This window comes from Vibrio sp. TRT 1302 (assembly GCF_050113875.1).
Taxonomy (GTDB): Bacteria; Pseudomonadota; Gammaproteobacteria; order Enterobacterales; family Vibrionaceae; genus Vibrio.
Genome location: NZ_JBNJOF010000002.1, coordinates 114,469 through 172,139, shown reverse-complemented (window position 1 = coordinate 172,139; position 57,671 = coordinate 114,469). Strand labels below are relative to the sequence as shown.

General features: G+C 44.0%; 57 protein-coding genes and 1 tRNA gene (2 of these 58 only partly in view). 25 read left to right on the top strand and 33 right to left on the bottom strand.

Translation table 11 applies throughout. The annotated features are described in order from the left end of the window. The 3 genes from ACQEXP_RS03590 to ACQEXP_RS03580 form a co-directional block, all read right to left on the bottom strand. A protein-coding gene (locus ACQEXP_RS03590) for a DNA/RNA non-specific endonuclease (protein ID WP_426968273.1) crosses the window boundary here: on the bottom strand, positions 1-2,341 show its 5' portion. 26 nt of this gene lie to the left of the window's left edge; only the first 2,341 of its 2,367 coding nucleotides appear in the window; its start codon is at positions 2,339-2,341; its stop codon lies off the left edge, out of view. A gap of 426 nt (positions 2,342-2,767) precedes the next feature. After that, a complete protein-coding gene (locus tag ACQEXP_RS03585) occupies positions 2,768-3,109 on the bottom strand; it encodes a hypothetical protein (protein ID WP_426968271.1) in 342 nt (113 codons plus the stop codon). Beyond that, positions 3,102-3,455: a hypothetical protein gene (locus tag ACQEXP_RS03580; protein ID WP_426968269.1), complete on the bottom strand. Its 354-nt coding sequence runs from the start codon at positions 3,453-3,455 to the stop codon at positions 3,102-3,104. The genes ACQEXP_RS03585 and ACQEXP_RS03580 overlap by 8 nt, the downstream gene beginning before the upstream one ends. Before the next feature lie 299 nt (positions 3,456-3,754). Between ACQEXP_RS03580 and ACQEXP_RS03575 the strand changes: the two genes are divergently transcribed. Then, positions 3,755-4,621 carry a universal stress protein gene (locus ACQEXP_RS03575; protein WP_426968268.1) on the top strand — a complete coding sequence of 289 codons (867 nt, stop codon included), beginning with the start codon at positions 3,755-3,757 and terminating at the stop codon, positions 4,619-4,621. A gap of 110 nt (positions 4,622-4,731) precedes the next feature. Here ACQEXP_RS03575 and ACQEXP_RS03570 read toward each other — a convergent pair whose 3' ends face one another. The 12 genes from ACQEXP_RS03570 to ACQEXP_RS03515 all read right to left on the bottom strand — a co-directional run bounded on the left by ACQEXP_RS03570 (position 4,732) and on the right by ACQEXP_RS03515 (position 16,541). Beyond that, entirely contained in the window at positions 4,732-5,601 is an 870-nt protein-coding gene (locus tag ACQEXP_RS03570) for a mechanosensitive ion channel family protein (RefSeq protein WP_426968266.1), read from the bottom strand. Between the two features lie 204 nt (positions 5,602-5,805). Beyond that, positions 5,806-6,261: a bactofilin family protein gene (locus ACQEXP_RS03565; RefSeq protein WP_138973620.1), complete on the bottom strand. Its 456-nt coding sequence runs from the start codon at positions 6,259-6,261 to the stop codon at positions 5,806-5,808. Then, a complete protein-coding gene (locus ACQEXP_RS03560) occupies positions 6,147-7,115 on the bottom strand; it encodes a peptidoglycan DD-metalloendopeptidase family protein (protein ID WP_426968264.1) in 969 nt (322 codons plus the stop codon). The genes ACQEXP_RS03565 and ACQEXP_RS03560 overlap by 115 nt, the downstream gene beginning before the upstream one ends. Before the next feature lie 150 nt (positions 7,116-7,265). Beyond that, positions 7,266-8,660 (bottom strand): hypothetical protein, encoded by a 1,395-nt coding sequence (locus tag ACQEXP_RS03555; protein ID WP_426968262.1) that lies wholly within the window; start codon positions 8,658-8,660, stop codon positions 7,266-7,268. A gap of 78 nt (positions 8,661-8,738) precedes the next feature. After that, a complete protein-coding gene (locus ACQEXP_RS03550; protein ID WP_426968260.1) occupies positions 8,739-9,176 on the bottom strand; it encodes a flagellar export protein FliJ in 438 nt (145 codons plus the stop codon). Between the two features lie 11 nt (positions 9,177-9,187). Continuing rightward, the gene (locus ACQEXP_RS03545) at positions 9,188-10,531 is read right to left on the bottom strand and encodes a FliI/YscN family ATPase (RefSeq protein WP_426968259.1); all 1,344 of its coding nucleotides are present in this window, start codon (positions 10,529-10,531) and stop codon (positions 9,188-9,190) included. Further along, the gene (fliH, locus tag ACQEXP_RS03540; RefSeq protein WP_426968554.1) at positions 10,528-11,277 is read right to left on the bottom strand and encodes a flagellar assembly protein FliH; all 750 of its coding nucleotides are present in this window, start codon (positions 11,275-11,277) and stop codon (positions 10,528-10,530) included. The genes ACQEXP_RS03545 and fliH overlap by 4 nt, the downstream gene beginning before the upstream one ends. Positions 11,278-11,281: 4 nt before the next feature. Continuing rightward, the gene (locus ACQEXP_RS03535) at positions 11,282-12,301 is read right to left on the bottom strand and encodes a flagellar motor switch protein FliG (protein ID WP_269376149.1); all 1,020 of its coding nucleotides are present in this window, start codon (positions 12,299-12,301) and stop codon (positions 11,282-11,284) included. Continuing rightward, positions 12,264-14,012, bottom strand: coding sequence for a flagellar basal-body MS-ring/collar protein FliF (gene fliF / locus ACQEXP_RS03530; RefSeq protein ID WP_426968256.1), 1,749 nt, complete (start codon positions 14,010-14,012; stop codon positions 12,264-12,266). Before fliF ends, ACQEXP_RS03535 begins: the two co-directional genes overlap by 38 nt. Before the next feature lie 3 nt (positions 14,013-14,015). After that, positions 14,016-14,372: a flagellar hook-basal body complex protein FliE gene (gene fliE / locus ACQEXP_RS03525; protein WP_269376151.1), complete on the bottom strand. Its 357-nt coding sequence runs from the start codon at positions 14,370-14,372 to the stop codon at positions 14,016-14,018. A gap of 13 nt (positions 14,373-14,385) precedes the next feature. Then, positions 14,386-15,717: a sigma-54 dependent transcriptional regulator gene (locus ACQEXP_RS03520; protein ID WP_269376152.1), complete on the bottom strand. Its 1,332-nt coding sequence runs from the start codon at positions 15,715-15,717 to the stop codon at positions 14,386-14,388. Next, positions 15,714-16,541: an OmpA family protein gene (locus tag ACQEXP_RS03515; protein ID WP_269376153.1), complete on the bottom strand. Its 828-nt coding sequence runs from the start codon at positions 16,539-16,541 to the stop codon at positions 15,714-15,716. The genes ACQEXP_RS03520 and ACQEXP_RS03515 overlap by 4 nt, the downstream gene beginning before the upstream one ends. A gap of 477 nt (positions 16,542-17,018) precedes the next feature. On the opposite strand from ACQEXP_RS03515, the gene ACQEXP_RS03510 reads away from it, so the two are divergent. From ACQEXP_RS03510 to ACQEXP_RS03405, 22 genes are all read left to right on the top strand, one after another. Next, positions 17,019-17,837 carry a FliM/FliN family flagellar motor switch protein gene (locus ACQEXP_RS03510; protein WP_426968253.1) on the top strand — a complete coding sequence of 273 codons (819 nt, stop codon included), beginning with the start codon at positions 17,019-17,021 and terminating at the stop codon, positions 17,835-17,837. After that, positions 17,834-18,199 carry a flagellar motor switch protein FliN gene (fliN, locus tag ACQEXP_RS03505; protein ID WP_269376155.1) on the top strand — a complete coding sequence of 122 codons (366 nt, stop codon included), beginning with the start codon at positions 17,834-17,836 and terminating at the stop codon, positions 18,197-18,199. The genes ACQEXP_RS03510 and fliN overlap by 4 nt, the downstream gene beginning before the upstream one ends. 13 nt (positions 18,200-18,212) lie before the next feature. Beyond that, positions 18,213-18,971, top strand: a complete 759-nt coding sequence (fliP, locus tag ACQEXP_RS03500; RefSeq protein WP_269376156.1) for a flagellar type III secretion system pore protein FliP — start codon at positions 18,213-18,215, stop codon at positions 18,969-18,971. Between the two features lie 11 nt (positions 18,972-18,982). Continuing rightward, on the top strand, positions 18,983-19,252 hold the full coding sequence (gene fliQ / locus ACQEXP_RS03495; protein ID WP_006879365.1) for a flagellar biosynthesis protein FliQ: 270 nt from the start codon (positions 18,983-18,985) through the stop codon (positions 19,250-19,252). Further along, positions 19,252-20,028: a flagellar biosynthetic protein FliR gene (gene fliR, locus ACQEXP_RS03490; RefSeq protein WP_426968251.1), complete on the top strand. Its 777-nt coding sequence runs from the start codon at positions 19,252-19,254 to the stop codon at positions 20,026-20,028. The genes fliQ and fliR overlap by 1 nt, the downstream gene beginning before the upstream one ends. After that, positions 20,025-21,152 carry a flagellar biosynthesis protein FlhB gene (flhB, locus tag ACQEXP_RS03485; protein WP_426968249.1) on the top strand — a complete coding sequence of 376 codons (1,128 nt, stop codon included), beginning with the start codon at positions 20,025-20,027 and terminating at the stop codon, positions 21,150-21,152. The genes fliR and flhB overlap by 4 nt, the downstream gene beginning before the upstream one ends. A 31-nt stretch (positions 21,153-21,183) precedes the next feature. Continuing rightward, entirely contained in the window at positions 21,184-23,274 is a 2,091-nt protein-coding gene (gene flhA, locus ACQEXP_RS03480) for a flagellar biosynthesis protein FlhA (protein WP_426968248.1), read from the top strand. Further along, positions 23,267-24,073 carry a diguanylate phosphodiesterase gene (locus tag ACQEXP_RS03475; RefSeq protein ID WP_269376160.1) on the top strand — a complete coding sequence of 269 codons (807 nt, stop codon included), beginning with the start codon at positions 23,267-23,269 and terminating at the stop codon, positions 24,071-24,073. Before flhA ends, ACQEXP_RS03475 begins: the two co-directional genes overlap by 8 nt. A 168-nt stretch (positions 24,074-24,241) precedes the next feature. Further along, positions 24,242-25,069: a lateral flagellin LafA gene (lafA, locus tag ACQEXP_RS03470; RefSeq protein ID WP_269376161.1), complete on the top strand. Its 828-nt coding sequence runs from the start codon at positions 24,242-24,244 to the stop codon at positions 25,067-25,069. A gap of 329 nt (positions 25,070-25,398) precedes the next feature. Further along, complete coding sequence (fliD, locus tag ACQEXP_RS03465; RefSeq protein WP_426968245.1) at positions 25,399-26,736, top strand: flagellar filament capping protein FliD; 1,338 nt, start codon at positions 25,399-25,401, stop codon at positions 26,734-26,736. A 20-nt stretch (positions 26,737-26,756) separates the two neighbouring features. Beyond that, positions 26,757-27,143, top strand: coding sequence for a flagellar export chaperone FliS (fliS, locus tag ACQEXP_RS03460; RefSeq protein WP_269376163.1), 387 nt, complete (start codon positions 26,757-26,759; stop codon positions 27,141-27,143). Continuing rightward, positions 27,127-27,441: a LafD gene (locus ACQEXP_RS03455; RefSeq protein ID WP_269376164.1), complete on the top strand. Its 315-nt coding sequence runs from the start codon at positions 27,127-27,129 to the stop codon at positions 27,439-27,441. Before fliS ends, ACQEXP_RS03455 begins: the two co-directional genes overlap by 17 nt. Continuing rightward, positions 27,442-28,446: a flagellar hook-length control protein FliK gene (locus tag ACQEXP_RS03450; protein WP_426968242.1), complete on the top strand. Its 1,005-nt coding sequence runs from the start codon at positions 27,442-27,444 to the stop codon at positions 28,444-28,446. Positions 28,447-28,463: 17 nt separating this feature from the next. Then, positions 28,464-28,961 carry a flagellar basal body-associated FliL family protein gene (locus tag ACQEXP_RS03445; RefSeq protein WP_269376166.1) on the top strand — a complete coding sequence of 166 codons (498 nt, stop codon included), beginning with the start codon at positions 28,464-28,466 and terminating at the stop codon, positions 28,959-28,961. Positions 28,962-28,972: 11 nt separating this feature from the next. Continuing rightward, positions 28,973-29,701: a FliA/WhiG family RNA polymerase sigma factor gene (locus tag ACQEXP_RS03440; RefSeq protein WP_426968239.1), complete on the top strand. Its 729-nt coding sequence runs from the start codon at positions 28,973-28,975 to the stop codon at positions 29,699-29,701. A gap of 9 nt (positions 29,702-29,710) precedes the next feature. Continuing rightward, positions 29,711-30,568 (top strand): flagellar motor stator protein MotA, encoded by an 858-nt coding sequence (motA, locus tag ACQEXP_RS03435; protein ID WP_269376168.1) that lies wholly within the window; start codon positions 29,711-29,713, stop codon positions 30,566-30,568. Next, positions 30,568-31,560, top strand: a complete 993-nt coding sequence (locus ACQEXP_RS03430) for a flagellar motor protein MotB (protein ID WP_269376169.1) — start codon at positions 30,568-30,570, stop codon at positions 31,558-31,560. Before motA ends, ACQEXP_RS03430 begins: the two co-directional genes overlap by 1 nt. 62 nt (positions 31,561-31,622) lie before the next feature. Beyond that, positions 31,623-31,910 (top strand): hypothetical protein, encoded by a 288-nt coding sequence (locus ACQEXP_RS03425; protein ID WP_426968237.1) that lies wholly within the window; start codon positions 31,623-31,625, stop codon positions 31,908-31,910. A 193-nt stretch (positions 31,911-32,103) separates the two neighbouring features. Next, a complete protein-coding gene (locus tag ACQEXP_RS03420; RefSeq protein ID WP_426968235.1) occupies positions 32,104-32,265 on the top strand; it encodes a hypothetical protein in 162 nt (53 codons plus the stop codon). Between the two features lie 96 nt (positions 32,266-32,361). After that, a complete protein-coding gene (locus ACQEXP_RS03415; protein ID WP_426968233.1) occupies positions 32,362-34,017 on the top strand; it encodes an SgrR family transcriptional regulator in 1,656 nt (551 codons plus the stop codon). A gap of 7 nt (positions 34,018-34,024) precedes the next feature. Continuing rightward, positions 34,025-34,690, top strand: coding sequence for a glutathione S-transferase N-terminal domain-containing protein (locus ACQEXP_RS03410; RefSeq protein ID WP_426968231.1), 666 nt, complete (start codon positions 34,025-34,027; stop codon positions 34,688-34,690). A 227-nt stretch (positions 34,691-34,917) separates the two neighbouring features. Continuing rightward, positions 34,918-35,250, top strand: a complete 333-nt coding sequence (locus ACQEXP_RS03405) for a PBPRA1643 family SWIM/SEC-C metal-binding motif protein (protein ID WP_269376174.1) — start codon at positions 34,918-34,920, stop codon at positions 35,248-35,250. 192 nt (positions 35,251-35,442) lie between these two features. On the opposite strand, the gene ACQEXP_RS03400 is transcribed toward ACQEXP_RS03405, so the two are convergent. The 7 genes from ACQEXP_RS03400 to ACQEXP_RS03370 all read right to left on the bottom strand — a co-directional run bounded on the left by ACQEXP_RS03400 (position 35,443) and on the right by ACQEXP_RS03370 (position 41,263). After that, entirely contained in the window at positions 35,443-35,937 is a 495-nt protein-coding gene (locus tag ACQEXP_RS03400; protein ID WP_426968229.1) for a hypothetical protein, read from the bottom strand. Beyond that, complete coding sequence (locus ACQEXP_RS03395; protein ID WP_426968227.1) at positions 35,921-37,099, bottom strand: PAAR domain-containing protein; 1,179 nt, start codon at positions 37,097-37,099, stop codon at positions 35,921-35,923. Before ACQEXP_RS03395 ends, ACQEXP_RS03400 begins: the two co-directional genes overlap by 17 nt. Positions 37,100-37,385: 286 nt before the next feature. Next, on the bottom strand, positions 37,386-37,814 hold the full coding sequence (locus ACQEXP_RS03390) for a hypothetical protein (RefSeq protein ID WP_426968226.1): 429 nt from the start codon (positions 37,812-37,814) through the stop codon (positions 37,386-37,388). Next, a complete protein-coding gene (locus ACQEXP_RS03385; RefSeq protein WP_426968224.1) occupies positions 37,807-37,992 on the bottom strand; it encodes a hypothetical protein in 186 nt (61 codons plus the stop codon). Before ACQEXP_RS03385 ends, ACQEXP_RS03390 begins: the two co-directional genes overlap by 8 nt. Positions 37,993-38,500: 508 nt before the next feature. Beyond that, positions 38,501-39,640, bottom strand: coding sequence for a hypothetical protein (locus ACQEXP_RS03380; RefSeq protein WP_426968222.1), 1,140 nt, complete (start codon positions 39,638-39,640; stop codon positions 38,501-38,503). Positions 39,641-39,946: 306 nt separating this feature from the next. Continuing rightward, entirely contained in the window at positions 39,947-40,426 is a 480-nt protein-coding gene (locus ACQEXP_RS03375; RefSeq protein ID WP_130267613.1) for a DUF1456 family protein, read from the bottom strand. Between the two features lie 477 nt (positions 40,427-40,903). Next, positions 40,904-41,263 (bottom strand): VOC family protein, encoded by a 360-nt coding sequence (locus ACQEXP_RS03370; protein WP_426968221.1) that lies wholly within the window; start codon positions 41,261-41,263, stop codon positions 40,904-40,906. 769 nt (positions 41,264-42,032) lie between these two features. Here ACQEXP_RS03370 and ACQEXP_RS03365 point away from each other — a divergent pair. Together ACQEXP_RS03365 and ACQEXP_RS03360 are read left to right on the top strand one after the other, a co-directional pair. Beyond that, positions 42,033-43,001, top strand: a complete 969-nt coding sequence (locus ACQEXP_RS03365) for a replication initiation protein (protein ID WP_426968220.1) — start codon at positions 42,033-42,035, stop codon at positions 42,999-43,001. A gap of 355 nt (positions 43,002-43,356) precedes the next feature. Continuing rightward, on the top strand, positions 43,357-44,013 hold the full coding sequence (locus ACQEXP_RS03360) for a hypothetical protein (protein ID WP_426968218.1): 657 nt from the start codon (positions 43,357-43,359) through the stop codon (positions 44,011-44,013). 164 nt (positions 44,014-44,177) lie between these two features. Here ACQEXP_RS03360 and ACQEXP_RS03355 read toward each other — a convergent pair whose 3' ends face one another. From ACQEXP_RS03355 to ACQEXP_RS03305, 11 genes are all read right to left on the bottom strand, one after another. Continuing rightward, positions 44,178-46,136 (bottom strand): ATP-binding protein, encoded by a 1,959-nt coding sequence (locus ACQEXP_RS03355; RefSeq protein WP_426968216.1) that lies wholly within the window; start codon positions 46,134-46,136, stop codon positions 44,178-44,180. Then, positions 46,133-47,410: an SIR2 family protein gene (locus tag ACQEXP_RS03350; protein ID WP_426968215.1), complete on the bottom strand. Its 1,278-nt coding sequence runs from the start codon at positions 47,408-47,410 to the stop codon at positions 46,133-46,135. Before ACQEXP_RS03350 ends, ACQEXP_RS03355 begins: the two co-directional genes overlap by 4 nt. 40 nt (positions 47,411-47,450) lie before the next feature. Then, positions 47,451-48,014, bottom strand: a complete 564-nt coding sequence (locus ACQEXP_RS03345; protein WP_426968213.1) for an SLATT domain-containing protein — start codon at positions 48,012-48,014, stop codon at positions 47,451-47,453. A 387-nt stretch (positions 48,015-48,401) separates the two neighbouring features. After that, positions 48,402-49,412: a DUF2971 domain-containing protein gene (locus ACQEXP_RS03340; RefSeq protein ID WP_426968211.1), complete on the bottom strand. Its 1,011-nt coding sequence runs from the start codon at positions 49,410-49,412 to the stop codon at positions 48,402-48,404. A 689-nt stretch (positions 49,413-50,101) separates the two neighbouring features. After that, positions 50,102-51,196 carry a DUF2971 domain-containing protein gene (locus ACQEXP_RS03335; RefSeq protein WP_426968210.1) on the bottom strand — a complete coding sequence of 365 codons (1,095 nt, stop codon included), beginning with the start codon at positions 51,194-51,196 and terminating at the stop codon, positions 50,102-50,104. Positions 51,197-51,306: 110 nt separating this feature from the next. Continuing rightward, entirely contained in the window at positions 51,307-52,272 is a 966-nt protein-coding gene (locus ACQEXP_RS03330) for a hypothetical protein (RefSeq protein WP_426968209.1), read from the bottom strand. A gap of 333 nt (positions 52,273-52,605) precedes the next feature. Further along, a complete protein-coding gene (locus tag ACQEXP_RS03325; RefSeq protein ID WP_426968208.1) occupies positions 52,606-53,034 on the bottom strand; it encodes a hypothetical protein in 429 nt (142 codons plus the stop codon). 38 nt (positions 53,035-53,072) lie between these two features. Beyond that, the gene (locus tag ACQEXP_RS03320; RefSeq protein WP_426968206.1) at positions 53,073-54,401 is read right to left on the bottom strand and encodes a tyrosine-type recombinase/integrase; all 1,329 of its coding nucleotides are present in this window, start codon (positions 54,399-54,401) and stop codon (positions 53,073-53,075) included. An 87-nt stretch (positions 54,402-54,488) separates the two neighbouring features. After that, a tRNA-Gly gene (locus ACQEXP_RS03315) sits at positions 54,489-54,563 on the bottom strand. Positions 54,564-54,746: 183 nt separating this feature from the next. Next, a complete protein-coding gene (locus ACQEXP_RS03310; protein ID WP_426968552.1) occupies positions 54,747-56,111 on the bottom strand; it encodes a transporter substrate-binding domain-containing diguanylate cyclase in 1,365 nt (454 codons plus the stop codon). Positions 56,112-56,249: 138 nt separating this feature from the next. Continuing rightward, positions 56,250-57,671 carry the 3' portion of a HAMP domain-containing methyl-accepting chemotaxis protein gene (locus tag ACQEXP_RS03305; protein WP_426968204.1) on the bottom strand. Its footprint extends 579 nt past the window's final position, so the window shows 1,422 of its 2,001 coding nt (coding positions 580-2,001); its start codon lies off the right edge, out of view — the gene reads right to left on this strand; its stop codon occupies positions 56,250-56,252.

The following is a 57,671-nucleotide window of genomic DNA, read 5'->3' as shown; positions in this document are numbered from 1 at the left end:
TAGATATCGGATCCCTATTACCAATCTGGTATGTTACAACAATTTCATCTGGTCGCTTACTACTTCCTGTATATACTGGTTTAATGTCCACCTTAACAACACTCCCCCTATCTAGTTCATTTCTCCATATTCTCTCTAGGCTACCCCACTCACCACCAGAACCATTCACCTTTTTGTTCATAGGTACATAATTAATCTGCTCACCTAGTCCATCGAACATCGACGCAATGAGATGCCCTCCGTGATCATCCTCTAAACCATCTTTTATGCCGCCTGTCTTACCAGCTTGCCCTTGCTGATAAGTGTTTCTATCTCTTCGTACTAGTTCTGTTAAATCCGTTGAAACCGAATCTACTCGCCCCAACTCATCTGTTTTATACAAGCTATCACTTGTTTTATAGTTCGTATTTGGCTCTGGGTTGTTTAGGAACTTATTCCACCCACCTTTTTGCCCCGGAGTAGTTTCAATAACAGTCCGCCCTGTACCTTGTTCGATAGAAACCCTCGCTATGTTCTCGGCACCATATTTATCTTCAAGAGCGTTCTTTGCTTCGTCTGATATGTAGAAGCCTTGATTTCCATTAGGCTTGAGCGTTGTTGAATCACTGATTATTTCAGTAGTATCACTGGCTTTAGGCTTTAACTTGACTGTAATATTCGCGCCATTACTGCCAAGTGTACCCGGTTCTACTTTGACTTCAATTCTACTGACAACCTGTTTGACTTCAACGAGTTTACCTTTGACCTTGCTGTAGAACTTACCGCCATACTCGACAACCTTATCGCCTACCGGACCCAGTGTTTTTTCTATTTTTCTAACTACTACCTCTTCTACGACTGTGGTTACAATAGAGCCATTTTTTATTCCTTCTGCCACGGCAAACGCTGTCGCAACTTGGGGCACTTCTTTCAAGTCATTTGCAGTATCCGCTGCAACGCCATCGGTTATTAAGTTCTCATATACTCGCTCTAGTGTATTTTCTTCGTCATACTCCTTTGCTTTCGTCAAGCTTGAAATAATTCTATCTTTAGCGTCATCTGTTAATGGAGGGTACGTATTGTCTAAAGCATCAGGAATATCTTCGATATCCATGTTGTAAAGGCCAAGCGCAATTTTCTTTTCTCTTTCTAACTTATCTTTCAGGTTTGGATTGCCTTCGACCAAAGACTGATAGTCCTGCTTCACATGAGCAGTTAACGGATTTGCTACACCATCACCATTATTAGCTTTTTCAACATCATCAATCAGCTCATTGGTATTCTTAACTAGTCGGTTTTTATCATCATGGCTGAGATTAACCGTTGGTGCCTTAGGCTTATTCAGCTGTACATTGGTATAACTCCCCGCTGAAAACTCCATACCGTCTGCGGAGTATTCGCCAAAAGTATCTGCGTACTCTTCAGCCAGAGCCCCTTCACGATACCTTGTTTGTCCTTGATCAATCCGTACGTGAGCCGCTTCATGTCCCATGGTTTCAGCCACATCTGTCGCTCCACCATTATTGTTATAGTCAATCGAGACCCTAGAGTTTGTAGCCTTACCATCCGCTGAATTGGAATATGTCATTCCCCGGAACTTCTCAGTCGCAACCGCTTTAGCGCTCTCGATAGTGACACCGTAAACACTTGCATAAGCCTTCGCATACTGATCTAACGCTTGGTCATATTCTTCAACACTGTAGTTCTGTTTGTTCTCTAAGACATCGATGGACTTGCCACCATCAGACAGTGCGAGATTCTTCTGTACATCGAAATCTTTTTGCACGTCACCAATGTGATCTAGGGTATCTGATATAACGATTGATTCCTTAGTTGCTACATCAGCAATGGCTTGACCTAATCTTTCCGTTCTCTCGATATCCTCTGCAATAGCCTTCCTGCCATCTTCGGTCAGCAGACGGTGATCAATAGTGACATCAAAATCCCCTTGCTTACGGTCAACAGTGAACAGGTCCTTTTCTGTATGTTCGGTGTCGCGATTTAGGGAAGAGGTGTCGTCGGAGTTTTCTGAGTCCACAATCGTCAAGTTACCTTGACCTATTGTTGCTAGTGTCTTGGACTTGCTGTAACCAGATGTATTTTTGTACTGTATCGATGTTGAGTTATTGGTTGAATCTATCTCTCCGCCATTGATACCCACGCTTGTACTGACCCCCATACTACGATTTTGGTTGTAGCTGGTGTTAGATAGGTCAGCGTAGGTCAAAGAATCTGTGGTGAGGTTGAGTTTACCGCTATCTTGTCCATTCTCGTCTGTGGTCGCAATGAGCGCGCCTTTCACGTCGGTATTGCTAGCCACATTAATATCGGCTGTACCACCCGAAGTTAGGCTAGTAACCACAGTTTGCTTAGTTCTTGTTCGCCTATTTAATAAGGACAGGCACCATTAAAAAGTATGAATAGGCAAAGGGTGCACGCCTTTAAAATTGAGTGAACCTCAATGAACTCAGCATTCAAAATGCGTATCTCGCAATTACCTTGTCACGCCTTATTAATTCTTCATTTCGCATTTTTCGTCATAATATCCAACAAAACCATCAGTAAGTTCATGAGTAATGGTCATGTTGGCTGAAAATAAGGATACGCCAACGAGTTGCTAGTCAATATTCTTTATGGTGCCTTTCCTTGTTATGCTTGATATATTCCCGTGGCTGATACCGTCGGAATTTGCTGTTTCTGTAGGCGAGAGAGGGTTCTGAGGGTAGATTGAGTGGTTCTGGGAAGAGGGACGCCACTCGGATGAGTGGCGTTAGTCAATCTTACATTGTTATTTTTCACCGCGTAGTAAAAGCGACTTACCATTCAAATTAACTTGATTGACCGTCACAAAACGACCTTTAAATGATTCATACGATACTGATATTAAACTACCCGCGGATATCAACTCGACTGCATCTTTACAAACATACAGACCCAAGCCAAAAGAAAATTTTTTCTTTACTTTTCGATTAGAAACAATGACTTCTACTGATTCTTCAGACTTGCCAGTTTCAATACAGCGCGAAGATATAACCTCACCCGAAAAACTCTTATCTTCTTTTAAAAATGAGATTAGAGAAAAAAAGCACAAAACTAAAACACATATTACTGCAAATACCTTATTACTCATTTGTATCCTCTTCACTCCAGATTTCATTTATGTTCTTATACATAGTCTCTAAATAAACCTCTGCACTACCAAGTTCACTAGCTTTATTTAGACTGCTGACTATCGCGTCAATTTTTGTTTTCGCTTGTGGTATTTTATGTATATCTTTTACACCATATCCACCCAACAATAAATCTGTTACAACCTTTTTAGAATCATAATCAATATAATCCGGAACTAAATCCATCATCGCTTTCTGTATAGGGTCATTCACCACATTATTCGGCTCTAAACCATTCGTTAGTACTTCGCCTAGGTCACTAGTGGCGATACCTGCACCTGCGCATCCAGCAACATTCCCACCCACACAGCTAACTCCACCTAAAGCAATGGAAAAATAGTTTACAACCAAGTTATAGGGACACACGCTATTAAACGTTTCTAGATCGCCCCCTATCGTTAGCGGAAAACATGCTTTGCTATTGGTTTAGGTTTAGGTTTAGGTTTAGGTTTAGGTCATAAGGCTAGGTGAAGTATGATATCAATCGGATGGTCGCCAATATTTCTATTGGTGTGCCAATTAAAACTTGACTAAGCTTAGTTACAGGATTAAATCTTTTTTATACAAAGACTTATTGTCGCATTTAATCGCAAATGGATATTGAAATGAATGCAGTCTACCTACTGACTAAGGTCAGTGCCAAACCATCACGTCGGGTGTTAAAGAAAGCGGTTCTTTTTGCTCAGGCATCCAATAAGTCCTTGCGTATCTACGCTGAAGACTACAGGCGCAGTGAAGAACACACCTTTCTAGACTTTCTCCTTCATTCTGAAGAAAGTTCTGTTCGTTACGATGATTACTTTATGCAGTGGTGTGATTCTGTCTTAGAGCAAGTCGAACAGATTCGAGCAGAGTATGAACTGGCAGCACTCGAAATAAATTTCGAACTACTTTCGGGCAGTAACTGGGAGAAGCAACTCACTCATCAATGTCAGGGATACAACGATCTGTTTCTTATTGATTACGCCAAAGGTGTACTGGCACCACAGATACTTAGAAAGCTCTCTAGTCAAAGTAACGACATACTACTGCTGACCGAAAAAAAATGGTCACAGAAACTGAAGCTAGCCACCGCGATTGACCCACTTCATCGTGGGGACAAAAACGCCGAAATTGATAAAGCGATTATCAACCGCAGTTTAGATATTGGCTCTAGAATCAACGCCAGTACCACCCTCGTCTATTGTCAGTATGTCGCACCTTATCTATATCGTTACTCAAAAGAGATTCTCTCCAACCAAAAACTAGCGATACAAGAGTTCCTCAATCTCAATAAGTTTTATCAGCTTCCTTTGCGACTGATTGAAGCGAACCCAGAAGAAGGGTTGCCTAATGCGGTAAACTCACTCGACGCTTCTATTTTGGCAATGGGGGCGTGTAAACGGACCGCCTTGTCTCGCTATTGGTCTGGTAGTACCGTAGATGTTTTGATAGCCAATCCACCATGTGACTTATTGCTTGTCACCAAGTAGGTAAACTAAAGCACGCTGGCAAACCTTACGGATTCACCTTGCGGTCATTGCTATCAATACGATTAAAAAACGCCAAAAGAGCATGGAATCTCTTTTGGCGTCAACTCCGTTTAGGCTTTCTTCGACTCTCTGACGATGGTGAGGGCACCATCTAGATGTATATCACGTTGTGGGTAAGCGATTGTTATGTCGTGCTCTTTGAACATAGCGTCAATCTCAAAACGGATATCGCTGGTTACTGCCCTAACCCCGCCTTCTACCTGTGAGTTAATCCAGAAAAACGTTTCAAAGACTAATGCGTTGTCTCCAAAATCCTGGAAAAAAACCGCAACTTCAGGGGTTGAAAGTACTTTAGGGTGGTTGACGGTAATATCACGCATTAGCTTCTCAACTAACCGAACATCACTTCCGTACGCCACTCCGACAATGACTGAACCTCTTACCAATTTATCCCTAAGAGTCCAGTTAATCACCGTATTTTCCAGCAGTTTACTGTTAGGAATCAGCATATGAACCCCATCAACACGTCGAATTCGTGTCGAGCGAGTGTTAATTTGTTCCACCGTTCCTTTTGCCCCTTCCACCTCCAGAAAGTCACCAATACGAATCGGTTTTTCACCTATCAATATCCAACCACTGATAAAGTTGTTAATGATATTCTGTGCACCAAAACCAAATCCAATCGCTATTGCACCGGAAAGAAAGGCAAATGCGGTGATAGGAATGTTCAGCATTGATAACGTGGTAAGGAAAATAACACCAAGAGCGACAACAAAGAGCACTCGCTCAATTAAGTGCACAATATTTGGGTCCTTACCCGATGATGTTAGTTTTGCGCGAACGCCTTTTATGAGTAACTTAGAGACCCATAAACTGACCACAACCCAGGTAGGTACCGCCAGAATAGCCCATAGTGTTACTGGTTGATCGTTAAAGGTAAAAAGTGTCATTTCCAACCAAGAAATTACCTTTTCAAACATACTCATCCCTCTTAGTACATCACCTATTTGTTTTGTCGTTATCTATATCATGAACTTATGATTATCGCTCAGCTTTAATCACTCGTTTTATCGCATCTTGGCAGTGGATAAAAATAAACCGCCAGGTTTTGGCGGTTTATTCACTCCAATATGTATCGCTACAGGTACTCGTATGCGCCATATCAACTTTTGCTTTTGGCGCAATCAAGCACACTGGCCAACAGCTTCTTTATTATCGTTGCGTTTGTCTTTACTAGCTTGGCTGGTGTTAATCTTTTTTACCGAATCAATGGTGACCACTTCTTCTGCGGTAACGTTTTTCGAGTTACCTAGGAATACACCGCCTTTTTGAATCGTAAACTCTCCCGCAGATACCTCACCTTCTAGACGACCGTCACCCAGTATCTCAACACTCTTGGTGTACACTTTGCCACGAAAATGGCCGTTAACAACCAAACGATCCGCTTTCACTGAACCTTCAACCGAACCCGTTGCACTGATAGTCACGGTTTGGTCTGTCTCAATACTGCCTGTGACTCGGCCGTCTATTTGGATATTACAAGTAAGTTTGAGTTCTCCACTGATGTCGGCTCCGTCAGCGATGACAGTCTGTGTGAGGTGGCGATTCGATTCTCTATTTTGTTTACTAAATAATCCCATTCTATGTCCTTATTCGATTCAAAAATCGCGGCAAAGTTATTCATTTCCCATTGAGTAAATGGCAGTGGGTCAAGGGCGCGTCCTACCATACGGATCTCATAATGGAGATGGTAACCCGTCGACAGGCCAGTATTTCCAGACAAACCAATCAGGTCGCCTTTTTTAACGTATTCTCCAGGCTTCACTTTGAAAGCTTTTAAGTGGGAATACGATGACGTAAAACCAAATGAGTGAATGATGCGCAGAAAGTTACCTGAGCCCTGATTACTTTTGCGTGTTAACTCAACAACACCATCAGCAGGTGCGTAAATTGGCGTACCAATGTTGACGGCATAATCTATACCACGGTGCATAGATCGCGTCTTTTTCACTGGATGAGTACGCGTCCCAAATTTAGACGACAGGTAGCCAATTTTGACTGGCTTGCCGCTGGGAATTAATTGCAACATCTGGTGACGAGCAGCGGTGCTGAGTGCGGCGAGATCCGCGCGCTCACGCAATTCTAACTCTTCATCCGGCAGTGACATTGCTGTCTCTATTCCACTGAGTTTCTGCTCGACATACACCAGCTCTTTCTTGAGCAACTCAGCATCTTGAACTTGTTGTTTCAGTTGTTGCTCTTTAGCAGCCAATTGCAGTTCAAGCTGCTGGGTTTTATCTGCAAGCTGCTGTGCTTGATATTGAGAGTCTGCAACATTAGTCAGTTGTATCACCAGTACAGTGACCAGAGCGCCAAACACCAGCACAGCGAACAATAAGCTGAGTTTGATGCGACGAATAGTTTGGGGCGATAGGTTTAGGAATCGAGTTCCCGTTACACTAGAGACCGCCACTGTAAAATTACTGGATTTCATAAGGTCAAAAATACAAGGTGTTACATTCATTTGTTCTCAAGGCTGACAATTCTAGCAATCTAATTCCTCTAAATCAGATTGGAAGGGCAAATTCGTTGACTCGATTCCAGTCTTATAAAATCCGTTTAATATCAGGTTTAAACTTGTCGTCTATTGGCAAGCATAGCTCGGATACTGTGCTGTAACGGGGGTTGTGCGATTCGTTACTAACTTGAAATGCTCCCAGTTCAACTGTCTCATCCACAGTGAGGATGAGGATTTTAGAGGGCAAGATGTCAACACTGCCTGACCGCAGGTAATGGATTGTTGTATATGGTTAAAAATACGTTCATTGCCAAGCATTGCGCTGATGTACAACGCATGCAATCTAAAACTCATACTGCATTGAGGTAACATGCTGCTTAAGCTAATAAGCTGTTTTTGCGCAGAAACCTGCCATGATTTCTCGACCAAATAGTCTGCATGGAGCGTCAGCAATGCTAACTGCACATTTTGCGCTTCAGATAGCCGACCGCGAGACACCTGTTCGCGCAGCTGTTTAAATTTCTTTTGGTATAACGCTCGCGCGTCGCAATTGACCATCCATGACATCAGCAATGCAAACAGGTAGTTCATTGTATGTTGGGTAAGATCTCTATTAAGTTGCTCGGCACACTTGAGGTTATTTGCGAACAGTTCCAACGCCTGATCGTATTTCTCCAGCGCTACAGCAAGCAGTGCCATTTCAGTTCTCTGAGCTAAGTTCATCCCATACTCCTGCTTAGAGCTGGAAAGACATTGATAAGCGTTATCCAGATGTCCAGTACTGAATTGCAGTAAGGCGCCCATATCAGTAAAAGGCTGACCCAACTTACGCTGACCGGCAGCAAATTTTTTGTGCAATACTAGTGCTTCTCTTGCCTGTCCGTTTAACGCCAACGCGTTGAGGAAGTAACACACTTCAAGTGTTGGATCTTTCTGTCGCCTCTGTTTGATGAGCAGACCATAAAGTCCGGTCGCTTCTTTGGTACGCTGATTCGCCAAACAATAATGTCCACGATGAAGGAGTAGGTCGTATTGCCACTCTGGATATTTCTGACTAAAAGATTGGAAGCGTTTCTCCATCTCTTGTTCTGAGTCCCAAGGCTTAGGTTGCAGCATGGGCGCGATGCGATTTTTGCGCTCGAACTGAGTACGAAGTTCCTCAGTCACCTCGCGCAAGTTCGTCTCTGCTAACAGAGGGACATCTGCGAGATAGTATGAGTAATCTTTGCTCATATCCGCATGACAATCCATCACGATCACGGTGCGTTCGCCAATGGCTTTTGATGCTTGCAATTGCTCAACGATATCTGACGCAGTCAACTGACTGTCCCGATAAGTTTGGTCACAAATCAGTATGTCGAACTGGTGGTGGAAAGTGCGTTTCACGGCTTCAATAGGATCATTGAGATTCACCATTCGATAGGGCTTGACCCCCAGTGAAAGCATTAGGCTTGATATGCTGATATTCCGATTAGGAATCTCTTTAACAATTAATACCTTGGCGTCTTTAAAATTAAGCATAACAATGCCTCTTCCTCCTTGAATGAGCCGTCACCAATGTCGATGACAATCTAGAACATGGTGCGTGTGGTGATGAGATTAGTTGCTCTTAATTGCAAATCTATGATTAAGCAGTTCTTCAAATGCCAGATCTTGACGTTTTATCTGCTCTAACTGATGCTCTTTCTGCCAACGCTCCAATGTTGTTTCTAGGCATTTCACTTTCAGGTGTTTGCGTTGTAACTGATTCTGTAATGAAGTGCACTGTGCCTGCATCAGTGCTTGCTCATGTTGCTGATGATTGATCAGCTTTCTAAGCATCTGATCGACTCGGCTATAGTTGAGCAGCGCCTCACGGTTGAGGCTGTCATTCCCTTGCCAAGGTGTGGTCTGCTTTTTAAGTTCAGCAAGTTGGTTTAACTTCTCGACCGCCACTTCCTGCTGACGACGCATTACCTCCAACTGCTGAGACATCGCATCTCGTTGGCGTTGCTGGATCTTTTGAAATTTTTCTATCGCTTGGAGCTTAGCTTGCATACATGCCTCGCTTAATCCTGAAACAGCTGCGCCAATTCAGTCAGGCTCTGTTGATAGTTCACGCTGCAATCCTGAGACTGCTGAAGATAAGCGGCTAGTTTAGGGTACAAGGCAACCGCTCGGTCCAATTCCAGATCTTGTCCTGGTTGGTAACCGCCCAATGGTAGCAACTCTTTAACCTGTAAGTAGCTGGCGTACGCTTTTCGAAACTCGTTGGCGAGTGTTTGATGTGCGGGCTGGGAACAGGCTGTCATACAGCGACTGACCGATGCATTAATGTCGATGGCAGGGTAGTGTCCCTGTTCAGCTAATTTGCGCGATAGCACAACGTGTCCATCTAATATTGCACGAGCTGAATCAACCACGGGATCTTGCTGGTCATCCCCAGCCGCTAAAATGGTATAGATGGCCGTTAAGCTACCCTCGGTATTACCGCTGTTCCCCGCTCGCTCAAGTAGTTGAGGCAGAACATTAAAGACTGAAGGCGGATAACCTCGACTCGCAGGCGGTTCGCCAAGAGAAAGGGCAATTTCACGCTGCGCCATTGCGTAGCGCGTCAACGAGTCCATCATCAACAGGACATCTTTGCCTTTGTCTCGAAAGTACTCTGCGACTCGATGGCACAATAAGGTCGCACGCAAACGCATCAATGGTGACTCATCGGCTGGTGCGGCGATAATAATGGCTTTTTGGCGCGCTTCGTGGGTTAAGTTACGCTCAATAAACTCACGCACTTCTCGACCACGCTCACCTATCAAGCCAACCACAATCACGTCCGCTTCTGTGTTTTGACTGATCATGCCCATCAACACGCTTTTACCGACGCCGCTGCCAGCCATCAGACCAATGCGCTGACCTTTGCCAACCGTCAGTAATCCATTAATTGCTCTTACGCCAACGTTCAGCGGAGAATCCACTGGCCTGCGCTTTAACGGATTGATTGGCGTAGGTTCGAGCGACACCCGCTCTCCCCCCTTGAAGCTAGGGCCATCATCCATCGCTTCACCAAGACCGTTTAGCACCCTGCCTAACCACTGCTCACTGAGCTGAACTGTACTGTCTCCTTCTAACGGAATCACTTTAGCACCAGCAAACAAGCCCCCTAAACGTCGGATAGGCATTAGGTAGGCTATCGTATGGTCAAAGCCCACAACTTGGGCTTCGATCATGTCGCCTTCTGCGGTTTCTACCAAGCAGCGTTGTTCGAGCTTAAAACGACAACCAACCGCTTGTAACATTAGCCCACTGACCTTGACCAAGCGCCCAGTAACTCTGGCAACCGGTATTGAGTCGAGTGATGCTAACGCTTCATTCGTTCGCTCGGATAACAGGTCAAATGCGAGCGTGTTACTCATTGTGAACCTTCTGGGTGACGAATAGAGCTATCGTCAAGTAGATGTTGTTTCACGTTATCCATGCAGGCTTCTAAGCGCGAATCGCAACTGGCATCCGCTTCTGCCTCTTCGGTAACTAAATGGCAGCCACCAGACGGTAGACCGGAGTTCGCGACCAGTTTCCATGTTTTAGGCAGCTCAGCATTGATTTGGCTAATACGCTCTAAATCCTGCGGATTAAGATGCACAGTGACTTGTTCCGTTTTGCCCGGCATAGCGTCGAGGGTTTCATCAACTAACGCCAAGATTTGCTGCGGCATCAGCGTTAACTCGGCGCGAATAACTTGTTGGGCCACTTTCTGGACTAATTCACAGATGACATGACGTTGCTGCTGCTCACGCTCTTGCTGCCACCTAGCGAGCGTTTGATAGAGCTCATTGACGGGTTTACTCGCTTCAAGGAACGCTTGTTTACCCGATAGCTCTCCTGAAATAAATCCTTGCTGAAATCCCTCTTTCTGACCTTCAAGCAGCCCCTGCTGTTGGCCTTGAGATAACCCCTGAGTGAAGCCTTCTGCATGTCCTTGCTCTAAGCCGGTCTGGAAGCCTTGTTCTAGCTTTTGTTGAAGCTCGACCTGTGCATCCTGCCAAGAGTCGCTCTGTTCAAACTCTAGATCACTTACTACTGGCTGTGCTAACGGTGGAAAACGATGCACGCGATAGCCTGAGAGCGGCATATTGAAAAGTTGAGATTTACCTAACGACATCGCCTTACTCCACGGTTGGTTCTTCATACAGAATCAGCTCGATTTCGCCAGAATCATCCAATTCACGGACAATCTGCATAATCTCTTGTCTGGAGCGCTCGACTCGACTGAGCGGAACAGCGCCACGCAGTTGCATATCATCCTCAAGCGCTTTGATCATACGCTGCGGCATGGAGCGTTTAATGGCTTGCTGCAAGCTGATTTCCGCTCCCTTTAAAGCCATTGCCCACAGCTCAAGCGGTACTTGCTGTACCAAACGATCCATGGTCTCTTCTCGCTGACGACCCAGCACCATAAAGTCGAACATATTCTGCTCGATCTGGCTAACCACTTCTTCGTCATGGAGTTTTAGCATTTCCATCAGTGAGCCACGATCACCTTCAAAACGATTAATGATGTCGGCAACCTGTTTAACCCCTGAAAGAGGTGCACTTTGGCTTGCAGAAACATGCTCAATACAGCGTTCAATCAGCTCATTGAGATCACTCGCAACCTGATGATCGATGTCTTGCAAGCGGGCAATGCGATAAAGCAACTCATCGTGATAGTCTTCCGGAAGATGTTTCAGTACCAATGACGAGCTTTCCGATGGCAAATAGGCAAGGAAGATAGCTTGCATCTGTGGGTGCTCATTGCTGATAAAGCGAGCCAGAATATCCGCATCGACCCACTGTAGGCGTTGCATATTATTGCGTACTTCATCCCCATAAAGGTTGTTGAGCAGCCCTTTAGCAAGGTCATTTCCTAACGCCTTGCGCAGCGTATTCGAAAGGTACTCTTTCGATGCACCACGAATACCACTGTGCTGACGAAAATCCTCAAAAAAGTTCTGAATCACGCCATGCGCACTATCACTTTTTATCCCATTGAGTTTTGCCATCGCTCTCGTCACGCGTTGAGTTTCATCGCGGGTAAAGTTGCGTAGCACTTTGGCTGCCGCATCTTCACCCATACCAAGAAGCACCAAGGCGGTCTGCTCTACGTAGCTAAGCGTTGCTTTCTGCTTTGACTCTGCTGTGTTCATTCACATTTACCCATTGTTTTAGTACTTCAGCGACTCGCTCAGGTTCTTCGTTCGCAATAAGTTGTAGATGTTTCAACTGGATTTCCAACGGCGAACCGGCTGGCGGCAGCATATCGTTACCGACATTCAGACCAGACGACGCTGCGATGCCTTTTTCAGATAACTTACGGTTGAGCGCCTCTTCTCTTTCACGCTCTTCACGCGTTTGCAGATTGTCATAAACAGGTTCATCTTGTGGATCTGCAAACTCCAACTCTTGAGCTCGTGTATCTGCTCCGGTTAAGTGCATGATTAACGGGCGTAACACAAAGAAAATCATTGCCATACCCAGCATGCCACCAATGACATAACGCATCGGCTGCTGAACGGTTGGATCTTGCCACCAAGGGATACTGGGTGGGGCTTCAATCGCCAACGGCGTAAAGTGGAAACTCATGAGACTAAAGCTATCGCCACGCTGAGCCGCGATACCGACAGCGTCAGTGATCATGGTGGATATCTGAGTTTTCTCCTCGCTGGTCCAAGCGGTTCCATTGGGAGCCGCCGCTTCATTAAGCAATACCGAGACACTCAGTTTTTCTATCTGACCTTGTTGATATTGGGTACGGCGAACACTGCTCCCGACCGCGTATTGTCGGTTAACTTCTGAGCGAGCATTGGTATTCTGGCTATCCTGTGTCGGCACTTCACCGGTCACTGGAGGTTGATTACTTAACGTTCCCGGTACACCAAGCGCGATCTGATCAATCGAATTATTCGTGATGGTATGTTCATTACGCACAATGGGGGTGTTATCGAGAATTTCCTGAGTCTCTTCGACCTGACTGAAATTCATATCGGCAGCAACTTGAACACGGAAATTACTCGGCCCAACGATCGGCGTTAGCATATCAGCAGCACGTTGAATGATTTGCTTTTCAACACTTTTCTGATAATCCAAATACTTAGCATTCACTTTGCCAGATTCGGCCGAGGCGACATCGGCACTGAGCAATCGCCCATACTGATCAATAACAGAGACCTGCTCTGGCTTCATCCCTGTTACACTTCCCACCAATAGATTTATGATTGCTTCAACTTGTGGGGGTTTAAGTTCTTCACCTGGCTTGAGTTCCAACATCACCGAAGCAGAAGGCGCTTCGCTGTTTTGACGAACAAACAAAGTCTGACGCGGAATCGCCAAATGAACACGTGCATTTGCTACCGCATTTAGCGAGATAATGGTACGAACCAGTTCTCCCTCTAATCCGTGTCGATAGCGTGCAGTTTCCATAAACTGGCTAGTACCGAGGGAGCTATCTTCTTGAAGAGAATCTAGGCCTGTAGGCAATTTAGCTTTCACTCCTTTAGCCGCTAAAAGCATGCGGATACGAGCGACCTCTCCCTCAGGAACTAACACCTGACCATTCTCTTCCTGTAAGCGGTAGTTGATACCTTCCGATTCCAATACCGAAACGATCTCACCGGTATCAAAACGCTCTTGCTGACTGTATAGAGGACGGAAGCTTTGTGTGGAACTCCATAGAGCAACGACAATAATGGCGGCAACTATCGCGGCAAGTACCGCCGATAACACTAGGTTTCGTTGACTGTTCGACCACAACTGTTTAGCTTTTGCAGTAAACTGCTGCATGCCATTACTGGTTGAAGGTTCAGCAATCCCTGCACCATAAGAAGGATTGCCCGCAACTTGAGTTGTAATTTCTGACATGGGTTACACCGGCATCTTCATAATATCTTCAAAAGAAGTGACAACCTTGTTGCGTACCTGCATCAGGGCATTAAAAGACAAACTTGCTTTCTGACTGGCGATCATCGCCCCGACTAAATCATCACTCTGACCAGTTTCAACGGCTGTCATTTTCTGACTCGCAATGGACTGATGCTCATTGACGCTATTAAGTACATTGGTCATCGCGGCCGAAAACGACATCGGTGAGTTGACTTTTTGCACGTCTAACGGGTTAGCGGATACAACAAATTCTGGTTGAACCTGAGTGCGCATCACATCCATTTTGGACAACATGAGTTGCTCCGCTGTGATTGCACTATTTTGAATTTGGCTTGCCATGACGAATCCTCCTTTATGCTGCTGAGCCAAGTACTGACTGTAGATCGATGCCTTGTTCACGCATTGCCGCTAACTTGTAGCGCAAAGCACGGGTAGTGACGCCAAGTGCGTTTGCAGTCTTGGTTCGATTACCGCCGAACTGACGTAATTTATCGAGAATATATTGGTACTCAGCTTGTTTCTTCGCTTCAACGTGGCCCATATTGCTCGATGGCTGAGGCTCTACGACAGGGCTGAGTAATTCGGTCGGGAGCATCAAATCCTGAGCGGTAATGTAATCGCCATGGCGCATCACCAGCGCCCTTTGGATCACGTTTTCCAACTCTCGAATATTGCCCGGCCAGTGATAGTGACTAAGGGCCGCCATCGCATCTTGAGATAAATGGCACTGGCCACCTTCGTGATACTTGTTAATGAAGAACTGGCTGATGGGAAGGATGTCTTCCTGACGTTCGCGCAGTGGAGGCCAATGGAGAGGTAAGACATCAAGTCGATAGTACAAATCTTCACGAAACGTACCTTGTTTCACCTCTTCACGTAGATCCTTATTGGTCGCGGCAATCACGCGGATATCTAGTTGAATCGGTTTATGGCTTCCCACTCGTTCAACTTCTCTCTCTTGTAAAACACGCAATAACTTGGCCTGCACTGCTGGAGACATCTCACCGATTTCATCAAGCAAGATAGTGCCGCCGTTTGCCTCTTCAAACTTGCCGCTTTGCGAATTCGTCGCGCCAGTGAACGCCCCTTTAACATGACCAAACAGCACAGCTTCAAGCATTGATTCAGGAATAGCGGCACAATTGACCGCGACAAACGGACCTTCTGCACGTGAAGATTGATGATGCACGTATCGCGCTAATACCTCTTTGCCGGTACCCGACTCTCCCGTAATCAGGACACTCGCGTTAGTACACGCTGCGCGGTGAGCAAGTTGCAGAACTTGTTTACTACGCCACGACTCCGCCACAATATTGGTAATGGGTTTTCCAATCGCCTCGACACGGCTCAGTAGATTAATCAGTTGGCTTTTTTCAAAGGGGCGCAATAAGTAGTCTGTCGCTCCCGCTTTCATTGTTTCCGCAGCCAAGATCCCTTGCTCTTGTTCGACAATCGCGATTGCAACACCATCGCCAGGTTTCTTCTGGTGGCAGTTGACGAACTCACGCACACACATATCAGGGAGATTAGAACTCACCAAAGTAATAACGGCTTGTTGTTCAAGTAAAGCACTGCGTCCAGTACGAGAATGGGTAACTTGATACCCAGACTCCTCTAACACGCGAATGACCGGTTGAGCTAACTCATCTCTTGGCTCAACCAACAAGATATTTGTCTCTGTCATGATTGAACCTTTGTGATGTTATTTGGCTTTGATGACACTGGAACCACCATTTCATTTGATCGGATCAATCGTAGAGTGACTCGTCGATTTTTTGCCTGTCCGGCGGATGTCGCATTAGTTGCCGTTGGATAGCGAGAGCCGTGGGCACGAACCTCTATCTTGCTCTGGCTCACGCCGAGGCGATTAAGTTGCTGGCTAACAAGGTCAGCGCGAAGGCGCGATAAGGCAAGGTTGCTCGTTCTCGAACCTGAACTGTCTGTGTGTCCATCAACTAAGATCTTGCTGACCTTGGGGTCAGCCTTCAAATAACTCACTAATGCCGTAAGCGTATTTAATTGTTCGGTCGTTAAGTTTTTCTGCCCGCTATTAAAATGGAGAGAAATATCTTTCGCATGCGAATAAGAGATTAACGGTAATGAATTCTGACAATTTACAAACTCACGCAACGGCTGATGAATTCTCACCGTCGGAATGAGGTATGAACGCAGAGCGGAAGTATCTCTTCCGCCTAAGGAAAAGCGAATCCATCCACCACGTTCGATAAATTGAATTAAGCGAGAGATGTTCTGCTCGAACACAATAGACTCCCTAGCCTGATCATATTGTTCAGTTATGAGCAATGACGCCACCTCACCCTGCCAAGGTGCAGGATGGCCGTATAGCACACTGTTAGCTACCTCTATGTCGACGTTGTTTAGGTGAATATTTAAATACGGGTTATTTCGCTCTTCAGAGCGGAAATAAAACTTCCCCTGTCCATCATCGATATATTTCAACTCACACTCTAAATTATTACCTTTATATTGCCATTCAACCTCATCCATAGGAAAAACAACAATATCATTGGCAAACAAAGAGAATGAGGAAAATAAAAGAAATAGCCAATGCAATTTCGAACAATTAATCATCAGTTCCCAACAAATTATTAAAATAAAGCATTATAAAATTTAAAATTATTCTTGGCAGTTATCATTCGACTCACCTGACTGTTTATTAGCCAATCTACAAACCGCTTCCAGCAGTTAGATTGTTAAATTTTTATGCATAAAAAACAGTCATATAAAGTGATATATGCAACAATAGATTGATAGCAGACAAATCCATTCACCAAACTTTATATGAAGTGAAACTAACCTTTTTCATTTTTGATGAGAAGCTCTAAAGCAGCCATTAAATCAACATATGGAGTAAAATCACAAAATTTATATATTGGCTTAAATATATTTAATAATTCTATGTAGACTGGCGCCGTTCGAAGATAGAAATAACCCACCAATTGTCAAGGAATGGTTAAATATAAAATGGAATCCAGAGATAAAAAGTCTATTCCTAATTACCAACCACTAAGCGTAGAGTCTTTGGGAAAACCGATACATGTCATTCGAGATAAGTTGGAAGAGCTGATTTCTTCTTCATGTAATAACCTGACTTTCCAACTGCAAAGCTGGCTCAAGAGCAATCAGATCGACACTCACCTGAGCGCAGTATCGCTACATTGTTTCGCTAACAATGAAATGGAAAACAGTACCACCAGCACATTCAAACACGACGCTGGCGGAAAAGTGTTTGTTCACTGTGACAAAGCCACACTGATCAAGTTAGCCGATAGTTTCTACGGAGCACACGTAGACCGAACAGAAGCGACCCTCAGTAACAGCGACCTACGATTACAAGATCGTATCGGTCAGTTAATCACTCAATGGTTGGCTCCAAAAGAGATGTGGACAGCAGCAGAGTTCGAGCTGGCGCTTGGTACAGGCTTGTATGCCAAAATTGATATTCAACTCAACAATCATCATGGCAGCCTGCACATTAAGCTCGACGAGCAACTGGTCAAGACGCTGACGGAACAACTCGATCTCCAACCAAACGACACGCTCTACGATTCATTTTGCCACTCGTTGAAGGCAACCCCCGTCCGACTAAACGTACTGCTTAGCCAGAAACGTATGCCGTTGAGCGAATTACTTTCACTTAAAGCCAATGACATTTTGCCGATCGAGCTTTTATCTAACGCCCCAGTCAGCATTGGTGACCAGCACCTATTTAATGGCCGTGTTGCCGAAAAAGAGGGGCAGCTTGTTTTAATCATTAATCACGATAAGGAACCTCTGCTATGAGTGAGTCAATCGATACCACCTTCAACGGTGAAGAACTAAATTTCGACGATTTTGAATTAGAAGGGACTCATTCTGATCTTCTTGAAACTTCAGCGCCAATGCCTGAACGTGACCTCAGCTTCTTTAAAAACATACCCGTGACCGTCACCCTAGAAGTCGCTAGCAAAGACATTCCTTTAGGTGAGTTGATGAAAGCCGGAGAAGGAAGTGTGATTGAGCTGGATAAACTCAATGGTGAACCTCTTGATGTCAAAGTTAATGGCTCACTAATGGGGCACGCTGAAGTGGTTGTCGTGAATGAAAAGTACGGCTTGCGTTTGATTGACGTGGTCGATTCTTCACTTAAAACTGCGCTTCAATAAGGCTGAATTCACCATGGCAAAGCTCGGTTCTGCTAAAGGTTGGCTAGCGATCATCACCGCTTCTCTTGTGCTCTTTTCTTTGCCCTTATCGGCGAATGACACTGGACTAACGATACTGTCGGTCAGCGATGGATCTTCTCAACAAGAATACAGCGTCAAGCTACAAATTTTGTTGTTGATGACCGCATTAAGCTTTCTGCCAGCCTTTATTTTGATGGCAACCAGCTTTACTCGAATCATCGTCGTCTTAGCCATTCTCAGACAGGCACTCGGTTTACAGCAGAGCCCACCTAACCGTGTCTTGGTTGGTATTGCGCTTGCGTTATCGCTACTCATCATGCGCCCTGTATGGACGGACATTTACCACAATGCCTTTCAGCCCTACGACAATGGCGAAATAACTCTGATGCAGGCTTTTGCGGTCGCGGAAAAACCAGTAAGAAACTTTATGCTGGCACAGACTCAACAAACGTCATTAGAACAGATGCTCCGCATCGCCAATGAGCCGCTTGATACGAATGTTGAAGAGATCTCTTTCGCCGTCGTGCTACCCGCGTTTGTCATCAGTGAACTAAAAACCGCTTTTCAAATCGGCTTCATGTTGTTCATCCCTTTCTTAATCATCGACTTGGTAGTAGCCAGTGTGCTGATGGCAATGGGTATGATGATGTTGTCGCCACTCATCATTTCACTGCCATTCAAATTGGTCGTGTTTGTTCTGGTTGATGGTTGGGCTATGACCGTCGGTACCCTATCCGCGAGCTTTGGCTAACAGGAGCTGTTATGACACCTGAAATGACCGTTTCGCTGTTTTCCAATGCTGTCTGGCTGATCATCACTATGGTAGCGGTTCTTGTCGTGCCGGGGCTGATTGTTGGCCTTGGGATCGCCATTTTTCAGGCCGCGACTCAAATCAACGAACAAACACTCAGCTTCTTACCTCGTCTGCTAGTGACTCTATTGATGGTGATTTTTGCGGGTCACTGGATGCTGAGAAAAATCATGGAACTGTTTGACTACCTGTTCCACAACATTCCGGGAATGATTGGTTGATGGATATCACCTTTGCCGATTTGTCACGTTTTCTCGGTCAGCTTTGGTGGCCTTTTTTCCGTATTGGGGCGGTATTTATCTCGATGCCATTTTTTGGTGATGCTCTGATACCAGTCTGGGTTCGTAGCTTATTGGCCCTTTCCATTGTGGTCGTCGCTGCCCCCCTAATGCCGCCAATGCCCGCTGTCGACTTATTCTCGCTTTCGTCACTTTTTCTCGCCTTCGAGCAAGCCATTTGGGGGCTGTTTTTTGGCCTAATACTCCACATGCTGTTTTCGATATTTACCACACTTGGTCAAATCCTATCGATGCAGATGGGGCTTGGTATGGCGATGATGAACGATCCAGTAAATGGTATGTCAGTCGCGATTCTTGGTCGTATTTTCCTAATTTTCAGCACCTTACTATTTCTTTCCCTCGAAGGACACCTAGTGATTCTTGATGTGCTAATCCAGAGTTTTAGAGTCTGGCCTGTAGGTTCAGGGCTCTCGTTTGTCTCTTTCCAAGGGATTGTGAACCTTTTTAGCTGGATGTTTGCCTCCGCTCTGGCACTGGCTCTCCCTGCAATCGTCTCTATGTTATTAGCTAACATCAGCTTTGGCGTGATGAACCGCGCTGCACCCTCACTCAACGTTTATGCTCTCGGCTTTCCGATGACCATGTTGCTCGGCCTATTTAGTGTTCTGATCTCTATATCTGGTGTGCCGAGTCGCTACACAATTCTGGTCAACGACACCCTCAAATATCTCAGTCAGTACATGCAAGGTGGCGTATGAGTGACCAGTCGTCTCAGGATAAAACCGAACAGGCCTCAGCACAGAAAATTAAAAAGGCGCGTGACGAAGGCCAGATTCCTCGAGCCAAGGAATTCACTACCGCGGTTATTTTTGTCGCGGTCGCCGTCTACTTCTATAGCCAGCTCCCTGCTATTTGGCACAGTGTTGCCGGTGTCTTTCGATACAACATGTCACTGACCAAACAAGACTTGGCAAATCCAACGCAGATGATTGAGCAATTAGGTCACAGCCTAGGGGCGGTCATCCAGCTATTAGTGCCATTGTTTATCGTGATCATTGTCGTCGCAGTCGCCAGTACTCTCATCCTTGGTGGCTGGATGTTTAGGCCCGCTAACGTGATGCCAAAGCTGAGTAAACTCAATCCGTTAAGTGGCATCAAACGCATGTTTTCCAGCCGCTCAGTGGTAGAGTTGCTTAAATCAACATTCAAAGTGACGGTAATTTTTGCCCTCTTGTATGCCTACTTAAACAATCACTTACAACCGCTCCTCGGCATGCAGCGACTCTCTCTAGAGCAAGGGGTCGTGAAAGTGATGATGATCCTATTTGATGGGCTACTTTTGATGGGGTTTGCCCTGCTGCTATTTGGTGTCATCGATATTCCCTACCAACGCTGGGAGCACCTTAAAGAGCTTCGCATGACGAAGCAAGAGCTTAAGGAAGAGTACAAAAACAATGAAGGTCGACCTGAAGTTAAGCAGCGTATTCGTCAAATTCAGCAACAGTTCGCAAGGCGTAAGATTGAAAAGATGGTGCCAACCGCCGATGTGGTCATCACCAACCCGACTCACTATGCAGTAGCGGTGAAATATGACCCAGCCATATCAGACGCACCATTCGTGGTCGCCAAGGGTGTTGACGAAACGGCCATGCATATTCAGCGTATCGCCCGAGAAAATAAGGTAGAGATCGTCAATTCTCCGCCTTTGACCCGTTCCATCTATTACACCACAGCAATAGAGCAAGCCGTTCCAAGCCAGCTCTATATTGCTGTCGCTCATATTCTGACTTACGTCATACAACTTAAATCGTTTCGTACTGGTCGTGGCGAAAAGCCGATGCCACTGCCTCACTTCGTGATTCCGAAACACTTGCAACACTGATCACTCGATTTATTCCAAGGACATCAAAGCTATGCTCAATCGGTTAAAACAACTACAGACTTCTGCAAAAGGATTTATCGGAATTCCGCTGGTGTTACTCATGGTGCTGGCGATGGTGATTCTGCCGCTGCCTCCACTATTATTAGACGCCCTATTCACGTTTAACATTGTGTTGGCCATCTTGGTTCTTTTGGTTAGCACCACCGCGAAGAGACCCCTCGATTTCTCTATATTTCCGACCATATTGCTGGTCGCCACACTACTCCGTTTGACCCTAAACGTGGCCTCTACCCGAGTGGTATTACTTGAAGGTCACAATGGTGGAGACGCAGCGGGTAAAGTGATTCAAGCATTTGGTGAAGTAGTGATTGGCGGTAACTACGTCGTCGGTATGGTGATATTCGTTATCCTAATGATCATCAACTTTGTCGTGATTACCAAAGGTGGCGAACGAATTTCCGAAGTGTCGGCGCGTTTTACTCTTGATGCCTTACCCGGTAAACAGATGGCCATCGACGCTGACCTAAATGCAGGTCTTATTGACCAGCATGCTGCACGTCAACGTCGTCGCGAAGTCGCGAACGAAGCAGATTTTCATGGCTCAATGGACGGTGCCTCAAAGTTTGTTCGCGGAGATGCGATTGCAGGTCTACTGATCCTGTTCATCAACATTACTGGTGGTATCAGCATTGGCGTGTTCGAACATGGCCTTTCTGCCTCGGATGCCTTCAAAACTTACGCCCTGCTAACGATTGGTGATGGTCTGGTCGCCCAGATACCTTCGCTACTTCTAGCAACTGCGGCGGCAATCATAGTGACGCGCATCAACGATAGCGACAATGATATGTCGGAGACGATGCACAAACAGCTGCTCGCCTCACCGACCACCCTTTTCACTGTCGCGACAGTCATGTTGATCATAGGTCTGGTTCCTGGAATGCCTCATCTGGCATTCTTCACTTTCGCCGCTGTGGTGGCTTTTGCAGGCTGGCGCCAGTACAAAAATCCGCATCATGATGCTCAGATGGATCACATCGAGCAAATCGGCCAAACGATGCAGCAAGAGGAAACGCCACTCAGTTGGGAGGACATTCCCCACGTTCATACCCTTTCTCTTGCATTAGGCTACCGACTTGTTCATCTGGTCAATAAAGAACAGGGAGCCCCACTGACCCAACGTATTCGTGGTCTGCGCCGTAATTTGTCTGAGCAGGTTGGCTTCTTACTGCCTGAGGTCCGTATTCGCGACAACCTCAGCCTCAAACCAAACCAATACACCATCTCGCTAAATGGTGAAGTGATTGAACAGGGTTTTATTGAACCGGATCGTCTGATGGCGATTGCTGTGGGTGAAACGTATGGTGAAGTAGATGGCATCTTGGGCAGCGACCCTGCTTATCAGCTTCCGGCAGTATGGATTGAGCATCCAGACAAGGCGAAAGCTCTCAACATGGGCTACCAAGTGGTTGATGATGCGACGGTCATTGCCACCCACATTAGCAAGGTAATAAAAACGCACTTGGCTGAATTGTTTAATCATGATGATGTCGAAGCCATGACACAACGGTTAACTCAACAAGCCCCTAAATTGGCAGAAGCGTTGACCGCCGCCCTGAACCCAGCGCAGCAACTCAAGGTATTTCGTCAACTCTTGCTCGATCAGGTTCCTTTGCAGGATATTCGCACCATTGCCAATACCATGCTTGAATCTGCGGAGAATACCAAAGATCCGATCCTACTTGCCGCGGATGTACGCTGCGCTCTGCGCCGCACTTTGGTCAATCTCATTGCGGGTCAAAAGAATGAGCTCAAGGTTTATGCCCTTTCTGACGAGCTTGAACAAATGCTGCTCACCTCTTTGCATCAGGCGCAGGCAAGTGGTGCCGTGATGTTAGATAGCTTCCCGATTGAGCCCAATATTCTCAGCCAATTCCAGCAGAATTTACCTTTAGTTAAGCAGCAACTAAAACAACAAGGCATCGCGCCAATTCTTTTGGTTATGCCTCAACTGCGACCTCTTATCGCAAGATATGCACGCACCTTTTCACAAGGCTTAGCGGTGCTGTCATACAACGAAATTCCAGAAACAAAACAGATCAATGTGGTAGGTAACCTTGGATAATCTAAACTCACATCAGGCCATGTATGGCTACATCATCAAACTCATGGAAGAGCACGCTGAGACCACAGATGACGCGCTGTTGTTTGAAGCGCTAAAGCACAATGATATTAAGCACGCTTGTCAGGCAATCAGGGAGATACGCTCCGAAGAGGTCGAGTTCCAACATCTGACACTCCGATTTGGCGGAGAGGGCGAACAGAGCGTCTACCAGTTTGATTTGTCGGAAAATATTCAGTATTGCCTCGACTTGTTCAGCCTCTATCTTGCTATTCGACAAACCCAGTTTCAGTTAGAAACCTTTCATCCTGATCTGATTAGCAATGTGGTTGTCCCACTCAAGATTGATGCATTGAACTGGCCTCAAGGACAGACTTTCTTTCAACAAGTGGTCCAATGCCACGGGAAAGCTTTCGCTCACGTCATTCCATCGCTTCAGATGTCGGATAACGGGTTCACCACTGAAACCTATCAGCTTATTGAGAAAATTGAGCAGTCGGCGTACTCGGTGTGGTTTGAAGTGTCACCGCCATGCGACAGGCTTGAACACATAGCCGCACTCAAGCCAGCAATGCTAAAACTCTCTATCTCATTAGCAGATAAAGAGAACGGCCAAGTGCTCATCCCTGTGATTAAGCAATTGCGGAAAAACAAGATTAAATGGGTAGCCAGCCGCGTCGCCAGCCAAAAAGAACTCAATCAATATAAATTGCTGGGTGCCAGTTACTATTTTGGTTACTTCAGCGATATCCCTACTGCGCTCTCTTTTAAAACGTTCGAAAACGATAGTGAGGTGTGGTAAACGGCCAAATAGTGGAATCAACATCACCAATATCACCACTAAACGCTGATTTTCGCCATTATTTGAATTTTTTAATTAATTTCTGACAATCAGCGTCCGCCTCTAGTTAGTGACCAGGGAAGTCCTGGAGCCGAAATCTAAGTATTGAGAGAAACGAAGGAGACTAAGATGGCTTTATCAATGCACACTAACTACGCTTCACTAGTAACGCAAAACACACTAAGCAGCACTAATGATCTACTAACGACTGCGATGGAGCGTCTAAGCACAGGTCTACGTATCAACTCTGCAGCAGACGATGCAGCGGGCCTGACAATCGCTAACAAACTTGAAGCACAAACTCGCGGTATGTCTGTTGCGATGCGTAACTCTCAAGATGCTATCTCTATGCTACAAACTGCTGATGGTGCACTAGAAGAGCTAACTAACATCGCTTACCGCATGAAAGACCTAGCAACACAAGGCGCGAACGGCACTAACGGCACAACTGAACTCGCAGCACTTAATGCGGAATATCAAGAGCTAGAGCAAGAAGCAATCCGTATCATGGGCGAAACGACTTACGGTGCAGGCCAAAAGCTTCTGACTGGCGGTAAGCTAGCGGCTGCGGTTGATTTCCAAATCGGTGCTTCAGGTGCTGAGAAACTGACTGTAGACGTATCTGCTGGCCTAGCGGCAATTGACTTCACAACCACAGCAACACTAGATACCAACGCTAACTCTAACGCTGAAATTGCGAAAGTTGACGCGCTATTTGACCAAATCAACACGGTTCGTTCTGCTCTAGGTGCGAACATCAACCGTCTTGACCACACAATCAACAACTTAGCAAACATCTCTGAAAATACCGCGGCTGCGAAAGGCCGTATCACAGATGCAGACTTCGCGGTTGAATCATCTAACATGACTAAGAACCAAATGCTAATGCAAGCAGGTACAACGGTTCTTTCTCAAACGAACCAACTACCTGGAATGGCAATGTCTCTGCTTCGCTAAGCATAAGACACGCTGCTATCTAACAACTCCAGTTTACAAGCCTCCCATGCGGAGGCTTTTTTGCGATTCAGCCCCCAACTCCATCGGGTTTTGATTTAATCCTAGCCCCTCTTTGGTCGCCTTTAGAGACTAAGAAACCAGAGTTTAACGAGGAAGCAGCGGAACTTAAAACAGGAAGACTCGCTTCCGCAATTGCAGAAAAATAAATCTAAAACACTGAAAAATAACAACTTATTCAGTGGCATTCATTTTGCTATTTCTAATCAATTCAGAATCATGATGTGTCACCACTTGCTAAAGGGCTGGCACTAACAAAAGGGAGGACTCTGATGAGCTCAATAGACCCAGCCACGATGGCAACACAATTGGCTACGTTCGATGTGCAGTCGTTTAGACAACGTTATTCCACTCAAGCTTCACAATACCAGTCCCAGCTGAGTGCACTTGGCAAGGTTGAGTCTGCACTACGCGAGTTCAGAACCGCGATCAACGAGATGAACAGCAGCACTGCCGGAATCATAAAAAACAGTGCCACCATCTCGCAAGATGGTTTCTTTAGCGCGACAGCCAGCTCATCAGCCTTGACTGGCAGCTATCAGATCTTCGTCGAACAAGTTGCGACCGCTCATCAGGTTTCTGCCAACATGCCTGCCAACCTTGATGCGACAACTGAAGTCCCACTGACGGGGACGTTGGACCTGACCATAGACGGCAACACACTCACTATCGACCTATCTACGCTCGACAGTGATGGCGACGACAAGGCTACCATCGCAGATCTCACTTCTGCGATTAACAATGACCCAAATAACCCAGGGGTCAATGCCACCTTGGTTCGCTCTAATGGCCAAACCCACTTTATGCTTGCCAGTGAAGAAACCGGCGTTGCAAACACCATTAGCGTTAGTGCCTCCGGCACCGGTCAAGCTTGGTTTGAAGACGCCTTTGCCACTTTGAATCAGATCAGCACACCGCAAGATGCCATTATCTGGCTTGGAGCAAAAGATACAGGCCTACAACTGACAGGCGGCAGCAATACCTTTAGTAACGCGATTGATGGTGTCGACATCACTGTGACTCAAGCACAAGCCAGTGGTGACGCTGCGCTGACGATGAATATTGGTGGTGACCAAGACGCGACCAAAGAACAGGTCAATCAATTCATTGATGCATACAACAACTTAATGTCGGTCATCGATAAGTACTCAAAAGTCAGCAGTGAGGACTTGCAACGTCCGGCACTTGCGAGTGATCCAACACTGCGTTCGATTGAAAGCCAGATGAAGTCATTGGTTCGCGGTGATTTCGGTGGATTACGTCTGAATGATATCGGCATTGAAATTGGCCGCGATGGCAAAATGAAGCTTGATTCTGAACGATTTGAACAAGCTCAGCTCAACAACCGCACTGGGCTAGAAGCGATGTTCAACGGCAGTGGCAACCTACTCGATTCCGTCGAAGATCTGATTGAGCCCTACCTCCAGTTTTCTTCAGGTTTGTTTAAGTCACGCAAAGATGCGCTGCAAGCCAACATCGACCGCATCAACGATAAACAGGTCGTCCTCGATCGTAAATACGACATGGCCTACGACCGCTATCTAAAACAATTTACTCAAATGAACGCCATCATGCGCCAGATGAACCAAACCATGTCGTTGTTTGGTTAACCGTTATTAGGAGACAGTTTATGTTAATGGATTCAGGTTACGACTCATATCAGCAAGTCGACTTAGATGCTCAAGCCGCATCGGCTAATCCACATCAATTAGTGGTGATGCTTATTGATGGCCTGCTGAACGAAATAGAACGAGTACGTGGCCATATGTCATCGGGACGTCTGGCTGAGAAAGGGACGGGCATTAATAAATGCATGAACATTCTCGTCGGACTCGACAGTGCGTTAGACACCGATAACGGCGGTGAAATCGCACAAAGTCTGCACCAACTATACGACTTCTGTCAGGTAGAGCTATATCAGGCAAGTGTTCACAACGATCTAGATAAGTTGGTTAGCGTTGAACACGTGATGAACAACATTCGACAAGGATGGATGAGTTTTGGTCAGCACGCATAAAGTCTCTCCGGAGCGATTTCGTCATCTGGCGACCTTGATCCAAGTTGCAGCCAAAACTCAGGACTGGCACGGACTGAAACGCTACGACTTGCAATTAAGAGAGCTATTGGTGAGTCACAAGCCCTATCTACAGGATCCACGTCTTGCTCCTGTGATCAAAGAGGTCAAAGCGATCCACAAAGCGGCATTTGCTCAACTTGACGCGGCGATCAATGAGCTCGAAGCAGAGATTAACGTCGCTGATGCCAAGCATGAACGTGCTAAGGCTTATCAACTCGCGATGACTATGGAGTATTAAATGAACAGCATTTCAACTCTGCCATCAGGCGAAGGGAAAACCAGTGGGCAAAACGGTGTAACGTCAGCGATTCATCAAGCCCGATCGTTTGGTCAGTCGGCCCAGTCACAACCGTTTCAGTTAAGTGCCTACCCCTTATTCGGTCAAAGAACGCTTGAAGCAACCGAGACGCCTCAACACGCTCTGTTTGATTCAGATCCTCAACAAGTAGATGAAACTGAGTTAAGCGCAATACCTATGGGGGCGGAGGTCAACGCCGACATCGTGACGGCACAAGCACATCGCTCAAGATTAGATGCTCGCTCTGTCCACATGGTGCCACAACCAAACGCGATCGGGGCGTCAGAGGCAAACGCCTCTGCACAGTCACAACATCTTCCTAGCCAATCATCTACGTTAGCGGGGCTGACCGATATGACGATGGCGAAACATCCCATCGCCGCCACACAGATCGAAGCCATTGTGAATCAAACTCAAACCGCTTCACTGCCTCAGTTCGCGCTCGCCGCAACCGGACAGACTCATGCGAATCAGCTCTCTTTAATGGCGAGCCCGAGTGCTCTCACCCAAGGCGTGGAATGGGCATCCGTCAAAATTGATACCAGTGCAGGTCGCTGGGGTGAGCAGATGATGCAAGTGCTCCATGACCGCGTATCGCTACAAGCTCAGCAAAGCATGCAAGAAGCTAAGATACGCCTCGACCCGCCAGAGCTAGGCAAGCTCGACCTACTTGTTCGCGTCGAGGGAGACCGTTTAAGCGTGCAAATCAACGCTAACGCAGTGGCTACGCGCGAAGCACTGATTCAAGTATCAGAACGCCTGCGTGCAGAATTGCAAAACCAAAACTTTGTCCACGTCGAGGTCAACGTCGGTTCGGGTGATGCTCAACAGCAAGGCTCACATTCGCAACGTCAACATGACACAACGATTTTCTCTGCACGCGAATCTTCGTTCGTCGAGAGTTCAAGCGGCCAATCGGAACATTGGCTCAATACCCAAGCATAATAATTAGGAACAGGGTTATGACTAAACAACAACTGATCGCGATCTTTTTCGCCATGATCATTACCAGCGCTCTTGTCTCAGCAGGCACCGTTCTTGGCGGTATTTGGTTTTTAAAACAGTCTGGTAATAGCACCAATGACAAGGAGTGGTTCGCCGATTCACCGTTGGCGTTTCTCACTCAACCACCAGCCCCATCTCGCACACCCAGCTTTCACGAACTGGATAAAATCGTCCTAAGCGTCAAAGGCAAAAGACAAACCCATTTTGTGATGTTGGAAGTGGCTGTTGAAACACGCCGCCCAGATAGAATCGAGTCCATCGATGATTACATGCCGATTGTTCGCAACTCGCTACTCAAGCTGTTTAGTGACAAAACCTATGATGACTTGCGTCAGGATGGTGCCGTCAATCTGCTCCAAAACCAAGTCAAACAGACGGTACTGCTTGCGCTGGAAAATACCGATATTGTCGCAGAAATCGATGATGTATTACTGACCAAATACGTCGTTCAGTAAGGAGAACGACTATGTTTGATCTCAGCTTTGAGCAAGAGTATCACCTCGATAGTGAAATTAGCTCACCAACCGTCGCCATTGATGAAAACAAATTGCTGTCACAGCACCAGATACTCGTCAAACGCATCGTCAATCAGCTTCGTGCTCATGCTACTCAGCATTGCAGCATTGAAGACATGCAGCAGATTGGTTTGATTGGCCTACTAGAAGCGGGGCGACGTTATGGTGATATTGATGACCCAAACTTCCCTGCTTTTGCGGTTTGCCGCATTCGGGGAGCGATTCTCGACGAATTACGTCGATTAGATTGGCGTTCTCGTAAAACGCGTCAACAGGCGCACGAACTCAATGATGTCACACGCGATTTAATGCGCAGTCTTGGTCGTCAGCCAACCGATGCAGAGATCATTAAAGCTCTCGGCACAGATGAACAAGACTACTACGCGAGACAAAATGCGGCCCTAGCAGGCGAAATGCAAAGTCTGGATCAGTTGATTGAAAACGGAGTCGAAAGCCACATTGATGCCAGTTACGACGGCATGGCACATGAACAGACCCGCCGAGCTCTTCAGGCGGCACTCGACAAGATGCCCCAGAGAGAACAACTGCTGCTGACCCTGTTCTATCAACACGAACTCAACCTACATGAAATCGCCTTAGTTCTGAATCTGACGCCACCAAGGATCTGCCAGCTTCACAAACAGGCGTTAAAACAACTCAACCAATATCTATCCAGCTAGGAGTCACAAATGCAAAAATTTTTTGGAGCCCTCACCGTCTTGTTGTGTGTCTTTGGCGGATATGTCTGGGCCGGAGGTAATCTCGGTGCAATTTGGCAACCAGCAGAATACATGATCATCATTGGCGCAGCGGCGGGGTCACTCATCATAGGGAACCCGCCTCAAGTTCTCAAAGAGATGCGTCGTCAGATCCGTATGACCATCTCAGGACCAAAAGAAGAACGTGAATACTGCATGGAACTGATGGCATTGATGCAAGTCTTGCTCGAAACCGTTCGCAGCGGTGGTTTTAAATCTCTTGATAAACATATCGAAAACCCAGAACAGAGCCCAATATTCAGCCGCTATCCCTTGGTAGCGAAAGATTATCGCCTAGTTTCTTTCATTACCGACAATCTGCGTTTAATGGCAATGGGACAAATGTCGCCTCATGAACTAGAGGGACTGCTGGAACAAGAGATTGATGCCATTCAGACCGACCTATTGTTGCCATCACGCTCCATGCAACGTACCGCAGAAGCCCTTCCTGGTTTCGGTATATTAGCGGCGGTGGGTGGAATCATCATCACGATGCAAGCAATAGACGGCTCAATTGCAATGATTGGCTACCACGTAGCCGCAGCCCTTGTTGGTACGTTCGTCGGGATCTTCGGTTGCTACTGCTGCCTCGATCCACTTAGCAACGCGATGGCACAAAGAGTCAAAAGAGACATGACCGCTTTTGAATGTGTCAGGGCTACCCTAGTCGCTTATGTTGCTAAAAAACCGACACTATTGGCAATTGACGCCGGCCGTAAACACATTCAGCTCGATATCAAACCCACTTTTAATCAGATGGAGAAGTGGCTAGCTGAGCAGGAGGGATAATGCAAAGACAAGAACAGGTAGTGTTCAAACGAAGTAAAAATCACGACCATGAGCCTCACCACGGAGGCGCATGGAAAGTGGCTTTTGCCGACTTTATGATCGCATTAATGGCACTGTTTTTGGTGTTGTGGGTCATGCAGGTGGTTGATAAAGAAGAACGCAAAGCAATTGTTGCCCATCTGCATAGCTCAAGTGTCTTTGACAAAAGCTACGGGAACCCTTTTGATACGTCACAGAGTATATCGCCGATTGATTTGGCGTCTGACTCATCTGTACCGAGCCGCCATGACTCTACACATACCGTGAACTCTTTTTTTGACGGCGATGGCGATGGTCCCGAAACCGATGCATTAATTCCAGGAACGTTTGATACTCAAGAAAGACTCGCGGCACTGGCTAAGGTCATAGAGGAAGCCGTTCGTCAAAGCAGCGCTCAGGGTAACGTCAACGTGACGGTGACGCCGCAGGGCTTGCGTATCGTGCTCCAAGATGACTACAAGCAGCATATGTTTAGTCGTGGCGGCTCCGAACTCACTCCGTTCTTTGAAGATCTGTTACTGGCATTGGCGCCGGTGTTTAAACGCGTGGTGAATCCCATCATCATCAGCGGCCATACCGACGCTACCTTGTTCAAACACCGTTTTAAGCAAACCTCGAACTGGGAGCTTTCCGCGTCGAGGGCGAATGTCGCACGAGTCACCTTGGTCTCTGGTGGCATGCCGGATGAGCGAGTGCTACAGGTGACAGGCATGTCTGACCGCGCCCTGCTCAATAGTGAGGAACCGGAATCGAGCGAAAACCGTCGTATAGAGCTATTTGTACTCACAACGCCAGCCGCACAAGTCTTGCAAACTCTGTTTGGGGAACAGGACGACAGCGAACTGAAAAAAGCTCGTGACAAAGCACGCTTCAACCAGCCAGTGGTTCGTCAGGAACTGATCCGCCATACCGAGCCTGTTGAAGCCAACGCAAGCCAACTCCAAAACCTTTAACACTGTGCCAGATGGCTGGCTAACGCTATCAGACATCTGGCCAAGCAGATAATTAGATTCTCATGCCACAACATTCAGTCAACACAGCTAAAAAAGACGGTTTAAAAAAGGCCTTCTTATGGCTCATTATCATCGACTATATGTTGCTCACGCTATTTTTGAGCCAGCTATACAACCTGACTCTCAATGCAGGCACGGGCATCAGTACCCTACTGCTTATCTACAATGTGCTGCTCACCTTTCTCTGTTTCCAGCGAACCAACAAACAGGAAGCGCACATTATCTATCCCACTCTGTCTGCGACCTTGCTCGCTTTCGTCTGCTTTCTCTATTATTTTTTTCTTATCTAGATAAGCTAACATCGCCTAAAAGACATTTGATGCCCGCAGAAGGTGAGTCACCTGAGGGGTGACACCATCTCAGTTTTCCATCACTGGACAGGGGCGAATTAAAAGGTGAACTAATTGTTTTCAACTGGACATTATTACTTCGGGTTTGTTCGCTAATAATAGCGACATAAACCTTTGCTGTGTGAGTAATACCATGAATCCATTAGACTACACCTTCTATACTTTAAACGCGAAACAGTACTTACCGGAACCACCTCAAACGATGACAGTGATACAAACTCAAAGCCGTCCTCGTTTGTCTGGTATCGTGTTCTTGGTGGGATTCATAGTCGGCCAGATCGTCCATATCTATTAATCTCGGCCTGCTTGATAATAAGCACACTATTTTACGTGACGTCGCCAAATCACAGAGTGAGCCGTCGTTTCTAATGAAGATAATTTTGAGGTTGACATGGTAGGTTCTCAGTTGTTGTCCACGAGTCATCTACAACGCTTAAAGCAGCTCGAGAAACATTTTTCTCGTAATGAAACTTATGATGTCGATATCGTCACCCTTGCTGAAATTCTGGTCTGCTCAGAAAGGTACGTGAGTAAGCTAATGGCTGCTTTCGAGAGTTTTGGGCTTATCCATTGGGCTTCGGGTCAGGGACGTGGCCACCGCTCTAAACTGACACTACTCAAAAGTTTTGAGGCCTCACTGCTGACTCAGCTAGAGCAGATGGCTCGGTCTGGCAGAATGAATCAGGCATTTCGGCTAGCCACTCAATTTGGCGAAGTCCGCCTATTTCAAGATCACATACCTCTCTGGTTAGGGGACGCACAACAGGAACTGAAAAAGCAGAACACTTTAATGTATTTAGTGCCATATATGCTGCCTGAATGGCGTCCACATTTGGCACAATCCGCTCGTTCTATTTTATTAATCGAAAGCGTGTTCGACACCTTAGTGCGCTATGACCCCATTCAAAATGATATTGTGCCTCACATCGCACACCAATTTCATTTCAGCGACAAGCAAATCCGTCTTCGCATCCGCAATGACATCATGATGCACAATGGAGAAGCGCTGACACCGGAGCTGGTCAAAAAAAATATCGAGATGCGTCTCAACACGCCGCACCCATATCAAATTCTATTTCGCCATGTCGAGCGAATTGACATAGATAAGCAGTGGCTCATTTTCTCTATGCGTCAATCTGACCCCGTTTTGCTTCATTTATTAGCCGATTCGCACAGTGCGATTTTTGATTATCAGGCATCAAAACCTATCGGGTGTGGAGCATATCGGGTCGAAAGTCTGGAAAAGCAGTATTGGAGTTTGGTTCGTAATAACCACTATTTTGGCTTTGGTGGCCATATTGAACGAGTAGAGTTTTGGTGTAGCGATGCCCAACCTCAAACGCCTATGCACGTGGCAGAACTGCTCTATTGCGAATCTCAACCCGCTCAGCCACAAAAAGTCGATCGCAGTGGGTGTACTGTTTTGCAGTTTCATCATCATGCAAACGCCTTGTCCGCTCAAGAAAGAGCTTGGCTTGTTCATCATAGTCGACGCTTTACACTCGATAGCCAAAAAAGAGCAGCGAATAGCGTGATGGATTGCCATCAAGATAAGGGGTTTCACTTGTTCAATCACGACATGAAACTGCCATCTCGTCCGGTGGTCATTGAAGTGATAGACAGTCATATGAGGGAGTTGCAACCTTTGCTTGATGCGTTGTCTCAAAAAGGGGTTATTTGGCAGGTATGTCTTCAAGGACAATCTCAAGATGTGGCTGTTGATGTCTCCTACGACTGTTACGTATTTGGCGACGACCTGACGTTCCAGTATTACGAATGGCTACTTTGTGGCAATGTGTTTAGTCTATGTTTGCCTGAACGAGGAAAACAAAGCCTATTAACCTTTATTGATATGCTCATGCAGGAAAGTAACGACAGTGAGGAGTTTCTGCACAAGCTGTATCGAGCGGAGGATTGGCTTATCCAGAACTATTATTATTGTCCTCTGTGGCGCAATCATTTCACCGTCACTCGCGCGGACAATTTGTATGGCACCGAAACCAACAATATGGGTGTCATGTCTTTGGTCAATATGTGGTTGGAGTAAAACACCTATGGTCACTTTTTACGAACTGTGTGGGGACGATGGCTTAAAATTCAGTCCTTATTGTTGGCGAACGAAAATGTGCTTAATACACAAAAATATCGCGTTTGATACCTTAGACCTATCTTTTGTCGACATTCAGGCTCAGTTTAAGGCGCAGTTTTCTACGCTCCCCGCCATCAAAGATGGTGAAACAGTGCTCTCTGATTCGTTTAACATCGCTGATTATCTCGAGGCCCACTACCCTGAATCACCTTCATTATTTGGCGGTGAAAAAGGGCGTTTAATGGCACTTTTTTTCCATGAGTGGGCAGCATCATTACATTCGGACATCGCCAAAATCGCCATCTTCGACATTTACTGCAAGCTAAAAGAGCGCGATAAAGATTACTTTCGTTCCTCTAGAGAGAAACATTTTCAGGACAGCTTAGAAAATGTACAGAGCAACAACCAAGAGTTAGCAAAGGCCGACTTACTCAAAAAAATGAGAGTACTGGAATCTTATTTAGCTAAGACACGATATTTATCAGGCGATACGCCCATGTATGCAGACTATATCGTCTATGGAACCTTGAAGTGGCTGCTGTCTACGAGTAACGCTTTTACGGAGGAAATGCTGACTAGCCATGTTTTGAATTGGTATAAAAGCCTAGACAAAATGGGAACTGAAAACTAACACAGCCCTCGATCCAATGAGCCCAATGTGGAAGCAAAACAGAGCGATACGCTTGGGTTCATTTCATGCTTCTCAACATCGATTCATTGTTTTGCAATTCTCTGCCAAGTTTATTGCTATACCACTTTTCTACGACACTAAATTTTCATCAATTTCAGCTTTATCATTTTAATTCGATACGTATAATCCCTGCTCAATTTCTTACATACCAAGTAAAGAGTATCTGCATGTCTAAGCTGTTTTTTAAAGGTCGAATCGAAACTCGACAAAATCACGTACTGTCAGGCTACAACGTTAATCGTGCCATCAAAGCAGGTACAGAAGAAGCGCCGATCAATATCGTTGTTCCGACAGAGTTACGTAAACAAGAAATCGAGGCCATTACTCTGGAGCACTCGATTGTCGCTAACATCACTGTAGATGAAAGCCAAGAGGAAAACACGATCGAGCTAGATACACTCCTGAACAAGGCAAAAACAACGGTTTTTGAAAAAAAACCAAACAGAAACGACCCTTGTAGCTGTGGTAGCGGCAAAAAATACAAGAAGTGCTGCGCTTAGATTCCTAATACCGCCCTCACACGGCGGTATAACGCTTATCAACCTCCACACGATGCCACTCGAAATCGCAAGAATTCCTAAACCGACAACTACCGAACTCGCTACTGGAACAGAAAGCGTAGCTCCAGCAACAACTCCCAGTACGTAAGCCAATATCACAACGCTTACCGCATTAACCCAAATATTATCTACCTACAATTTTTCACACTGGTTGACATCTAGCACGTAATCTCGAAGTAAGTTCTTTTTGTAGCCGATCTTTTTCGGACAAAGCTCATATCCATTATCAGGAATGATCTTGTGAAGTAAGATGACGTTAGATAAAAAAGCACCTCCACCTCCAATCACTACCAAAATTAGTACACCTTTGTAAAACTTCCGTAGTTTAATTTCCCTAGATAATTGAAAAATCCGCTTTTGCCTAACACATAAAATCACGTTATATATACTAAAAAATCCTGCAAAAGAACCGATAAGGAAGCTAGCACCAAAGAAAGCTGACATAACATATAATGGATCTCCGATTAGTTCAGGAGATGGCGCTATCACCTGTTTAATGAATAAAGTCCAGAACCCCCAAATACATAAAGAGCTAATCAAAGGCATAAGGATAGATGCCGCTATAATGAAAAATAACCTTTGGATCTTACTCATTTCATTTGCTTTTTGATCAGTCACAGAACTCATCGACAACAGCCTCTACTAGTTTGGTCTCAAAGTCAGTTAATTTATCCACTCCCCATACGATAGCACTAGACACGGCTAGAACCATCAGGCTAGCAACAACAGTAGGGGGTACAAATAACCCGCCAACTAATGCTACCCCTACAACAGCAACGGCATGAACCAAAAGCTTAGCTTCATCAACACCTAATTCTCTTAGTGTATAGTCATCGGTTAATAGATATTTAAGACCATTGATCCCTGAGCCAATAAGAAATTCGGCAGGGGCATAAGTTTTAACATAGCGGATCATGCCTTGAACAGAATCAAGAGCACCTATCCCCATTTTCACCACTTGAGCATTATCGGCACGGAAAACGCCACCATGCAGAATCGTCTGCTTGAACTTATCGTAATTATTTAGAAAGAGATACTCGACACCATCGACGTTTCTGACAATAGCGGTCACACCCAAGCCACCCAGCGCTTTGGCGGTTTCTCTGGCATTATACAACCCCGTTAGCGAGTCCTTAACAGTCTTAACATCACCATTGAAATCCCAAATCTCAAACAGTTTTTTCCATTCTTCAGGCGTAAAGATCGCGATCTCTGCTATCTGGCTGCGATAAATCACCTCTATCTGTTTTTTACCCTCTTTCGCTGTGAAGTCATAAGGGGGCCAGTACATGTTATACGGATTAACACCAGCAGTTGATGTAATTTTCTGACCAGTAACGGTCGGTTCTGTAGCACTTGCCGGAGACTGAGATGAGACAACATCAGCCGAGCGACCACCAAATGAGACACCTTGCCCAACACTTACGCCTGAGCCCATATTAATATTCACTCCCTGCCCTATATTGACGCCTGCACCCATGTTAATAGAACCGGACGTTTGAGATCCAAGACTCACTGCGTCTCCACTCGATAATACAAAGCAATTTCCACATCCGGTATCAACCGGATCGTCTTTCATCGCTATTAGCTTGCCACCAATCTGAATATTTCGCGGGCTACCCTGCATGATTGGACCCACTCCACGACAGTTTTCAGCCCCACAAGTACAGGTGGCTTGGTCTCCCACGACACTCACATCCAAATTGTTAATCTTTACGCCAGCAGTGCCTGTTAAGACTTTTCCGCCTGTACTGGTTGGCGTTCCAACGGTGACGGCATTATTAAACATGATGCTTACCAACTTGAAGAAACGTTCGACGTGCTCGCAAGCATAAGCAATTGATTTGTTATCAACAAACTCAAAAGACAAACCCTAGGCAAAAGGTCACATAATCGACAATTGAGGAAAATTCGACTATTTGCCCACTTAGCTTTTGCTAAATTAGCAAGCCATCAATAACTACAGGTATGGTAAATTTACTTTTGAAGAGATAGTGCGATGAGTAACTTCACACCAGAAAGAGTATTGGCTCAGTGCACGCCAAACAAATTACTTTTACTTTAATCGAGCAACTCTAAAACTTTTCACACAAGGAAAGATCAGTAACATAATCTCGCATTAAGTTTTTCTTGTAACCCATTTCCTTCGGACATTCGATCATGTGACTAGGGGTTATGACAAAATGATAAAGAGCAGCGTTAGCTCCGACACCGCCCACTCCAAATATGCAAAGTAAGGTGACTATAGTTTTAATGTGTAGCTCTCCACCTCTAAATAGCCTAGAAATGGTATTCAAGGGAGCAATCACCACAAGAAAACCAATTGTTGAACCGCTGACAAACGAGATGAACATAAATGGATCAGCCATTAATTTATTGACATTCTCATTAGCAAGCGGGGTTATGTAAATATAATTAGCAATCCACACTCCTCCGATAAAAGCCAGAATAGATGCGAATATTACCCACCATCCCATCAATAAGCCTTTAAGCTGTTTAGTCATCGAGTAACTCCAATACCTTATTTACAGTTTTCTTTTGAAAGTCAGTGACTTTATCAACAACCCAAACAGAAAAACTAGCTCCAACTAAAATTAATCCACCGCCAACGACTGTTGCAGCTAAAGCAGGCGCAAGAGAGGCAAAAAATAAGCTAGCTCCAGCAACGCCTAAAGCATTCACAAGCAACTTAGGTGAGCTACACCGAGGTCTTTGCGCATGTCCTCATCATTCAAAACGAACTGTAAAACGTTAATTGACGAACCGACAAGAGCCTCTACTGGAGCAGTTATTTTCACATAACGAGCTATGCCTTTGACTGAATCCAAAGTGCCTGTTAAGACTTTTCCGCCTGTACTGGTTGGCGTTCCAACGATGACGGCATTATTAAACATGATGCTTACCAACTTGAAGAAACGTTCGACGTGCTCGCAAGCATAAGCAATTGATTTGTTATCAACAAACCCAAAGGACAAACCCTAGGCAAAAGGTCACATAATCGACAATTGAGGAAAATTCGACTATTTACCCATTTAGTACCAATAAAAGGGCGGAAAAAGCCAGCCATGGAAGCTAGCTCGTTGTTGGACAGAAGCTTGTCAGTGAGTTTACTAAATTAGCAGTAGACTAATTAACCCAAGTAGGGCAAAACTGAAAATGTTAAGCATTGGGAATCCGCCTTAGTCGTTTGTTAGCTTTTGTAACCCAACGAAGATTGAACCCAATTATTTAAAACTCCGTGAGCAAACTCAAAGAATGTGTTAGCTGAAATGGGAAGATCTTCAGCAGACCAAGTAGCCCCCAAAGAGTGGCTAGCTAAACCTAACATACCTTTCTCCGAAGGCGGCATGTCTTTCTCGGTCTGATCGGGCGCACAACATAGTGGCGCTGGAAACGGCACTCCACCGTGTAAAGCGCTTGAGCGATAATCATACAGCTGAGTCAAAATTTTTCTAAAGCCCGTTTTTGACCATTTTATTTGAGCCCAATCACGAGGTCTTTCTTTAGGGGCCTCAGGTAAGTGTTCTAGGCAGAACTTTACAAATTTGCTCGTGGCACCAAGAGACTTTTCTATATGCACAGCGACCAAATTACATAGCTCATCACCGCCCTTAGCTTTCAACTCTGAATACAATTCAGGTTTACTAGCTTTAAGTTTCATGGCTGGCGTATAAAGTGCCTTGTCCCAATAATTTGCGGCAGTTTCTATCGCTGAAATAAGCATAAGCCAAGCTAATTCAGGCTCACTTTCAACCATCCACAGTGCATCTTGATACATCCTAGCACTGCGAATTAATGCGACATAGTTTTCTTCACTTAGCTCGTGTAACTGACCAAAGTTAAAAGCATTAGTAATGTTTACTGTTTTAATTGCATTGGGAACTATTGTTCTAGTCATTTTTGCTGCATAAGTAGGAGCAACTTTATCTGACGCGCGTGGGGTTCCAAAAGGGTCTGAATAGTAGCCACCGTATTCTCTTACTACTCCCCCCGCTTTTACCCTAACCCCTAATGTTAATGACATTAACGCAGCAATTTCATCTGGTGCCCATCCACCGTGATAAGACGAATTATCAGTTTCTAAATCGTAACTGCGTTCAGTACTTAAGAACCACTCTACGCGCAGCATCATTGCTTCCGCTATGTTGCAACTCCCAGTGTGACAAGGAACTAAATTCAATATGCTATATGGAACAGACTTTCCCCTAAATTCCCCTGTAATGTGGCTATCAGTGTAGAGAGGAACTTCAAAAATCGCATATGGTTTTGCTTCGTTTTCTTTCGATTTATGCAAATTCCAATACGATTGTATACCACCCGTTTTGTTCAAAACTCACTCCGATATTTATAAAGAAAGCTAACGCAATCTAGACGGCTCAAACCGCTTTTCATTCAGGCATGATGCCGTCTTTGGATTAGTAATTCAATTTACAATCATAAGCTTAACGGCTATATGTCGTCTCACATTCGCCTTCGAGCATACCAAATAACTTAGGATAATTTTTTGTAAGGAAAGACAAAAAGTAGGCGTGATTGTGAAGCCCTAATATCGGTCTTTAGCATGATAAAAGCGAGTAACCAAATAAAATGGTTCTCGCTTATTTAATCAATTACCACGTTCGATTCGAGATAAAAATTACCCAGTAAACTCTTCAGAATCGGGACGATTGGTAAACTGCACACCATTTAAGAAGTCGCACAGCAGTTGGTCTTCACACTGTTTGTAGTTTTTGTTGTTTGGTTTGCGGAAATACGCACCAATTTCGTATTTACTTAAACTAATACCAACCACTTCTAATACGTCCAACACATCTTCTGCTTTCATGTCTAGCGCGATACGCAGCTTCATGAGAATCATGTTGTTGGTCAATGTGGCTTCTGGCTTAGGTTGCTCGCCATCTTTTTTTCCTCGCTTGAGGTTAATAAAGCCATTTAAGAATACCGCTAACTCTTGATCCTTCATCTTGACGCAAGATTTGTCGCTTTCATCTTTTAACCAGTTTGCCACTTTATCGTGAGCCACAGTGACTTCGGCCTGCCCGAAAGCTTTCATTATCTGCGCGTTTTTAAGGTTTAACGCGTGTTGGATACGACGTAAAATTTCGTTGTTAGTCACTAGGGATTCCTAAAATGAGTTCTAAGGGTGAATAAAAATCCATCAATAACATGCGATCAGTGGGTGTCTTTATTCAATAGCGTAGTTGACGGTGACTCTAACAGAGAACACGTTTCTTCGGTAGGTTAAAAATAGAAATAAGACGGCCTATTCGAACTAGTTGGCTAAGTTGGTAAGACCCCACCTTCATAAACACAATGCTGATTGGAAGAAGTAGGTCAAACCACCTCACTGTTATTTATACGGTGGAAGGTTACTGGCAAAGAATGGAGCAGAATTAAGCTAGAACTATCTGTGAGAAGTGTGAGTAAAGTTCAAAGACTAGCGCCAAGTGTCTCTCATGTAATAAAAAGACAGGAACCATTAAGCTCTTATCAGACGGCAAATTGTCGTCTTTCATCCTCAGATGATGCATCCTTTATGGCGTGTGTTCTTTTTACTCGAAAACTGCCACACGTTGCGAATCTGCTTAAATTGTTATACGCGGGCTTCCGACCAAACTGCGAACTCATTACCACTTGGTTCTAAAAAATGAAAACGGCAACCGCCAGGAAACTCGAATATAGGGCGAATGATTTCACCACCACATTGAGCGACTTTCTTCAGAGTACCTTCAATGTCAGAGCTGTAGAATACTAAAAGTGCTCCACCGGTATTAGTTTGGTTGCAGCAATCAGCTTTGTAGAAACCACCGTCTAATCCCTGATCTGAAAAAGCTGTATATTCAGGTCCGTAGTCGACAAACTCCCAACCGAAAACTGAAGAGAAGAATGATTTTGTCGACTCTAAGTCTTTTGCGCCAAACTCAACATAATTAAGTTTTTCATGCTGATTCATTTTCTTGCTCCCTGTTGAACGCCTTAATATTTACGATATCTCTATATTTTTCCCACTTCATGAGAGGTTTACACAGCGACCTCAGAATCATTTGAAATAATATTCGCGCGCTAGTAGTTACTTCTTTAGGGTAGCCCAAGTTAACCCATTGAGAGGGAAAGTAAAAACGAAAATAGTAGGTAGAGTTAGGAATTCGAAAAATGTACATCGTGACACCTTGTCGTATCACTGCTAATTGGAATTGCTTAAAATTGATGTAAATCTTTGAAATTACTGAAGAATTTTGGAGCGTACTGCGGGAATCGAACCCGCGTAACACATCACACACCAAGACAATTTAACCCTAATTTACAACAACTTAGCAAAAAAACCAAAAGACAAAAAATGGTAAAATTCACCCCAAAAGACCTGTCTTTGGGTTGGATCAAATTCACTTGATACTCTTAATTTTCTCTTAAAAACTCTTTAGTCATCAAAACCAAAAAAATATACTTTCAATTCATGCACATACGTTGATTTCGTAATTATTTTAGAGAAAAACTGCCTGATTAAAGTCATTTTCTGCCAAGAAAAAACACATATTGCCCGATTAAAGTCACGTACTGCCTTATTTTAGAGAATTTCTGCCCATAAGGCGTTACTGGTAAAATTCGACTTGTCAATAACCAAATCCCCTTAATTACCGCGCTTTTTCCCGCAGATCTACATTGCAATAACTCGGACGTATCCATAAAAATATTTCTTACCCAAGCTATCTGGACTAAAGTTAATGACGAAATACCATCCAATATTCACGACAGAATCCCCACACATGCCTATAGGTCATCTTTCGACCAATATTGACTCTAGCAAAGTAACCTATTCAAACGAGTTAGCTTTTGCGATACACCATTACACTTCTCAAGAACAAAAGCTATTTGACATCGTAATATCTCAACTGCATCTATTCCCTCTCTATGATGAAGAGGTATTTCAAGTAAGCGACAATGGAGAATCGTCGTTGTCTGAATGTTCAGTCACTTTTAAGATGATTAGAGAAATTTATCGTCATAGCGATTATCGAAGTGTTTTCATACCCAACAATATAGTATGTGAATACCTAGGTTTGGGCGGAAAGATGTCTAGACTTAAAGAGATAGACAAACTAGAAGAAAAAGAAATAACACTTTGGGAAAAGTTCTTTCCGGGGGATATTGAAGAACTCCAATTTGAACATGAACAAACCCCGTCTAAAGGACTAGTAAAACCTAAGCCGTCGACAATCACTTTAAAGCCTTTTGAGAGCATTGAAAAAGGCAATGGGTACATTAAGTTTGTTATTAATTCAGACTTTGTCCCTTATGTAATAGGCGTTCATGGTTTCAAAATGTATAGCGTAGAGCTAGCCCGACGATTAAAACTAAAGCTGAGCTTAAAGCTCTTCAAGTTAGTTAACTACTACCATAACAACGGAGGATACATGAACGCAAAACACTCAAAAGCCTTTGACATAGATGAATTCATGTCGCTTCTGGGCGACTTACCAGATTCTTACCGAAAAAGGCCTACCCTATTTATTAACAAAGGTGTTAAGCCCGCTCTCGAGGAAATTGCGAAGGTGGTTGGCATAAAATACAAACTAGAAACTTCAACTCTATCTATCGGTTTTAAAGGTAGACCTTCGATTTCCTCTGTGCGGCTAGTTCCTCTTCTTATGGAAGAAACGAATCTTAGTCATACCCAAGAAGGTGTTAGCTAATCGTTTAAAAAGAGCTTTTAGGGTAGTCAAGAAGGGCTCCCCTTCTTGCCAGTGGAGTAATATAAGCGCAGCATTAGTCCTATCTGGACACTACGTAATGATCAAACCAGTCTGCATGTTTATTTGGAAAAAAAGGATATTTTTAATATCCTTTTTTAAAACACTACTCATGCTAAAAAACTGGAGCGTCATAACCAAACCTGTCAAAAACTCTTCATTAGGTGTCTCCCACCGCGAGCGCTATTTGATGGATAAGCGCCACACTAATCATCGAAATACAGAACGGCTAGTTTCAATTTTCGGTAACGCCGCCACAACAAGAAAAATTGCTCTTGAGGGTGAAGCATTTCGATTAATGCAAGTAACTAGCGGCAAAGGAGGTAGACCTCTAACAAGCTATGCAATGGAGTACTGCCTTACTCTTCCAAAGGGGTACCGTCCCTCGGCCAATCAATGGCGATTAATTGTCAAAGACTGCTGTATTGCATTAGCTAAACTATGCGATCTAAACACAGAGGAACTCAAAGCCTTTCAAAAGCAGATTAGAGCTGTACTACACCAGCAGAAGCAAGACGGTAACAGAGGCAGTGGTGATCATGTCCACCTGATTATTGGCAAAGTCGTTGGCAGCCGCGTATTAAAAGAACTTCAAAAGAAGAAGGCTACCAAAGTCATCAAGCAAACTTTTAGCCTCGCGACGTTAAAGCATGCCAACATGGATCATCGACTATATGAAGTAGTTGAAAAACAACGAGGGCGTAGACTCAGTACTTGGCAGTACCAACATCAGAACTCATTAGAAACTCTCGAGATAGAAAAACTGATTAAGCAGATCCAAACGCAGAGTGACAAGTGGACGAAAGCCAAACTAGAAGGCGATTTCAAGCAGGAGCAACGACAGTTCAACAGAATCCAAAGAAACCTAGTTCGAATTGAGAAGTACGACCTATCGTCACAGCATCGACGTAAGCTAGCCGTAGTAAGAACCACAGTTAAGAAACGTGGTTCATGACTAGTTCTGACTAGACTATACGTTAGCTTCTACGTCGCGACAGGAAACTTGCTGGTTTAAACTCAGATCTGAACAAAAGCTTGTGAGTGGATTTGCCAATTTAATGACCCGCTAATAGACTCAGGTAGGGGAAAACTACCTGAGCTAGTTTTTTACAAGTCTAATTAAAACTGAGGAAGTTGCGAGGGGAATGTTTTAAACCATTCTTCATGCACTTTACAATTCTCACTATTAGGCTCTGGAGATGCCTGTTGGATGCGTACATGTAAAGGCATTGAAACACAGTTGCCAAAGACTAACGCCTCACCCGGAACTGACTGTTTGATTTTGTTTGCAAAATCATCAGAGAAATAAGGCAGAATAGAGTAAACATAGTTCATATCAACTTCATTTTGAATACGATGAATAATGAAGTTAGAACACTGGGACAATACGGTTCCAGATAGTTCTGATGGGCGTTGTGAAGAAATCAATAGATACAGAGCGAACTTGCGTCCTTCACGAGCTATCTGCTCAAAAATGTTCTCTCTCAGAAGATACTTTGAATCCTTCTTAATGTAGCGATGAGCCTCATCCAATACTAGATGGATTGGGTTCTCACGCCTTTCAGAGCCTTTGAGCTTTTTCCTGAAAGAGAAATGCAGCCTAGAGGTCACTGAAGTTAACGTTTCAAGTGCATCTCTAGAAAGCTCACTAGTATCAATGATCACCATGTTGGTCTGTGAAGGAACGGGACATTTAGACTGCCACAGCCAATCGAGGTAATCCTCTATTTTCTTTACCCCTTCTGGGCTTCTTCGCATAAATAAGCAATTATCGTTATCAAGAAAAAAATCCAATCGAGTCATCATAGTGGATGTGTACTCTCTGATTCGACCGTTACCGCGGGCATCTTCCTCAAGTAGAGCCATATTTGCTGCTTGTTTTAGAAAGCGGTAGTCGAAAAACTCCTCACTCGTAGCCCTGCAATCCATCACTTCACGCACATAATCATCGTCTACTTTCTGACGAACGACTTGGAGAGCATTCTTTAGCTTGTCTTTATTTTCACCGAATGAAATTGTACAACTAGCTAACAAATTTTGAAGATCTCCGATAATTCCTTCTTCTCGACAAGCTTTATTTAATTCACCATCAATTTTAATAAGTTCCACAATTCCATAGATAATGCTCTTTGCAGCAGTAATAATCGCGGTTTCACTGTCACCTTGTGCATGGAGAGTCTGGAGCAGATTGCAAATCTTAAATCTCAGGTAGTTGATTAACTTTTGGCGCTCATTCCCCTCACGAGTCGATATCATGTAGAACTTATAGCTCTCCTGTAGCACCTTATCCCAGAATGGACGTTGGGTGGCGTCTGTTGCCATCAAGAAAGCACTCCACTCGTCAATGTTCATCAAGAAATGAGGTAGAAAAAAAGGTTCATAACCATCTTCGTCAGCTTCAATGTTTGGTTTAAGAAACCGGACACTTAAATTTTGACATTTTTGATGGTCTTTAAACGCATTGCGGTACTCCCCGTTAACATCAAAAATCAATATCCTAGAGCCAATAGCGGAGTAGTCTTTTTTCTTATGGATATCTTGAATTATGTGGGCAATCGTATTCGATTTACCACTACCAGAGTTTCCTAAAACAGCTGTGTGAATATTGAAAAACGAATTGATAGATATATCGATAGGGTAATTGATTAAGTTCTTGCTCTCCCCCAAGTGAAAGCTTTGATGGACTTTTTCGCACAATTCTTTATCTCTGTTAGTTTGGAGTATCAACTCCATATCTTCAAACGTTACAATACTGACTTCACTATATATAGAGGGAAATATTCCCACACCAAGATTAAAGCGCCCAGCCCTCGTAATCGTGCCGATAGGCTTCAGGAGTATTTCCCTACTGCTATCTACATCATAAGCAGCACTATCAATTTTCATGTCACTGTCAAAGATAGAAACAACTTCACAGATAAGTTGCTCACCGATCGAGTTGGTGGTTTTCAGATAACTACCAATGTTACCGAAGTAATATATAACACCTGCAAGGTTGACTGAGTTACCCCGAACTTCTGTTGAAACCTTGACTTTAAACTGGTTAAAGTTAACAGAGGTGATTGTTCCAACTCTCATTTTTTACCTCTTGCCTGCTTAAGTGATAAAATAAAATCCTCAAGTAAGTTGTTGTCACGGCTCTTATCTAAATCAGGTATCAGATTGTTAACTATGTATTCGAAGTAATGTATCTTTACAGTCTTTTCTTCCCCATCAATATTTTGAACTATTTCTCCAGAAATTTGATAGATACGCCTATCTGTAAGTTTTGTAAGGTTTTCTGAAGGGTAGTAATCTCCAAAAATTACTACGCTTAAACTTGAGTTCGATGCGAGAGCTGCATAAATAGCATTGTTAATGTGTTCGTCGCTAAAGCTGTAACCAATGACGATTAACACCCCATGCTGGAGCAGCAGCTTGTTCTGAAACTCTCGAATCAAATCAGCATAGGGTGAGCCTAAGCTCTTGTTTTGTTTTAAAGGGGTTGGGTAGATAAGAATGTTCTTTTCTGGTGCAGCTTGAGCTGGCTCAACATCGACCTCCTTGATATTGAAAAAAGAGTTATCATCAGACTCAATCCAGCTAATCGAACCATGCAGTTTGTATAGGTAAACCATGTTCTCTAATGGTTCGTACTTCTCCATGTTTGAGTCAATTTTGCGGGAGTATGTGTAAGAAAAACGTGCAGGATTGAATGTTCGAGATAAACCACTACTAAAGCCATTATTGTAGTTGACGTTCAGATAGCCAAGGGCCGTTTCACTTAACAGGTCATTGTTTGTGGTGAATACATTGACTCTGGCAAGCTCCTTGTTTCGCAGTGAGAGTTTTTGATATAGCTGTTTATACAAATTGAGGGACTTTTTTGCATGATTTGAGTAACAATCGATATTTATCGATTTATAAATCTGCGACTCAATGAGACCAATTAGGTAATCATTAATTAAATCTTCCTCTCCAATCCCTTTGAGATAAGAGCGTAACGAATAAAGAGTGCTCAGTATATTTTCAAGGTTTTTAGGTGAATTACTTTTTACAGTTTGAAAAGTATCTAACAAGTCAGAATGACTACACCCTTTTACATGTTTCTCAAAATTACTTGCCGTGACTTCACTCCTCACCGACTCTTCTACTATTTTTATCAGTGGTTCCATTGCCGGTATGGCGTCAGCACTAGCTCCTGCTCCTAAGAGAAAATGAAGGTTCTTAATGTTAGTAAGATCAGACATCTTACTTCTAATCTTTTCAAGTCCCTCCTCAATTCCGTCTGAGTCACCAAAGAGTGAGTCCTGACCTTGTTTAAAAATAAGTTGATCTTTAGCAAGCAGCTTTGTGTCTGTACTTCCACACATTATTAGGGATTCCTATGCATACTACGAGTTGGCGGCGTAATTAAATGGCGACAAAGAAAAACATTGTGATAAACAATAATGCTATCAGGACGTGAAGAACGTTTTTTGAATGAGCCTTGTTATGGGGAGTTAGTAACGAGTCCTCAGACAAGTTATTCCACTCTTTAATGATTAAGCTAACTTGAATAGATAATGCTTCATTGGGTAGACCTGCATTAATCTTTAGTTGTAGTTCTTCAATGTCTCTAGCTAAGTTGGCGTAGCGAGCGCCAGACGAACGGTGCACTTCAGCTCTTTCACCAAATCTGGCTTGGGTCACTATGCCTGATATAACTGCTGCAATGCATCCAACTAACACCACAACATGCTGCTTATTAATACCAAATAGAGTCGAGGTCAAGTCATGAGAAACAAACGAGAACACTGTGACAAATACAGTTGAATAGATAAGCAGGTAGCCAAGAGTTTGTGATAGTCCAAAGAGTTTTTCTGCTCTCTGGTAATGCCCATTGCGTGCATCTCGGCAACGATTAAGCCATGAGCTCAATACACAAATGACTTCTGGGGTAGTGAATCCACTATCGTTTTGTTTTATTTCGTTCATTAAGAAAGTAATGCTATGGAGTAAAAAGCAACATTTTACACTTTACTCAACACATTGAATATTACTTTGAACACAAAAACATATTGATCATTCAGTCCGGGTGATTTTTTCTAGGGAGAGTTTAAATGGTACGAAAGATTTTTACTCTAAGCTACTTTTGCGGAACGCTGAAATATACACATGATTGTAATCTAGTGACAGTTAGAAGGCACATATGTGACCTTTGGCTTATGACTGAGCATTCCCTTCTATAATGAAACCATTCGGTCGACCCTACTTTATAAGTAAATATATAGTGAAGTGATAAGTTACCATTTTATATTCTAGGCACCTAAATCCGGTGTGTCGTAGGCATCACCGGATTTTTTTCATTTCCCTTTCTCATGGCTATCTGCCAATTTGCCCCATTGCTTTCATATAATCGTCCAGCTTGCCAATTGTATCAATCATTCTGAATGGGTTGTTTTGAGCAGCAATTTCTTCATGAGCGTCCGTTATGCTGCACCATGGGCAGAGCGATGTGTTGACGATTAATGGTTCTGAACAGGACTCACAAGTTTGGTTTGTAGCGATAATTCGGTCATCTTCGAATATGAATACATCATTGTTTTCATTTTTCATGTAAGGCTTTGGATGGCTCTTCCCTATGTATAACTGATACCAATCAATGTTATTCTCAGCAGCTAAACCAACGCTTTCCTCAACTGATTCTTGGGGGCACTTGGGACCAACAATGATTGAAGTAACATATTCAATGGGTATAAATAGAATATTGTTGCCGTTTACATCTTCTGTAACTTTTTTCATATCTACGAAACGACACTCACGCTCATAGCTCCACTCATCATATTTCGTAAAGTATGATTCTACAAAAACAAACTCTTGAAGATCATATGAATATCTTGGCTTCAGCAGAGTCGCTGCCCTCTCAAGTATTTTTTTCAAGTTTTCATGAGGAGCATTACGATAACTAACCTCCCAAATCGGGTTTCCCTTAAAGTATTTCTGCAAACCATCCAGATCAAACTCAAGAACGAACCCTGAATGGTTGTTTGCATAGTGTGCCCACATTGGCGAAACAATAGGTGATTGAGAGAAGCATGTTGTTGGATTTTGAGGGATTCCTCCAACGATGTCCTTATAGAAAGCCAGTTGGTCAGTGGGAGTATTTAAATCCATTCCCAAAAATAGCTCGTACGGATCATTGTAGTCTTTTGGTAAAGAGCACTTTACCCCACAAAGCCCCTCTCGGTCGAAAACCAAATTAATTACATCATAACTAAAGTACTTGTATATTTTACCCACAGCTTTACTGCCTTTCTTAACTCGATTATTTTGAAGATCATTCAAGGCTTTCTTGAATTTCTTCATTTTCAACTTCTTCCCGATTCTTCCCATAGACTCAGATTTCTATAGGGGAAACTAACCGATAATTAGACTGAGTTTTCATCAAGATCCTCCTATCTTCGGTCTATTTAGGGCAATTTTCTCGCACAGCCCCCGATTAATCAACTGATTGCACTTAGACATTGCTTTGTTTGTGAGTATCATCTCTAGAACCAAAGAGGAGCTTGGGTATAGAGAAAGCTCACATAGACATCTCGTTCAAGAAAGATTGGCTGCTTTCATTGTGTTATTTGGATTAATTCGCGAAGAAAGCAGCAGAAAGATCATATCGTTAAATGAGAAATCGCTTTCAGCGTTATCCGTGTCTTCAGGGTAACTTGTAGTAGCAAGTTCATCAGCGTGTACTGTACGAGCTGTTAGTCCTTCCAAAAGGTCTTTTTCTGACAGCCGTTTTTGTAGTCTAACTAATTTCGGACTTTAAACTAACATCGGCCCTGAGACACGGAAAGGGACAATTTTGTGGTTGAAAGTACCGACTGTAAAGGTTCTAGACACACACGGTTTAGAATCACCACTCTCAACCTCACATAAGTTTTAGGAAGTACTAAGTGTTCAGAGCGATTTGAATCGCTTATTGACTACTCAGCCCCCCTCCTACCTTTATGCATCGAGTAATTTGTTTAAGAAAGGCTTTTCAAGCCCAAATAAAGTGTCAACTTCGCGATACTTGTACTTAATCGTTAACAATTGATCCCGACCTCATTCAAAACCCTTTCAAGCGCCTCACCTTCAAGTTCTTGCTTCATCACCTGACTGGAACCTGATTCGTGTATAATGCACTTCTGACCTAATTTTATTTCCACTTTTCCAGCACTAGTTAGCTTAGAATCAAAGGTTAAGAATGCAGGAGTCCTTACAGGCAAGAAGAATGAATATTTTTCAGCTAGCATTGATATTACTTTCTCTTTATAAGTCTCCGAGCAGTTAGAACCAAAGATAACCCCCTCTATTACATTAGGATCGTGATGAAAAATCTTACTTTTCTTACTCACTGGCATTTGGGACGTCGAAGAAACCCTGAGAGAACCAAAGCTTTCACTTAATAAAAGTCTCACTTCTTTCTCGTATGACCAAAATAAGCTTTTGTTAAGCAAATTGCTCTCAATAAGATTAGGCCTAGTATCAATATCCAATATATCTATCACTTTTTCCTTATCATTATAACTCACTTCTTCAAACTTGAAATTTTGAGCTTTGTTTAAAAAAATATTCGGTCGAAGATTGAGTGAGCCATTCGGAAGAACTTTATAAATTAAAACGCACCCTCGAAAACCACCTCCATAATGAGCCCACATCTTAGGGTCCAAAGGATCTTTAGAAAACGAGCAGCTATAATACCGCTTATCCCATCCTCTAATTATTTTCTCCTTGAGAAAATGCACACACATTGAACTTGCAGATTTTGAGTCAGTGTATAAGTCTCCCCTATCTGCGAGAAGGTATTGTAAAAAAATATTAACCAAGTTTTCTTTTTTAGCATCTATTGCAGAAATAAGGTTTGAACCATCATCAACCTTTGTACCCTCAAACTCATCATTTAGTGCTTGAATTAATTCTATATTCTCAATATCAACTATCCTTGCCATATTCCAACTATCATAAGGTTCACTGCTTTTTAAAATGCTTCTCCAAGCCTCTGGGCTACTTCCAAAATATGGTTTTATAATTAGGTCATGTGGATCGTTGAGTTGTTCGTTTGATGCGAAAAAAATTTCGTCATATCTAAGTGACTTTTCAAAATAAAAATCGGGCCTATAATATTTATATAACCGCATAGTTCTTTTAGTTCCCCCAAAGACGGTAGCTCTGCGCTCTGCCGCAATTTTTAAGCAATGCGGAAAGGTAGTGTAACTGCCTAGTCTTGTTAGCTTTTATTACTTAAAAGCTAACAAGCATTAGAGTTTTCATCATCATTCCAGCAGTCACTCAGCTGAGTTACCAAATCACCATATTTGTCAAAGTAATCTGATTTTATAAGACAAGAATATGAGCACTCTCCCGAAAGATTTGAAACTCTAAATATTACACCTACCAGTTCTTCGTGCTCAATTAGCACTCCATTTCTTTGGAGCTTTCCACTGATATTCGACTTTCCCTCGAACTCTATAGCCTTCAGTATTCTATCTCCATATTCGCCGAATGCGATATACCACAGTTCACCAGAAGAAAAACTGTTATGCATGTTTTGGTTGTGAACGATAACACTTGATTTCCTATAGTCTGATGGATGCTTTAGGGATGTCAGATCACAAATCAGTAATGTGGGGCCAAGCTTCAACTGAGCTGGCTTTACGTTCTGGTTTAATTTTGCAGAAATAGCCTCAATAAAGTACTTCTCTGGGTGTTCAATTGATTCTTCGGTGGTCCCGAGCGGACTAATTTCAGATTCGCCAGCAGCAACAAGTTTTCCGTCACATAACTGCTCTTCAATTGATATTTGCGCGTCAATACCGTCGTGAATAGCGGCATTGTGCTGAATACCACCCGAAGCCCAGCCAAGCACCTTAGCTTCTAGGTATAAGTCTTCGCCACCAATTGAAACTTTAAAGTCGGGCCGTGCTTCTTTTTCCTCTGGAACTTTCTCTATAGGAATACCTTTCAACATCATCTCATGAAACATTGCGTACTCGGAATAAACTTCAAATGCAGATTTCAACTTTTCTGAATACCCTACTTGATACCCCTTAAGTAGGTTCAATATCTCTTTCACTGTTTTCTCAGCAAAACGGTCACTCGCCGATGCAGCATCAATTTTTTTGCACATATCGAGTGAAAATGAAAATAAAATTCCATTGTGCCCATATCCGCTGTGTTCTTGTTTTAACTCAAGTATTCGGTCATGTAGATTCATATGTATCAGCTTCAATTCCAATTAATTACTAACAACTTAATAGATCCCAAAAACAGGTAATTAAACACATAGTTTGAGGATTTTGTCTGCATCTGACAAATGCCATTCCTTGGCATAACTGTATGTTTTTAAGAGGATATCATAGAGAGCGCCAAAACCGAGATAGAGAGCTCACGATAAAATGAAGTATTTCTACACACTTCACGATAGACATTAGAAAATCTATTAAAAACTCTCGTGATGATACTTGTGAGTTTTTTTGTAACGAGAATTTGGGCATTTTCAAGAAAGAGCCCAGTTTTGGACGAAAGTCGTTTAATAGTATAGCTCAGACTAGTTACCCCAATAGCCCAGTTCTCGATCGGGCATGCGTCCAACCACAATAGAGTCTCTGTGACGACCTTCGTTGAGAATTAACTCTTCTATCTCTTTCACTATTCTGAAAGCTAGTTGAGACGCGTTGATACTGACTTCTTCGCTTGGCTTAACTGAGGAAATATAAGTTTTTATAACTGACTCTGATCTCAAATGTGCGCGGCATCTACGAGATACTAGCGCAGCAAACTTGCTCTCGTTTATTAATGCTTCTCCATCTAGGATACCTAGCTCTAAATAAACAGCGAAAACTTTACTGATTACTGCACACTCGAGTTCAGATGCGCTGTTATGATGTGCCATTAAATAAGGGCGTAGGTACTGATTAAACGCCTCTTGCTCACTCTGCATAATAAATGATTCATATTCTCTAGTTGTATTATCCATAGGTTTATTTAAAGAATAGAAAATTTGAGACGAACACTTCAAGACCGACTGTAAAGTTGTCGGGTGATTGGAACAAAACCAAAGTCGATCTTATCTATCAAGCTCTTTAACCTCAGCAACGATAGGCGTTTTCCATATCTTCCATATGTCATGCTTTGTTTTGCGTGACCGACGATTTCACAAACCTCATTTTCAGGCAAACCTATAGCCTGAGCAGAATCAACAAACGTATGACGCAAACCGTGCAACGTCGGTCGTTGAGCACCTGTAAACCCGATAGCTTTTAATACCTTAGTAAAACGCTTACCAAACTGCTCTGACCAACACATGGTTTTGCCATACGGCCGAATATCAAACAACTTATCCTTACGAGCTCCGTAACGATGGTTCACATAACTCAAGAAACCCATATTGAGTAATTCTTTGTGTAACGGTATATGGCGAATGGACGCTTTAGTTTTAACAGTCTTGCCGTCATCTTCGTTCACGCTAATGCACCAAACACCTTCTCGTTCTTGAACATCTTCGGTACGCAACTGACAGATCTCGCCCACTCGTGCACCAGTGAACAATAGCAGATACGGGATCCAATAGTCTTCAAGCTTCTTCTGATAGTTTACTCTTGAATCATTTGTTCCGATTACACCAGCAAAGTTGTCATGTGAGAATAGCTTCACTAGCTCTTCCCTACTCCACCTTCTGCGCTGTTCACTAGGAAGCCTGACATCCTTTTTGACCCTAACATTTTCAAAGGGATTAACAGTCGCGTACTCCATTGTAATCATCCAGCTATAAAACTGCCGAATCGCTGCGAGATAGTCCCGTACAGTCTTGGCGGATAGCCCTCGACCATAAAGGCTTTTGAGAAATGCACTAGCGTGGCGAGGGGTCACAGAATCAGGGCTAACAGTTTGGTTCTCGAAAAAGTTATTGATTCTGGAGCTAAGCAGATCAACGTTTTTGGGCTTAACACCTTCAAGCTGCTTGTATTCAACGAACTCGCTTAATAACACTGAAACTGAAGGGCTTACATTAGAGGTAATGGAACGCGGCTCCATAGATACTGGTTGTATCGTGCTAATGCGGCTAGGTGCAACGTCGTCAGATTTCACAAAGCCATTTTTTACGATGGTACTGATCGTCTCTTTGAATGTAGATACGAACTCGCTAACGCTCGTCTCAGGAGCTGTCTCACCAACCAATGAACGCGCAGACTGAAGAATAACTAAAGATCTATCTATAGCAATGGAACGTACCTTGGTACGTAAAGAAAAACGCACTTCTTTAGGGTAGCCAGACTCAACCCATTGAGTGGGAAAATAAAAACGAGAATAGTAGGTACAATTACGATTTCGAAAAATGTACATCGTGACACCTTGTCGTATCAGTGCCTATTAGTATTTTCTAATATTGGATGTAAATAATTGAATTCATTGGAAAATATCGAATGAGATTGGAGCGTACTGCGGGAATCGAACCCGCATCATCAGCTTGGAAGGCTGAGGTAATAGCCATTATACGAAGTACGCTTTGCGTCGAAGACCTAGCTAATATGCCACATCTGACTGAAAAGAAAACCTTTTTTTTGGAGTTTGCGTTCAAGTGGACAGTTAAGCATCAATGTGGGTGGTTTTTCCGCGAATTCTCGCTCTGACGGCAACAAATCAGCCGCCAGATTTAGCCGTTGTTTGGGGGAATCTCATTGTGAATACTTAGGGATAGCAGATCGCGGTGACCCTATCCTTCCCTTCTAACTTTGATTGATACATCAGGTGGTCAGCGTCGGATAGCGTGATGTCACCGTTATTAGACAAATAGTGGGCACAGCCTAAACTGACTGAAACTTTGATGCTTGGGTTATCGAGGATAGATAAGTGTCTGATTCTGGCACATAGGCTTTCTGCAATATCCACGACTTTGCCAAACTCCTCACCACACATGACTATTGCAAACTCTTCCCCGCCTATACGACCAATCAAATGTTGCTCAGGGACGATATCGGCAGCGGAATGTGCCACTCTTTTAATCACTTCATCACCAGTTTGGTGACCGTAGGTATCGTTGATATTCTTAAAATCATCAATGTCAAAGATCATTACTGAAATCGCCGCTTCACTGGCAAGACGTTGCTTTAACTCTTCAACAAAGTGGCGTCGATTACTTAGCCCTGTCAGCTGATCTGTTTCAGATAGTACTTTAAGCTCTCGGTTGGCCTGCTCCAGCGCCTTAGTTTTCACTTTAACCGTAATATTCAGTGTCACGATATAGCCAAAGGTCACTAGACCAATCGCAAGTGCAGATAGCGGTATTAGGTAATCAGGATACACGGTATTGATGTACATCCAGCGATTGAAGATCTTCTGTTTATCTTCAACATCAAATGAGTTGATGCCTTGTGAGATTCGTTCTTGTAGCGCGGTATTCCCTTCAGCCACCGCCGCCCTTAACTCACCAGAATAGAGATGACGTACCCCAACAAATTTCGGGGCTTTTTGCGATGTGTGGATGTAGAAGTTAGCCACTTGTAGGTCTGCAACAAACGCATCAAGCTCACCTGCAAACGCAGATTCGATCATCAGTTTGTTGTTGGCAAAGCTAACCAAATTGAGATTTGGAAAATGCAGTTTGGTAAACTCTTCCTCATAACCGCCCGCAACGACACCGACCTTATTGTCGTGCTTAGAGAGCATGAATTCATCTAGACTAGAGCCGATATGCTCTTGACTGATAAAAAGCTGAGTATCGATAGACATAATGCCAGCGGTAAAGTCTAGGTAGCTGTCTCGTCCTTCAGACCATAGCAAGCCCGCATGCACATCTGCACGGCCATCCTTTACGGCATCGAGTGATGATTGCCAGTCCAACAAGAGAAACTCAACGTCTATATTGTTCTTCTGACCAAACTCCTGCCAATACTCAATCAATATGCCGTCAGGCTTACCTTCTTGATTAATAAAAGAGAAGGGTTTCCATGCTTTTGAGTTAGCCACCACGAGTTTTTGGGGCGAATCAGCTTGCCCCCAAGAAGTAAAACTCACTAGAACCAATACACTAATAAAAAATCGAAGCACTTCCATCCTTACCATTAAGCTTACTCTTACAACTATTAAGCTATAGACCATATATTGAGGTTAGGTATAGATAGTACTTCGATCAATTTCATCAATTATGATTATTGTTAAGTAATTCGCGCGAAATCTCACTAATTCAACAAATTAGCTTATTTTAAACTGCTCCATCTCATTGTTGAGTTCGTCCACTTGAGTCCGAACCTGACTCGATATATCAGAAGAGGAATTGGATATCTTTGCGACATCCTCAACGGATAAGATGACCTCTTCCATTAAGCTCTGTATTTCGTCAGTCGCTAACGACTGTTGCTGAGCAGAACTCAATAACTCTTTCATCTGTTGGTTAAGCACTTCAATCTGATCCGTGGTTGAGTTGAGTGTCCCATACGCAAGCTCGGTATGTTCCGCACCTTCGCGAGCTAACTCCTTACTCTTCTCAATTTCGCTGACAACGGCTCTTGTCGAAGTTTGGATCGCGTTAACGATGTTGTTGATTTCTGTGGTCGATTCTGTGGTTCGCGTAGCGAGTAATCGAACTTCGTCGGCAACCACAGCAAATCCTCGACCATATTCCCCTGCCCTTGCGGCTTCAATCGCCGCATTTAGCGCGAGCAAATTCGTTTGTTCTGCTAAACCTTCAATCACCTCAGTAACCCGGCCAATCGCTTCACTCTCTTTGCTGAGCTCATCCACCTGGTCACTCGCTTTTTCTATTGTTGTGTGCAGCAAACCTACAGTGTTTTTATTGAGATCCAGCGCTTGTGAACCACGTTCGATCTGTTGTTTCGATTGAAGCAAATTACTTACCGACTGCTCTGCTTGCATTGCGGTGTCGTTGGCAGACTGGCTCACTTCACTCACTTGCTGGCCGACTAGTGCCATCGTCGCCTTCTGACGTTCGACCTGAGACACTGTCGCTTCGTTGGCGTCGAGCAATGACTTCATACTATCGCTGACTGTGTTCGCTTTAGTCGTGACACCTTTTACTATACTGGCGAGCTCATCATTCATTCGATTGATTGAATGCATCAAACTGGCCAGTTCATCGCTACCTTCAATTGCTAGCGAGGCTTGAGATACATCACCATCAGCAATGGACTCTGCACGTTTGGACACAATCGACACACGACGACCGATGTTTTTGCCCATGAAGTGGGCAGTTGTTACCGATACGATCACGACCAGAGCAATCGAGCCAACCAGCAAACGAATCACATTCGTGACTGAGCTAAAGATCCCTTGCCCACTAGCATCAGCTTGAGCTTGCTGCTGGTTGATCACCGCTTCGAGGCTAGCATCAAGTTGTTGTACAGCAGGAACCAGTTCGTTTGCCATCTTCTGGTTTGCGATGTTCCAGTCGTTCGATTTGCGAAGATTCACTACCTGATCCGCTAAGGGAAAATAGAGCTGTTGCATCTCTTTGAACAGTGACCATAGTCCTTGGTCACTGCTTGATAGCAAATCGGTCTTAGATTCGATTTCTTCTACAGATTTGGCGTGGATTTTTAGAAATTCTTGGTACTTGTCGAGATGGTCTTGGCTACCGTATTGAAGAAAATCTCGCAT

Excerpts from the sequence above, each read along its gene's own strand:
- fliQ (WP_006879365.1), top strand. The coding sequence starts at position 18,983 with ATGACACCTGAAATGACCGTTTCGCTGTTTTCCAATGCTGTCTGGCTG.
- ACQEXP_RS03325 (WP_426968208.1), bottom strand. The coding sequence starts at position 53,034 with ATGGATAATACAACTAGAGAATATGAATCATTTATTATGCAGAGTGAG.
- fliS (WP_269376163.1), top strand. The coding sequence starts at position 26,757 with ATGTTAATGGATTCAGGTTACGACTCATATCAGCAAGTCGACTTAGAT.
- ACQEXP_RS03420 (WP_426968235.1), top strand. The coding sequence starts at position 32,104 with ATGAATCCATTAGACTACACCTTCTATACTTTAAACGCGAAACAGTAC.
- ACQEXP_RS03425 (WP_426968237.1), top strand. The coding sequence starts at position 31,623 with ATGCCACAACATTCAGTCAACACAGCTAAAAAAGACGGTTTAAAAAAG.
- ACQEXP_RS03560 (WP_426968264.1), bottom strand. The coding sequence starts at position 7,115 with ATGAAATCCAGTAATTTTACAGTGGCGGTCTCTAGTGTAACGGGAACT.
- ACQEXP_RS03360 (WP_426968218.1), top strand. The coding sequence starts at position 43,357 with ATGCAAGTAACTAGCGGCAAAGGAGGTAGACCTCTAACAAGCTATGCA.
- lafA (WP_269376161.1), top strand. The coding sequence starts at position 24,242 with ATGGCTTTATCAATGCACACTAACTACGCTTCACTAGTAACGCAAAAC.
- ACQEXP_RS03350 (WP_426968215.1), bottom strand. The coding sequence starts at position 47,410 with ATGTGTGGAAGTACAGACACAAAGCTGCTTGCTAAAGATCAACTTATT.
- ACQEXP_RS03520 (WP_269376152.1), bottom strand. The coding sequence starts at position 15,717 with ATGACAGAGACAAATATCTTGTTGGTTGAGCCAAGAGATGAGTTAGCT.
- flhA (WP_426968248.1), top strand. The coding sequence starts at position 21,184 with ATGCTCAATCGGTTAAAACAACTACAGACTTCTGCAAAAGGATTTATC.
- ACQEXP_RS03395 (WP_426968227.1), bottom strand. The coding sequence starts at position 37,099 with ATGTTTAATAATGCCGTCACCGTTGGAACGCCAACCAGTACAGGCGGA.
- ACQEXP_RS03410 (WP_426968231.1), top strand. The coding sequence starts at position 34,025 with ATGGTCACTTTTTACGAACTGTGTGGGGACGATGGCTTAAAATTCAGT.
- ACQEXP_RS03390 (WP_426968226.1), bottom strand. The coding sequence starts at position 37,814 with ATGACTAAACAGCTTAAAGGCTTATTGATGGGATGGTGGGTAATATTC.
- ACQEXP_RS03445 (WP_269376166.1), top strand. The coding sequence starts at position 28,464 with ATGACTAAACAACAACTGATCGCGATCTTTTTCGCCATGATCATTACC.
- fliD (WP_426968245.1), top strand. The coding sequence starts at position 25,399 with ATGAGCTCAATAGACCCAGCCACGATGGCAACACAATTGGCTACGTTC.
- ACQEXP_RS03450 (WP_426968242.1), top strand. The coding sequence starts at position 27,442 with ATGAACAGCATTTCAACTCTGCCATCAGGCGAAGGGAAAACCAGTGGG.
- ACQEXP_RS03585 (WP_426968271.1), bottom strand. The coding sequence starts at position 3,109 with ATGAGTAATAAGGTATTTGCAGTAATATGTGTTTTAGTTTTGTGCTTT.
- flhB (WP_426968249.1), top strand. The coding sequence starts at position 20,025 with ATGAGTGACCAGTCGTCTCAGGATAAAACCGAACAGGCCTCAGCACAG.
- ACQEXP_RS03330 (WP_426968209.1), bottom strand. The coding sequence starts at position 52,272 with ATGAATCTACATGACCGAATACTTGAGTTAAAACAAGAACACAGCGGA.
- ACQEXP_RS03355 (WP_426968216.1), bottom strand. The coding sequence starts at position 46,136 with ATGAGAGTTGGAACAATCACCTCTGTTAACTTTAACCAGTTTAAAGTC.
- fliH (WP_426968554.1), bottom strand. The coding sequence starts at position 11,277 with ATGTCGTTAGGTAAATCTCAACTTTTCAATATGCCGCTCTCAGGCTAT.
- ACQEXP_RS03340 (WP_426968211.1), bottom strand. The coding sequence starts at position 49,412 with ATGGGAAGAATCGGGAAGAAGTTGAAAATGAAGAAATTCAAGAAAGCC.
- ACQEXP_RS03550 (WP_426968260.1), bottom strand. The coding sequence starts at position 9,176 with ATGCAAGCTAAGCTCCAAGCGATAGAAAAATTTCAAAAGATCCAGCAA.
- ACQEXP_RS03415 (WP_426968233.1), top strand. The coding sequence starts at position 32,362 with ATGGTAGGTTCTCAGTTGTTGTCCACGAGTCATCTACAACGCTTAAAG.
- ACQEXP_RS03310 (WP_426968552.1), bottom strand. The coding sequence starts at position 56,111 with ATGGAAGTGCTTCGATTTTTTATTAGTGTATTGGTTCTAGTGAGTTTT.
- ACQEXP_RS03440 (WP_426968239.1), top strand. The coding sequence starts at position 28,973 with ATGTTTGATCTCAGCTTTGAGCAAGAGTATCACCTCGATAGTGAAATT.
- ACQEXP_RS03575 (WP_426968268.1), top strand. The coding sequence starts at position 3,755 with ATGAATGCAGTCTACCTACTGACTAAGGTCAGTGCCAAACCATCACGT.
- fliE (WP_269376151.1), bottom strand. The coding sequence starts at position 14,372 with ATGGCAAGCCAAATTCAAAATAGTGCAATCACAGCGGAGCAACTCATG.
- ACQEXP_RS03555 (WP_426968262.1), bottom strand. The coding sequence starts at position 8,660 with ATGCTTAATTTTAAAGACGCCAAGGTATTAATTGTTAAAGAGATTCCT.
- ACQEXP_RS03565 (WP_138973620.1), bottom strand. The coding sequence starts at position 6,261 with ATGGGATTATTTAGTAAACAAAATAGAGAATCGAATCGCCACCTCACA.
- ACQEXP_RS03535 (WP_269376149.1), bottom strand. The coding sequence starts at position 12,301 with ATGAACACAGCAGAGTCAAAGCAGAAAGCAACGCTTAGCTACGTAGAG.
- ACQEXP_RS03345 (WP_426968213.1), bottom strand. The coding sequence starts at position 48,014 with ATGAACGAAATAAAACAAAACGATAGTGGATTCACTACCCCAGAAGTC.
- ACQEXP_RS03370 (WP_426968221.1), bottom strand. The coding sequence starts at position 41,263 with ATGAATCAGCATGAAAAACTTAATTATGTTGAGTTTGGCGCAAAAGAC.
- ACQEXP_RS03430 (WP_269376169.1), top strand. The coding sequence starts at position 30,568 with ATGCAAAGACAAGAACAGGTAGTGTTCAAACGAAGTAAAAATCACGAC.
- fliP (WP_269376156.1), top strand. The coding sequence starts at position 18,213 with ATGGCAAAGCTCGGTTCTGCTAAAGGTTGGCTAGCGATCATCACCGCT.
- ACQEXP_RS03320 (WP_426968206.1), bottom strand. The coding sequence starts at position 54,401 with ATGTACATTTTTCGAAATCGTAATTGTACCTACTATTCTCGTTTTTAT.
- fliF (WP_426968256.1), bottom strand. The coding sequence starts at position 14,012 with ATGTCAGAAATTACAACTCAAGTTGCGGGCAATCCTTCTTATGGTGCA.
- ACQEXP_RS03365 (WP_426968220.1), top strand. The coding sequence starts at position 42,033 with ATGACGAAATACCATCCAATATTCACGACAGAATCCCCACACATGCCT.
- motA (WP_269376168.1), top strand. The coding sequence starts at position 29,711 with ATGCAAAAATTTTTTGGAGCCCTCACCGTCTTGTTGTGTGTCTTTGGC.
- ACQEXP_RS03570 (WP_426968266.1), bottom strand. The coding sequence starts at position 5,601 with ATGTTTGAAAAGGTAATTTCTTGGTTGGAAATGACACTTTTTACCTTT.
- ACQEXP_RS03400 (WP_426968229.1), bottom strand. The coding sequence starts at position 35,937 with ATGAGTTCTGTGACTGATCAAAAAGCAAATGAAATGAGTAAGATCCAA.
- ACQEXP_RS03515 (WP_269376153.1), bottom strand. The coding sequence starts at position 16,541 with ATGGATGAGGTTGAATGGCAATATAAAGGTAATAATTTAGAGTGTGAG.
- ACQEXP_RS03545 (WP_426968259.1), bottom strand. The coding sequence starts at position 10,531 with ATGAGTAACACGCTCGCATTTGACCTGTTATCCGAGCGAACGAATGAA.
- fliN (WP_269376155.1), top strand. The coding sequence starts at position 17,834 with ATGAGTGAGTCAATCGATACCACCTTCAACGGTGAAGAACTAAATTTC.
- ACQEXP_RS03510 (WP_426968253.1), top strand. The coding sequence starts at position 17,019 with ATGGAATCCAGAGATAAAAAGTCTATTCCTAATTACCAACCACTAAGC.
- fliR (WP_426968251.1), top strand. The coding sequence starts at position 19,252 with ATGGATATCACCTTTGCCGATTTGTCACGTTTTCTCGGTCAGCTTTGG.
- ACQEXP_RS03335 (WP_426968210.1), bottom strand. The coding sequence starts at position 51,196 with ATGCGGTTATATAAATATTATAGGCCCGATTTTTATTTTGAAAAGTCA.
- ACQEXP_RS03405 (WP_269376174.1), top strand. The coding sequence starts at position 34,918 with ATGTCTAAGCTGTTTTTTAAAGGTCGAATCGAAACTCGACAAAATCAC.